We start from the raw sequence: 57671 nt of genomic DNA on the forward strand, positions 1-57671 counted from the left end.
GTTAGAAGAAATGAGAAAACAGGCAGAAAAAGAAGGTAGGCCTCCAATGTATACTGGAAAATGCAGAAATTTGACCAAAGAGCAAATAGAGGAGTATTTAAGGCAAGGGAGAAAACCTGTAATAAGATTAAAAGTGCCTCAACAAGGGAAGACAGTAGTTCACGACGTAATAAGAGGGGATGTAGAGTTTGATAATTCCACCTTTGATGACTTTATAATTATGAAATCAGACAATATGCCTACTTATAATTTTGCTACTGTGGTGGATGATTACCAAATGGGAATAACTCATGTCATACGGGCAGAGGAACATTTGTCAAATACTCCAAAGCAAATATTAATTTATGAGGCTTTAGGCGTAGAAATTCCTCAATTTGCCCATGTGTCTATGGTTTTAGCTCCTGATAGGAGCAAACTTAGTAAAAGACATGGAGCGACTTCTGTGCAAGAGTTTAGAGACCAGGGGTATCTTCCTGAAGCAATTGTAAATTATATAACCTTGCTGGGATGGATGCCAAAAGATGGAGAAGAAATTTTTGATGTGTCAAAAAGCATAAAAGAATTTACTTTAGAAAGGGTATCAAAAAATCCAGCTGTTTACGATGTACAAAAGCTGACTTGGATAAACGGCCATTACATAAGGAATTATGATCTAGATAAATTAACTGAAGCAGTTATCCCATTTCTGAAAGCTAAAAACTTAATTAGGGAGGATTTCGATTATGACTATATCAAAAAAATAGTAAGTGCAGTAAGAGAAAGGGAAAAAACTCTTGTGGATATAGCTGATGCCATGAGTTATTATTTTACAGAAGTTAACGAATATGAGGAAAAAGGGGTCAAAAAGTATTTTACTAAAGAAAAAGTTGTGGATATTCTAAAAAAAGCAGCGGTGACTTTAAAAGAACTGGAGCCTTTTGATAAATTTACGACTGAGGAAGCCTATCGCAAACTTGTGGAGGAATTACAAATATCCAGTGGTGAACTTTTTCATCCCACGAGATTAGCTATTTCAGGGAGGACTTTTGGGCCAGGACTATTTGACATAATGGAACTTTTGGGAAAAGAAAGAACTATCGAAAGAATCGAAAAAGCCATGGATTTTATTGAAAAGATGAAGAAATAACAAAAATATTGACATAGTGCACAATTTTTACTACTATGATAATAGTATTACCCTTATAAGGGTGATACTATTATTTTAACCCATGAAAGGGTGATATCGTGTGTATATAGTGATAACAGGAGACATAATTGGTTCAAGAGAACTGTTAGCAAAGGGGATTAAAAGAGAAAATTTTGTAAAGGCAGTAGAAGAAGTAAATAAAGCTTGTGAAGATTGTCTGCTTGTAAAATTTTCACTCATGAGAGGGGATGAAATACAAGGAGTTGTAAAACAGGTAGATTTTTTACCAGCAGTTGTTAGGAGTCTTAGGTATAACTTTTTACCAGCAGGTTTGCGCATTGGAATTGGTGTAGGAGCTATTTCCACAGATATAGAGGAAAATTCTTGGGAAATGGATGGAGAGGCTTTTTATAGGGCAAGAGAGGCTTTGTCTTTATGTGATAAAAATGCTATTACAATAGTGAAAACTGGAGATTTGCTGATAGAAGAAGCTGCTAATGCTTTATTTACTCTGTTGGACGCTTTACAATCTAAGTGGACGAGAGCTCAATGGGAAGCAGTTATGACTTATGAAAAAAATGGAACCTACAAAAAAGCTGCCCAAATATTAAAAGTAATGCCACAAAATGTAGCAAAAAGGTGTTATGCAGCTAGATGGCAGGCTGTTGTAAAAGGAGAGAAAGCCATTGTCCGGTTATTGAAATTTGTATTGGAGGGCAATACAAATGAATAGTAATAATTTTGTTTTAACATTACTTTTTTTGTCTCACGGTTTGAGTGACTTCCTATTTCAGACAGATTCTATTGTGCTTAAGAAAAGTAAGGGATTAATTCAGGGATTTATAAAACATTTTTTAATAGTGCTTGTGTTAAATCTATTGTTTTTACCTTTTTTTAATTTTAAGGCAATTTTGACTTTAGTGCTTTTATCTTTTATTCATATCATAATTGATTACTTGAAATACAAAATTGTAAAGACAGACAATGTTTATTCATTTATAGTAGATCAAACCCTTCATTTTCTTACTATCTATTTTATTTCTTTAAAACTTGTTGATGTTTTTTATTTTCTTCCTCCGGAAATTTATTCTAAGACATTTGCTGTACTATGTATTTATATTTATGTCATTTTTGGAGGAGCAATTTTCATAAAATATGTACTTTTAAGTCCAAATATTCGTGTTTCTAAAGTAGAAATAACTTCTTCAGGGAAAATGATCGGTATGCTAGAGCGGACTTTGATGGTTACGTTAATTGCTGTCAATCAAATGGCAGCAGCCAGTTTTGTGATTGCAGCTAAATCTATCGCGAGGTATAAAGAGTTAGATAATAAAGACTTTGCAGAATACTATTTAATAGGGACAATGTTAAGTATGCTTATGGCTCTTTTTGGAGGTTTAGCAATAAAAGCCATATTAAAAATATAGGTTCTATAATAAATGTTGGGGTGGGGAAAAAGAAATCTATAAAAAGAGAGCACTTATTCTGAATGCCTGCTATAATAGAAGTGGTTAAAATAACCCAACAAAAGGAGGCATCAGAATAAGTGCAAGGTAATTATATCACAAATTTCTTAAAATCTGAAGATACAATTTTGGAAGGTGTTGTAGAGAATGACAACAGGATAGAGCTTCATATTAAGATGAAACAGAAACCACATATTTGTCCAAGGTGCGGGGAAATAACATCTAAGATTCATGATTATAGAGTACAAAGAATAAAAGATGTACCGCTATTCGGGAAACCAACAGTGATAGTACTAAAAAAGAGGAGATACGTTTGTAAACACTGTGGCAAGAAATTCTATGAACATGTAGACTATTTACCACGTTACCATAGAATGACCAACAGATTATCTATTTACATACTACAACAACTAAAAAAACAACAAAGCATGAAAGATATATCTGAAGTTACAGGGGTATCAATTACGACTGTGATGAGACTTTTAGACACAATAGGAGTAGAACCTGATTATAAAACATTACCGGAAATTATCAGTATAGACGAATTCAAAGGGAACTCTGGAGGCAGGAAATATCATTGCATTATTGTAGACCCAAAAGAAAGAAAAATATTAGATATTTTAAAAGACAGAAAACAAGAGAATCTAAGTGAATATTTCAAAAGATTTAAAGACAGGAATAAAGTAAAGTGGGTTATTATAGACATGTGGAGGCCTTTTTCAGATACAGTAAAAACATATTTCAAAGGAGCTAAAATAGCAATAGACAAATTTCATTTTACAAGGTACATATATTGGGCGATAGAAAATGTAAGAAAGAGAATACAAAAAGAGCTACCAGACAATAAAAGAAAATATTTCAAAAGAAGCCGTAAGCTTCTTCTTGCAAAATATGATACTTTAACAACAGAACAAAAAGAAGAATTGGAAGTAATGTTCTGGTACAGCGACGACTTAAGAATAGCATACCTTTTAAAAGAAGAATTTAATGATAAAGTATTAAAATGCAAAAATTCAAAGGAAGCAAAAATAGAATTAAAAAGATGGATACAGTTAGCTAAAGAAAGCAAAATTGATGAATTTAAAAGATGTGTGCAAGTATTTAACCGTTGGTTTGAAGAAATAACAAATGCCTTTGATATACCATATACTAATTCTGTAACAGAAGGTTACAATAATAAAATTAAGGTGCTAAAAAGGCTTGCATATGGCTATAGAAATTTTCATCGATTTAGAAAGAGAATATTATATTGTAATGCTTAATGTTCTAACTTAATACTATTTTTAGTGATAAAGGATATTCAAGGATATTATAGAGCCTTGATGAAAAGGCATAGATAAATATCCACCCATACTTCTAGCTATATCTCTTATCACAACTAACAATTTACAAATATTACCATATTATGTGATAAGATTTATAGGTGGGCATTCAGAAAAAATACCCACCCCAACTATTGACAAAGAGCCAAAATATAAAAGGCATCCATCGGATGCCTTTTTCTCATTTTACAATTGGTAGCCCCAAGGGGACTCGAACCCCTGTCTTCGCCGTGAGAGGGCGATGTCCTAGGCCGCTAGACGATGGGGCCAAAATGGCTGCCGAACTAGGATTCGAACCTAGACTAGATGATCCAGAGTCACCTGTGCTACCATTACACCATTCGGCACCGCCTCGACGAAAGTAATTATAACATAGGTTTTATAATTTGACAATACCCCTTATATTTTTTAAAATTTTAGTTAATTCTTAAAGTTTGATTTGATTATTTACAATTCTGTATAAATAATTTATAATTTTTGTGGAGCTACATACTGTATACAGGGAGGGGAAAATAATGGCACATTACATTACTGATGAATGTATAAGCTGCGGGGCTTGTGCAGCAGAATGCCCGGTAGATGCTATCCATGAAGGGGATGGAAAATACGAGATTGACCCTGATACTTGTATTGACTGTGGTGCTTGTGAAGCTGTGTGTCCAACAGGTGCTATAAAAGCTGAATAACTAAAAAACAAAAAGCCTCCTTTGAGGGGCTTTTTGTGCTTTTTGCTTTTTATATTACATTGACTAAACTCTTTTAAAGTGATAAAATTTTGCTAAATTAATTTGAAGCAAAGGAGGAGTCATAAGTATGGGGTTAGTATATGTAAATGGAGAATTTGTAGACAGTGAGAAAGCATCAGTCTCGGTTTTTGATCATGGCTATCTTTATGGGGACGGTATTTTTGAGGGCATAAGGGCTTATGATGGAGTTATATTCAAACTTGATGAGCACTTAAAAAGGCTTTATAGTATGGCAAAAGCGCTTCTTCTCGACATTCCTATGACGATGGAGGAAATGAAAGAAAAAGTTGTTGAAACGGTAAGAGTTAATAATTTAAGGGATGCTTATATAAGGCTTGTAGTATCGAGAGGAAAAGGTGATTTAGGCCTTGACCCATATAAATGTCCTAAACCTACTGTTGTTATAATTGCTGATAAGATTACTTTGTATCCTGAATCTATGTATCAAAACGGTTTAAAAATTATTACTTCTACTTATAGAAGAAATTCTATTCAGGCTTTAGATCCCCAGATAAAGTCATTAAATTATTTAAACAATATTCTTGCAAAAATTGAAGCAGTAAAAGCAGGGTATCCTGAAGCTCTTATACTAAACCAAGAAGGATATGTAGCTGAATGTACTGGTGACAATATTTTTATAGTTTCAAATGGCACCTTGTATTCTCCTCCTTCGACAGTAGGAGCATTAGGAGGAATTACAAGGGCTACTGTAATTGATATAGCAAAGCAATTAGGAATCCCTTTTGAAGAAAGGTATTTTTCCTTGTTTAACGTGTATACTGCAGATGAATGTTTCTTGACAGGTACAGCTGCTGAAGCAATACCAGTGGTAGAAGTAGATCATAGGGTAATAGGAGATGGAAAACCTGGTCCCATAACGAAAAAGATAATAGAAGAGTTTAGAAAACTTACTCCTGTTTTAGGAACAAAAGTTTATGAATAAGAATTGCATGGATGACTTCCATGCAATTCTTATAAAGAAGGGATGATTTTTATGACTGAAAAGCTTTTTTATGAGGATAGTTATATTACTGAATTTGATGCTAATATCATAGATAAAAGAAAAATAAATAACAAATGGGAACTAGTATTAGATAAAACTTATTTTTATCCTGAAGGTGGAGGTCAACCAAGTGATACGGGCCTAATTGATGGTATTAAAGTTTACAAAATATACGAGGAAAATGATACAGTATACCACCTTGCAGATAAATGCCCTGAGGGTATAAAAGTTCATTGCCAAGTTGATTGGGAGAGAAGATTTGACCATATGCAACAGCACACCGGACAACATCTTTTATCAGCCGTTTTGGAGAAAAAATATGGAGCTCATACGCAAAGTTTTTCTATTGGGGATAAATCTTCCCACATAACTATAACAAAAGATACTTTTAACGAAGAAGAGGCTTTTGAAGTGGAGAAAGAAGTTAATAGCTTTGTTTATAAAAATATACCTGTTAAAACTTATTTTGCAGATGAAGAAATGTTAAAAAAGCTGCCCCTTAGAAAGCAACCACAAATCAGTGAAAATATAAGAATAGTAGAAATAGAAGGGATAGATTATTCTCCTTGTGGGGGCACTCATGTTAAGACTACAGGAGAAATAGGAATTGTAAAAATAAAGAAGTGGGAGAAAACGAATAAAGGCATAAGGTTGGAATTTGTAGCTGGATTTAGAGCACTTTATGATTATCACATAAAAAATAATTATGTGAATGCTCTTTGTCATCTTCTTTCCGAACAAGAAGAGAATATTTTAGAACATGTGTTAAAGTTACTTGAAGAGAATAAAGAGGTTAAAAAAGAAGTTAATATTTTGAAAGAAAACATATTGTTAGAAGAGTCTAGAAACCTGATAAAAAGTTCAGAGTTGCATGGAGGTATACACATAGTATACAAGCTTTATGAAAATAGAACGACAGAAGAGATAAAAATATTAGCTAAATACATAGTTTCTAATGACAAATGTATAGCTATACTTGGGAATAAAAGAGGAGAAACAGGAGATTTAGTGGTTTCAAGGTCTGGCGATGTAGACATTGTGGTGAATGGATTTTTTAAAGAGGTATTGAGGGTTTTTGACGGAAAAGGTGGAGGAAACGCTTATATGTGTCAAGGCGGAGTCTCCCCAGACAGATTAGAATTAGCAATGGACAAGGCGCTGAGTATTGTTATAGACGAAATAAATAAGAGATAAAAATTTTTAAAATTTTAGCAGGAAATTTATAACATATATAGAATATATTATAATAAATATTTAAAATGGGGAGAGTAGGGAGATGGGTGTAGTAAAAAAAGTAGATGAAGAATTAAAACGAAGCATGGAGAGTATTAAGGAAAAAATAAAAAGTGACGATATCTTGAATAGGATACTAACTAATGAAGCTGGACAGGTAAATGAGGGAGAAAATGATTGGAAAGTAGAGTGTGGACGAGAAATTGTAGAAATTTATAAGAAATTGGTTAATATAGTAGATAAATTAAGGGTTGTTTCTTAATAAAGCCTATTGTAATTTTTGTATTATGATGGTAAAATTGTATATACGAACTCTCAAAAAAGGGGTAAACAAAATGAAAAGTAATGAAGCATTAGAAAGACAGATAAGTGTTTTGAGGAAAGAACTGGATAACCTCGTTACTAAGGAAGAGATTGACTATGAAAAAGTGCTTGATATAAGTCGTAAACTGGATGATTTGATTGTTTCATATATAATTACCAAAAAAGATAGGTATTCCACAGTTGGAAACTATATCTAAAGCCTTTTAAGAAACAAGGGCTTTTCTTTTTTTGTTATTATATTGTTATGATTGCACCATTACAATTGTATGTTATAATATAACTATCCTACATACATTTATTGGAGGTGGAAATATGGAACAAAACAATGTTAAAAAAATAGTATATGGGGCTTTTATGATGGCATTGGTTACTATTGGTACTATGGTAATTCAGATACCCACTCCGGCTACAAAAGGCTATATAAACGTAGGCGATTCTTTTATATTCTTAAGTTCTGCTTTATTTGGCCCTGCAATGGGATTTGTAACTGGAGGCATTGGTTCTGCTCTTGCGGACTTATTATCAGGTTATGCATATTGGTCTCCATGGACCTTTATAATTAAAGGGATAGAAGGGTTGATTGTTGGACTTATGTATAAAAAATATACTAAGGAATATTTAAAAGTTGTATCTTTTATAATAGGAGCTTTATGGATGGTGTTAGGATACTATATAGCAGGAGGAATCATGTACGGTTTTAAGGCTTCCTTAGTTGATGTGCCAAGTAATTTAGTGCAAGGTTTTGCAAGTATAATAATAGGGTATATTTTGATACGTTTGATATCTCGATTGGAACTATTTAACAAAGTGTAGCAGGGTTTTTTAAACCTTGCTTTTTTTTATGTAAAAATATATCATTATATAGGAAAGAGAAATTGAGGTGATGAGAATGATTGATACATTTCTATTTGACTTGGACGGTACCTTACTTCCTGTTGATACGGACAAGATGTTGGATGAGTATTTTTTAAGTCTCACAAAAAAGCTTTCTTCTCTATTTGACCCCCATTTTTTATTTAAAAGTCTTTATAGTGCCAGTATGGACATGATAAATAATTTAGATCCAAACAAAACTAATGAAGAAGCATTTTTTGATTCTTTTTTAAAAAAGTCAACTATCCAAAAGAGGAATTGGATGTACTTTTTGAAGACTTTTATTTAAATGATTACAAAGAGTTAGGAAAAAATATTAAGGCCAATGAATACGTCAAGAAATCCTTAGAAATTTTGAAAGAAAAAGGCTATACACTTGTTTTAGCAACCAATCCTGTATTTCCAAGAATTGCAATTTTAGAGAGGCTTAGATGGGCAGGCCTTAATGAAAGCTATTTTGATTTTATAACTACTTATGAAAATATGCATTTTTGTAAGCCCCATATACAATACTATGAAGAGATATTAAAAGTTATAAATAAAAAGCCGGAAAATTGTTATATGGTGGGAAATGATGTGGAAGAGGACTTGATAGCTTTTAAGTTGGGTATGAAGACTTTTTGATTGAGGACTATATGATAAATAGAAATTCAAAAGATATAGTAGTGACACAAAAGGGTAGTTACAAAGATTTATATGAATTTGTCTGTAGCTTTAAGGAGGGAGGCAAAAATTTATGAAAGTCACAGTGTTAGGGTGTCATGGGCCTTTCCCTGGGCCTTATGGGGCTACTTCCGGATATTTAGTAGAAGAGGAAAATACTCATATTTTACTGGACTGTGGCAGTGGAGTAATAAGCAGATACCAAAGGTATTACGAGTTAAATAAATTAAAATACATAATTTTGTCTCATTTGCACTCTGATCATGTGGCAGACATGATGGTTTTAAGATATGCTCTTGATATTATGGAGTCAAGAGGCATGATAACTGAACCTGTGAATGTATATTGTCCACAAACACCAGAAAATGTTTTTGAAGATTTTAAGTTTAAAGATGTTTTTAATTTACACATTATAAATGAAGAGGCTACTTTAAATTTAGAGGGAATAGAGATTTCTTTTAAAAAGATGACGCATCCTGTAGAGACTTATGCTGTGAAGATGAAAAAGGGAGAAAAAATCTTTGTATATAGTGGTGATACCACCTATAATGAAGATTTAATATCTTTTGCAAATAAAGCTGATTTATTCCTATGTGATGGAAATTTCTTGACAGGAATGCAAGGACCACACTTAACTGCTGCGGAAGCTGCTGAAATTGCTAAGAAAGCCGAGTGCAAAAGATTAGTTTTGACTCATTTGTCACCGCTTATTTCTATCAAGGATTATTATGATGAAGCAATTAAAGTCTTTGGAAATACAGAAATTGCAAGAGATTTTGAAGTTTATGTGATATAAAATGGAATTTCCATTTTTATATCTTACTGTAGCTCTTTCTTTAGGAGTAATAATTGGAAGATATGTTTTTCATCCTTTTGCTTTTTTGCTTTTATTAGCAATTTCAGTGGCTATTTCTTTGTGGCGGTATTTGAAAAATAAAAATGTCAGTTTACTTCTTTTAATTTCTTTTATTTTTGTAGGTGCAATTTTAAGTGGCAATGCTTTTAATTCTCCCAATCCTTATCTAAAGTTTGAAGATAAATTTATAACTATAAATGGCAAGGTGTACGAGGTAAAAGAATATGAGGGATATGCTAAATACATAGTTAAACCGCCTAAATTACCTAAAGTATTGGTTACTCAATATGGGGGCAAATATCCTTCAGAGGGAGATATTATAAGTATAAGAGGGATAATTTCAATTCCCCAAAAAGCTACAAATCCAGGAGGCTTTGACTACAAGCTCTTTTTAAAGAAAAAAGGAATTTATGCAGTTATGAGAGTGCAGGGGTATGCCGTTGACATTGTGGGCAAAGGCAATTTAAATTTTATTGAGAAGGTTATATATGCTGCAAAGCAAAAAACAGAAGTTAATTATATAAATTCAATGCCCGAAAGAGATGCTAAGTTTGTTATATCGATTTTTTTAGGAGATAAACTTGTTGACGATGAGACTTTGGGACAATTTAGGACAGCAGGTATTTCACATATTATTTCCGTATCAGGAATGCACGTAGCAATTATAACAGGTTTTATACTTTATATGTTAAGTCTTTTTAACATTAGAAGGTACAAAGTTCCTATCATTATAATTGTATTGACCTTCTATGCAATTTTAACAGGAGCAAATCCGCCAGTTATAAGGGCAGCTCTTATGGCTTCTATCGCTTTAATTGGCACTACTTATGGCAAAAAACATAATTCTATAAATTCTTTGTCTTTTGCGGCTTTTGTGATATTAATATTTAACCCTTTGATGCTGTGGGATGTAGGTTTTCAACTTTCATTTGTTGCCACTTTAGCCATTTTGTATTTCTATAAGCCGATACGAGAAAAATTATCAATGCTAAATCCCAAAATACGAGATTTAGTCGCTTTAACTCTTTCTGCTCAAATTGGCACAATCCCCTTTACCATGTATTATTATCATTATATATCCATAATTTCGCTTTTGTCCAACATTGTAATAGTGCCATTGGCGAATATAGCAGTTGTTTGGGGATTTTTATCGGCTATGATAGGGCTGATTTTTCCTCCCTTGTCCTATTTTATAAATTATATAAATATACCTGTAGTAGAAGCTATTTTGTACATAACGAAACTGTTCAATAGCTTTCCTTATGCCAGTATAAATACTATTGTTCCGCCTTTGTATGTGATTGTTTTGTATTATGGAATTTTAACAGTCCTACTTAGCAGTTTTGATAAAAAAACTAAAAAGATTTCTATTGCAATCGCCTTGACTTTTGTTATAGCAATTTTCTTTTATAATTATCTATTGCCTAAAGATTTAGAAGTGACTTTCCTGGATGTAGGACAAGGGGACAGCACGTTTGTCAGGACACCCCACGGCAAAACTTTTTTAATAGATGGAGGAGGCAAACCTTTATTTGCGACTTCTTCTTTTGATGTTGGAGAAGATCTAGTACTTCCATTTTTGTATTACAAAGGTGTTATGAAGCTTGATGGAGTATTTATATCTCATACAGATATTGACCATATCGGTGGAATAATTACTGTTTTGCAGCAGATAAAGGTAGATAAAGTTTTTATTGGAGTCCAAAAAGTTACTGATGAGAATTTTAAAAAGATGATTAAGGTTGCAAAAGAGAAAAACATCCCTGTTATTTTTCTGAAAAAAGGAGATAAGGTTGAAATAGATAATATTGAAATATACGTTTTACACCCTGACCCTCAAAATTTAATAGAGGAAAATCCTATAAATAACAATGCACTTGTTTTTAAGATGAAGTACAAGAAGATGGAATTTTTATTTACAGGTGATATAGAAAAGCCTGCAGAAGAGGTTTTGAAAAATTTAGACATAACGACTGATATTTTAAAGGTGGCTCACCACGGGTCAAATACTTCTTCTACACAAGAATTCATTGAAAAAGCCAATCCGAAAGTATGTATTGTCCAAGTAGGTAAAAACAGTTATGGACTACCTGATGAGAGAGTGCTAAAATATCTTCAAGAGAAGGCGAAGGTATATAGGACGGATAAAAATGGAGCAATTATCGTAAAAACAAATGGAGAAAGGGCTTATATAACTACTTTTCTCAAGGAGTGAAATAATGAATTATAAAGAGTTAGTGGAGAGTTTAAAAAAAGATAAGATTGACAATGTATATCTTTTTTATGGAGAAGAGAGGTTTTTATTGTTAGATGCTTTAAAAAGGATAAAAGCAAAAATATTAATGCCTGAGACTATGGATATGAACTATGTGGTTATTGAAAAAGATAGTCCAGAAGAATGTATGGAAGCTATTATCGAAAATTGTGAGACATTACCTTTATTTTCTGATTACAAATTAGTAGTAGTAAAAAATGAAGAGGAACAGCTTTCTAAGCTAGGGGATAAAGAGTTAAAAAGACTTACGAACTATCTAGAAGAAAAAGTTACTTCTCCTCAAAGCAGCATTGTACTAGTAATTATAGGAGGAGAAAAAATAGATTTAAGGAAAAAGCTTTATAAGTTTATTGAAAAAATAGGTAAAATAGTTTATTTTCAAAGACTTTCTTTTGAAGAGGCAGTAAATTACGCCGGCTATTTTTTAAAAAAGAGTGGCAAAAAAGTAAAAAAATCTGATGTGGAATATATTGTGAAGAGCGTTGGAACGGATTTATACGCAATTGTAAATGAAATACATAAATTAGTTTCCTATTCTGACAGTGAAGAAATAGAAATGGAAAAGATGAAAGAGGTTCTTACTATAAACCTGCAACAAAACATTTTTAATCTTGTCAATGCTATAGGAATGAAAAAAGAAAAAGAGGCTTATAAAGTTTTACACACCCTTTTAGAAAAAGGAGAAGTACCCCTTATTATATTGTCGATGATTGTAAGACAAATGAGGTTGATTACTAAGATAAAAAGCTTTGAAGGTAAATTTGGCGATAAAAAGACTATTGCATCTTCTTTAGGAGTACCATACTTTGCAGTAGAAGAGTTAATGAGACAGAGTAGACTTTTTAAAAAAGAAGAGTTGGAAAGAGCTTATAAAGAGTGTTTGAAATGTGATATTGCATTGAAATCAGGAGCAGATAGTAGTTTGGCATTGGAGGGGCTTGTAAAAAAATTGTGCAAATGATAAAAAGCGTACTTTTAAGGTACGCTTTATTCATTACTTGCTGCTGATTTTAAAAGATTGTTAAATTTTGCATAAAGTCTGGACTTTTTTCTTGCCACTGTGTTTTTGTGGAGAACTCCTTTTGTGGCAGCTTTGTCCAATTCTTTGACAGCAAGTCTTAATTTTTCTTTTATTGTTTCTATATCTCCTGTAGCTAAACTTTCGTTAAACTTTTTAATAAATGTTTTAACTCTTGATTTTATCATTTTATTGCGTAAAGTCCTTTTTGCGATAACAGAAATCCTCTTCTTTGCAGATTTTGTGTTTGCCAAAAGCTTCACCTCCTCAATCGAATTTAATTTTACCACGAAAGAAATAGTTTTTCAAGGATTAATACACTTTTTACTTTACCACAGAGGTATAAAATTTGTCAATTTGTTCATCATAATTAAAGGAGGTGATTTAATGTTACAAACAGTTATTCGCTTTATTGTGTCAGCTATTGTGCTGTTAGTGGTAGGATATCTTGTTCCAGGGTTTAGCGTCGCAGGATTTTGGGGAGCTCTTATTTCAGCGGTGGTAATAGCTTTGTTAGGCTATATTGTAGAATTAATATTAGGGAAAGATATTTCACCGAGAAGCCGTGGCTTTGTAGGATTTATTGTTGCGGCGGTAGTGATATACGTTTCTCAGTTTATTGTTCCTACCATTCACGCAACAATAGTTGGTTCGTTGATTGCTGCTTTTGTGATAGGATTGGTTGACGCCTTTGTACCGACAGAGTTGAGGTGATGTAGATGTACAGTATAAGGACAGACCTTGCAGTAGAAGCGAGAGAATTATACAAAGGAAGAGAGATTCCAGGGGTGAGTGTGGAGGAAAAACACTTAGAGGGTATAAAAGTGACAAAGGTCAAAATTTTAAATGAAGAAGGAGAAAAAGCAATGGGGAAGCCAGTGGGGGACTATATAACTATTGAAGCCCCCGGCCTCATTGAAAGGGACTTGGATTTAGAGGAAGAAGTTGCGAAAGTTTTAGCAGATATAATTAAAGAAATAGCTAATTTGACGGAAAATACACAAGTTTTAGTAGTAGGGTTAGGCAATTGGAATGTCACCCCTGATGCTTTAGGGCCACGGGTGGTGTCTAACATTGTGGTGACAAGGCATTTAAAGGAATATGCACCTCAACAGTTTGGCGATGAAATTCGGTCTGTCAGCGCAATTTCTCCCGGAGTTTTAGGCATAACCGGGATAGAAACAGCTGAAATTTTAAAAGGTGTAGTTGACAGAATAAAACCTGACTTAATAATTACAATTGACGCTTTGGCTTCGAGAAGATTAGAGAGGTTGTCTACTACTATTCAAATTTCAAATACAGGTATAAGTCCAGGGTCTGGAATAGGTAATAGAAGGCTTTCCATTACTGAGCAAAGCTTAGGGATACCTGTAATAGCCATAGGAGTTCCTACAGTAGTAGATGCGGTCACAATTGCTAACGACACCATCGAATATTTAACAGAAGAGTTACTAAAACAGACCAAAGAAGAAAGCCCTTTTTATGAAGTACTTAAGAATATGAGTCAACAAGAGAAATACAGTCTCATTCAAGAAGTTTTAACACCTTATGTACATAATCTTGTAGTTACTCCTAAAGAAATAGATTTATTGGTAAAAAATATATCTTCAATTATTTCCAGAGGGATAAATCTTGCACTACAACCTGGGCTTACGGAAAAGGAAATGAATCAATTGCTTCATTAAACATAAAGTACTAAAGCACCTCTTGATGGAATATTTATAAAATATAAAAACCAAAGAGAGGTGCTTCTTTTTGTACAGGTATTATAGTTTTTCAAAGATAAGCAGAATAATGTTTCTAATTTTGTTATTGATAAACGTTTTTCTTTATAATTGGATGACACAACCTTATAAGGGTGAATATAGACAAATAATTGGTGATTCTTTTTCAGAGGAGTATGATAAATTAAACAGTTTATTTGTAACTTCAATAAATTATACCCTGCCGATAATAGAAGTAGCATTTACTTCTCAAGGGTATACAGGAAAGGATTTAACCTTTTCCTCTTTGTTAAATGCTAAAGTTAAAGACCCTATTAATATATTGAAATTTCAACTTCCAATTTTAGCACAGATAGATTTGGAAAAAGTAAGTGCTAATAATATACAGAATAATAATGCACAAACAAATCCTCCTTCTAATAACAATGTGAATTTGTCTGATACTAATGCACAAAGTGACAAAAACACACCGCAGACACAAGGAGAGGAAAAAAAACCGGTTTCGAAAAATATAGATAATAGTAAACCCTATCTTTTGATATATCACACTCATACTATGGAAGCTTATGCTGCTACAGAAAAGAACAAATACATAGCAAGGTACGGCTATGATAGGACAGATGATTTAAATTATACTGTTGCAAAAGTAGCAGATTATCTTACGGAATATCTTAGAAAAGAAGGAATTCCTGTATTGCACGATAAAACTATCAATGATTACAACTATGACAAATCCTATGTAAACTCTTTTGCAACGGTCAGTAAAATTTTAAAAGAGTATCCTTCTATTAAGGCTGCAATTGACTTGCATAGAGATGGCTATGGTGCTGTTATGAAACCAGGGGTAGAAACTATTCCTGTTTTGAGCAATTTGCCAAACCAAGATTTTAGAAAAAAATATGTGATGGAAATAAACGGGGAAAAAGTAGCAAAAGTTTCTTTCATAATAGGTTCAAGAAGGACACCGGAAATGAAAGAAGATTGGAGAAGAAATTACGAATTTGCCAAAAGAATAAGTGATAAATTAAATGAACTTTATCCCGGCCTATCTTTAGGAGTACAGGTAAAGCCCTACAGTGAATATAATCAGCATCTTCTTGAAAAGTCGATACTGATAGAATTAGGAAGTAACTATAATACTTTAGAGGAGGCAATTGCAACTACAAAGTATCTGGCTAAAGCCATTAGTGAAGTGATGAAGCAGCAACAAGATTTTGGGCAGTGAAGACTGCTTTTTATTTTATAGCGATAAATGTTGATATTAATTTAAAAAAGGTTAAAATAAATTACTGTAATTATCAAAGATTTAGGAGGTTTTTTATGAAATTTGCAGCAAGGATAATGGGATTGGCCTTGGCGTTTTTAATCCTCTTTAGCACTGTTTCTTATGGACAAGTAAATAATATAAAAGATAGAAAAATAGTTATTTTTATTGTAGACAGGGTTAATTTAAATGACTATGTTGCAAATGACCTTCCTAATATAAAATACCTCATGGAAAATGGTACATATGGACTTATGACGGTAAATTCTGATGGAGGCAGGACCCCTGAAAACGTGTATATGACAATTGGTTGTGGGACAAGAGCTGTAGGTTCTGAAAAAGCTTCCCTTAATTTTAACGCTTCTGAAATAGTAAATGGAGAACAAGCTTCTATAATTTTCAAAAGAAATACAGGTATTAAGCCACAAGTATTTAATATAGTAAATTTAGATTTTGCGCAAATAGAGAGAAATAACCTAACTCGAAATCACATTGTAGTACCTGGCTTATTAGGTGCTCTTTTAAAACAAAATGGAAAAACTGTTGCTGTGTTTGGCAATGAAGATACTGATGTAGAACAAAGAAGATATGCGCCTCTTATAGTAATGGATGAAAAAGGAATCGTAGATTTTGGCGATGTGAGTGATAATATTTTAAAAAGAGACCCTTTAAGCCCTTTTGGCATTATGACAGATTATAATTTGCTCTATCAAAAATATACAGAGATGAAAGAAAAACCTGACTTAACTATTTTTCAATTGGGAGATACGATAAGAGCGAATGATTACCATAAATATGCGATGGATAAAATTAATGAGAGAAATAAAAAAAGGGCTTTATACGAAGCAGATGAATTTATTGGCAAAGTCATAAGAGAAGGCAGTCCCAACACCTTATACATTGTCTTAACTCCACTTCCTCCATCTAAAGATATGGGGCAAAAGAGTTATTTAACCCCCATAATACTTTTTGGACCAGGCTTTACTAAAGGCTATGTTACTTCAGACACAACAAAAAGAGAGGGGATTGTCACAAATACAGATTTAATGCCAACAATTTTACAGTATTTTGATATTCCTATACCAACTTTTTTGACGGGACATCCCCTTTATAATTCTGGTTACAAAGGAAATGTAGACAAATTATTAGCTGAGAGTCATAAACTAGTTTTTAATTACACTTATAGGCCTATTTTCTTAAAAACTTATGTGGTTTTAGAGATAATAATTTTAATTTTTGCCCTATTAGTTTTGCTGCTTTTGAAAAAGTATGCGGTCTATTTAAAACCTCTATTGTTTTTTGTTTCTACTATTCCTTTGACTTTTTTGCTATTACCTTTGTTTAATTATACTAGCCTATCAAATAGCATCGTGGGAATATTATTTTTGACAGCAGTGGCGATTATAGCGATTCATGAAATTAACCCTTATGGTTATTATTTCTATGCTATAATAGGTTTAATTACTTCCCTTGTTTTGCTAATTGACCTTGTGACAGGGCAATATTTGCTAAAAAATTCTTTTTTAAGCTATGACGTCATCGGAGGTGCCCGTTTTTATGGCATAGGAAACGAGTATATGGGGGTATTGATTGGAGCCGTCTTATGTTTTACTACAATGGCTTTTGAAATTTTTTCGAATAAAAAGCTGCTTTTAGCTATAACTACAATAATATACGCACTGGTATTCTACTTTATTGCAGCTCCAAGTATAGGTACAAATGTTGGAGGATCGATAACAGCCTTTGGAGCTTTTGCTGTTTCGCTGCTGCTTTTGTCTGGAAAAAAATTAACATAAAAAATTTAATATATATTGGTGCCGGGATAGTTTTAATGCTTTTGGGCTTGTTTTACTTGGATTCTTTAAGGCCAGTTTCACAACAAACTCACATAGGACAAACTTTTGCTTTAGTAAAAAGTCACGGTATAAAATCTTTATTACAAATTTTTGAAAGAAAGCTTTTAATGAATTATAAGCTCATAAAATATTCTATATGGTCGAGAGTATTGTTGACACTTATAGTTGTTTTACTAATTCTTTTCTTCAAACCTGTTGGAGTGTTGAGTGAAATTTTCAAAAAACACACCTACATTCGAATATGCTTTGTTGCGACGATTATAGGAAGCATTCTTGCTCTAATTTTTAACGATTCAGGAATTGTAGCGGCAGCTACAATGATGGTGTTTGTAGGACCTATGTTAATACATTTTGTTATTGATGAAATGTCTTAAAAGGTGGTTTTATGGGAAAAATGAAGGTATTGCAAATTGTAAGAAAATCAGAAGGAGGAATGAAAAAGCATTTATTATCACTGGTTAGATTGTTAGACAAAGATAAGTATGAAATTGCTGTTTTGTGCTCTTTTGACAAAAAAACTCAAGAATATCTCAAAAAATTAGGGATTGCAGTATATGACATTGACATTGGGGACGGAATTAGTTTAAAAAAAGATTACAGGGCAATTAAGTTTATACGAAAGGTAGTAAATGAGTTTAAGCCAGACATTGTTCACATGCATGGGGCAAAAGCTTCATTGGTAGGAAGAGTCGCATGTTTTGCTATGCCTGTAAAAACAGTAGTGACAATCCACAACTTTGCAAATTACAATAATATGAGTTTTTACAAAAAGAAACTTTTATTGAGTTTAACAAAAATTCTAGACAAAAAAACCCATCAGTTTATTGCTGTCTCTCAAGCATTAAAAGATGATTTAGTTCTAAATCAAAATGTAAAAGAAAATAAAATAAAAGTGGTGTACAATTGTATTGATACCTCTTTTTACGAGGAAACAACTCTTAATTTAAAAGAAGAATTCGATTTGCCACAAGATTCCTTTATTGTAGGAAGTGTAGCAAGGCTTATACCTGCTAAAGGTGTCCAAGATTTAATAAAAGCGGCTTCAATTTTAAAAAATGTAAATGCCTACTTTTTTGTAGCAGGAGATGGCCCTTTTAAAGAAGAATTACAAAAAATGATTGATAGTTTAAATTTAAAAGACAGATTCTTTTTACTGGGATATAGAAATGACATTCCTTCTTTTTTGAGAAATCTCGATGTATTTGTGCTTTCCTCTCATGAAGAAGGATTTGGAATTTCTGTAATTGAAGCTTTAAATGAAGGAGTTCCTGTCATAGCTACAAAGGTGGGGGGATTCCAGAAATTCTAAAAGATGGGGTTGAAGGAATTTTAGTAGAAAAAGAAAGTCCTGAAGGGTTGGCAAAAGCTATAGAAAAACTTTTGAAATATGAGGAATTGAGAAAAAATATAAGCTTAAAAGGAAAAGAAAGTGCAAAAAGATATAGCTGCAATAAAATGATTGAAGAAATACAACAGATTTACGATACTTTGAAAGGAAGATAAAAGATGAGGCTTACAAGGACAAAAGAGAGAAAAAACAGATTCAAAGAAAGAGACTTGTAATCTTTGCTCTTTTATTGTACATTGTTATTATGGTAGTAGGACTTGTAATAGCTGATTCTTCCTTTAATGAAGTTACTACAGGGATGAGGAAAGTAAATATATTTGGTGTATATTCAAATAGCGAAAAGGTGATCGTTAAAATTTTTGGTAAAGAGTCAGTTATTGACATCGGGGGGTTAAGCCAATACTTTAAAGGGCGATTTTGGAAATGAGGTCTAAGTCTTTAATTTTTGAGGAGGTACACAATGTCAGAAAGGATGCAGTATATTAGAAATTTTTGCATTATTGCTCATATAGACCATGGCAAATCTACTCTTGCAGATAGACTTATTGAGAAAACAGGTTTTCTTTCTGAAAGGGAAACAGATAAGCAAATTTTGGATAATTTAGAATTGGAAAGGGAAAGAGGAATTACTATAAAGTTAAAGCCTGTAAGAATGATTTATAAAGCTAAAAATGGAAATGAATATGAGCTTAATCTTATTGATACCCCTGGACATGTGGATTTTACTTACGAGGTATCCCGAAGTATTGCAGCTTGTGAAGGGGCCCTCCTTGTAGTAGATGCTACACAAGGGATTGAGGCGCAAACCCTTGCTAATGTGTATATGGCTTTAGAACATGATTTAGAGATAGTACCTGTGATAAATAAAATAGACCTTCCTTCAGCAAATCCTGAACTTGTAAAAAAAGAAATTGAAGACGTGATTGGAATTAACGCAGAAGATGCTTTGCTTACCTCTGCTAAAGAAGGCATAGGTATAGAAGAAGTTTTAGAAGCCATTGTAAATAGAATTCCCCCTCCAAAAGGAGATGAAAATAAGCCTTTAAAAGCGCTAATTTTTGACTCTTTTTATGATAACTACAAAGGTGCAATAAGCTTTGTAAGGGTAGTAGATGGAATTGTTAAACCAGGAATGAGAATAAAAATGTTTTCTACTGGCAAAGTTTTTGAAGTTACAGAAGTGGGTATGTTTAGACCTAACCTTTATCCAGTAGAAGAGCTTAAAGCAGGTGAAGTTGGATATATTGCTGCCAGCATAAAAAATGTAAAAGACACTCGCGTAGGAGATACAATAACAGATGCAGATAATCCAGCCGATTCTCCACTTCCTGGCTATAAAGAAGTAGTGCCAATGGTCTTTTGTGGAATTTATCCTGCGGATGGACAAGATTATGAAAATTTAAAAGAAGCTTTAGAAAAACTTCAGCTAAATGATGCGTCACTTGTATTTGAACCTGACACCTCTGCTGCCTTAGGTTTTGGATTTAGGTGTGGCTTTTTGGGACTTTTGCACATGGAAATAGTTCAAGAAAGGTTGGAAAGAGAGTACAACTTAAATCTTGTCACTACTGCACCAAGTGTAATTTACAAAGTTTACAAAACTAATGGAGAGGTATTGGATTTGGACAATCCCACAAAAATGCCGCCTCCTACGCAAATAGATCATATTGAAGAGCCAATTGTGGAAGCTACTATTATGGTGCCTACTGAATATGTAGGGGCAGTTATGGAGCTTTGCCAGGATAGACGGGGAGCATATTTAGGAATGGAATATTTAGAACAAACTCGCGTACTTTTAAAATATGAAATGCCTTTAAATGAGATAATATATGACTTTTTTGATGCTTTAAAATCACGAACAAGGGGTTACGCCTCTTTCGACTATGAGCTTAAAGGGTATAAAGAATCTAATTTGGTAAAGCTTGATATTTTAATAAATGGCGAATTGGTAGATGCTTTATCCATGATAGTTCATAAAGATAAAGCCTATGAAAAAGCGAGAAAAATTGTAGAAAAGTTAAAAGAAAATATTCCAAGGCATCTTTTTGAGATTCCAATCCAGGCTGCAATAGGCTCTAAGATTATTGCAAGAGAGACTGTAAAAGCTTTGAGAAAAAACGTTCTTGCCAAGTGTTATGGAGGAGACGTAACTCGTAAGAAAAAACTTCTGGAGAAGCAAAAAGAAGGTAAAAAGCGCATGAGACAGGTGGGAAGTGTTGAAATACCTCAAGAGGCTTTTATGTCAATATTGAAGCTAGATGATGAAAAATGAGGGAGATAGGATTATACATTCACATTCCTTTTTGTAAAAGAAAATGCTATTATTGTGATTTTAATTCTTATGCAGGCTATGATTATCTTTTTGACGACTATATTCGGGCACTACTTATGGAAATAGAATCAAATTCTACAAAAGATTATAATGTGGTTTCGGTTTATATAGGAGGAGGTACCCCTAACCTTTTGCCTCCTTCTTATATAGAGAAGATATTGAAGTCTGTATTTAAAAATTATAAAATACTTGATGGTTGCGAAATTACTATTGAAATGAATCCCGGCCTTATAACTGAAGAAAAACTAAAAATTTATAAAGACAACGGGATAAACCGAGTAAGTATTGGACTTCAAGCTTTTCAAAATAGGCTTTTAAAATATATAGGTAGAATTCATACAATAGAAGATTTTTTTGAAAATTATGAGTTAGTGAAAAAGTTCTTTGGCAATATAAATATTGACCTGATGTATGCTCTTCCTACTCAAACCTTTAAAGAGTGGCAAGAAACTTTAAAAGAAGTAGTAAAATTACAGCCGACGCATGTTTCTACTTATAGCTTGATTTTAGAACCTAACACCTCCTTTTACAGACTTTATGAAAAGGGTCAGTTGCCTATAGTTGATGAGGAAGAAGAGCTTAAAATGTATCATTGGGGTATAGAGTTTTTAAAAGAAAAAGGTTATCACCATTACGAAATATCTAATTTTGCATTGCCCACATTTGAATGTCGCCACAATATTTTATACTGGGAATGCAAAAATTATTTGGGATTTGGTGCAGGAGCCCATTCTTATATGGAGGGTGTGAGATATAGTAATATTGAAAATATAAAAGACTATATTAAGAGCATTTTAGAAAGAAAAAGTGCAGTTAAGGAAAAAATAAAGTTGGCAAAAGAAGATAGAATGGCTGAGTTTATGTTTTTAGGAATGAGAATGACAAAAGGAGTGTGTGACAAGGATTTTAAGAAAAGATTTGGTATCAGTTTGTTTGAATTTTACAAAAAAGTAATACAAAAATACTTAAATGAAGGTCTAATTGAGATTGATAATGAGTGTGCAAAACTTACCGAGAGGGGTATTGATGTCTCTAACGTCATTTTTGAAGAATTTCTGCCCTAAATGAGTATTGACAAAAAATTATAAGAGTGGTATTTTAAAAACATGAATTAGCACTCAATCGAGTAGAGTGCTAATAATACATGGGGTGGTGAAAATGCCGTTAGATGATAGGAAGAAAAAAATACTATATGCGGTTATTACTGATTATATTATGACGGCAGAGCCAATAGGGTCGAGAACAATAGCTAAGAAGTACAATATAGGATTAAGTTCTGCTACTATAAGAAACGAAATGGCGGATTTAGAAGAAATGGGATATTTGGAGCAGCCTCATACTTCCGCAGGAAGAATACCTTCAGATAAAGGATATAGATTTTATGTAGACAGCATTCTTCGAAATTATATAAACAATGACCCTCCAATTAGCTATAATACTCGCGAGGAAATTATAGCGGAGTTTGATGAAATTGTAAAGAAATATGCAAGAATTTTGGCTAACATAACTCACCATACTACAGTTGCTAAAATGCCAAGGTTGAACCCTGATAGAATAAGGAAAATCCAACTTATACCTGTTGCTTCTAATAAAATGATCTTTTTAGTAGTGACAGACACAGGAATTGTAAAAAATTACTTGCTAAATTTATGCCAAAATGTAGATAGAACTATCTTTGAGTTTTTAAACAATTTGTTAAATGACAAAATTGCTGGCAAAAGCGAAAAAGATATTTTTGAGTTTTTACAAAAAGATTTAAGGCAGATGTTGGGAGAGGTAGCTTTTATAGCCGACGAATTGATAAACACTATACTTTTGAGCTTGAAGCAGTTACAAGAAACGGACATTTATGCGGATGGAACTTCCCATATTTTAGATTTTCCTGAATACAAGGATTTAGGCAAAGCAAAAAATTTTTTCAATCTTTTGGACAACAAGTCGTTATTGAACGAAGTTTTAGAGCCTGAAGTAGATTTTATAGATGTGAGAATAGGAAGCGAAAACAAGTTTGAAGAGATGAAAGACTTAAGCGTAATAAAAACCACTTATAAGATTAACGGTCGTGTGGTGGGTACAATAGGAATTATAGGACCTACAAGAATGGATTATAGAAGGTTGATTAACGAAATCAATATGATGACAAAAGAGCTTTCAAATCTTTTGTCGAGTATATACAATGATGAAATATAACGAGGTGATATAAGTGGAAGAGATGGAAAAAGAAATTAACAAAGAGGAGGAAAAGGATGTAAATAATTTAGAATCAAATGAACAAATGGAAGGGCCTCCTGAAGAGGAAGAACAAACACAGCAGGAGCATAAGCAACAAACGGTTGATGAAATAGAGGAATTAAAGCAAAAACTTCAGCAAAAAGAGGCTGAAGCTCAAGAATATTTAGATATTGCACAAAGATTGAAAGCAGAATTTGAAAATTACAGAAAAAGAATAGAAAAAGAAAAAGCTGAGATGATCGATTACGGGCAAGAAACAGTGATTTTAGAACTTTTGACTATTATGGATAATTTTGAAAGAGCTTTGGCAAGCAGTGGAGATTATAATTCTCTAAAAGAAGGGATAGAATTAATTTACAGGCAGTTTAAAAAAATATTGGATAAATTTGGTGTGAAAGAAATTGAAGCAGAGGGGCAGATTTTTGACCCCTATAAACACCATGCTGTAATGCAGGAAGAGGTAGAAGGAAAGCAACCAAATGAAATTATTGAAGTTTTCCAAAAAGGGTATTATCTAAAAGATAAAGTAATAAGACCAAGTTTGGTTAAAGTAGCAAAATAAAAAGGAGGTTGAAAAATATGGGGAAAGTTATAGGAATTGACTTAGGAACTACATTTTCTTGTGTTGCTGTTATGGAAGGAGGCCAACCTGTAGTAATACCTAACGCAGAAGGAGCTCGTACTACGCCTTCAGTCGTCGCTTTTACTAAAGAAGGAGAAAGGTTAGTAGGGCAAGTTGCAAAAAGGCAGGCAATTGTAAATCCTGACAGGACTATAATGTCTATAAAAAGACACATGGGAACTGATTACAAAGTAAAAATTGACGATAAAGAGTATACACCTCAAGAGATTTCTGCAATGATTTTGCAAAAGCTTAAGGCTGATGCAGAAGCTTACTTGGGCGAAAAAGTTACACAGGCGGTAATTACTGTTCCTGCTTATTTCAATGACAGCCAAAGGCAGGCTACAAAAGACGCAGGTAGGATTGCAGGTCTTGAGGTTTTGAGAATAATAAATGAGCCGACAGCTGCTGCTTTGGCATATGGACTTGACAAAGAAGGAAATCAAAAGATAATGGTTTATGACTTAGGTGGCGGTACTTTTGATGTTTCTATTTTGGAAATAGGAGATGGAGTATTTGAAGTTTTGGCTACAAGTGGCAATAACCATTTGGGTGGGGATGACTTCGACCAAAGGATAATAGATTGGCTTGCTGACAACTTCAAAAAAGAATATGGAATTGACTTAAGAAGTGACAGGATGGCATTGCAGAGACTAAAAGATGCCGCAGAAAAAGCAAAAATAGAGCTTTCTTCTGCAACGGTTACTAATATAAACTTGCCATTTATTACTGCTGATGCTACAGGTCCAAAACATATAGATGTAAATCTTACAAGGGCAAAATTCGAAGAGCTAATCTCCGACCTTGTAGAATCAACTGTAGGTCCTGTTAACCAAGCATTAAGCGACGCAGGTTTAAAACCTTCTGATATTGATAAAGTCATTCTCATTGGTGGTTCTACAAGAGTGCCTTTGGTACAGGAGACAGTAAAGAGAATAATGGGTAAAGAACCTCACAAAGGAATTAACCCAGATGAGGCAGTGGCTATAGGTGCAGCTATACAGGCGGCAGTATTGGCCGGAGAAGTGAAAGATATTCTCTTACTGGACGTAACACCTTTGTCCTTGGGTATAGAGACATTAGGTGGAGTATTTACTAAGATTATAGAGAGAAATACTACAATACCTACAAGAAAGAGCCAGATATTTACTACTGCGGCGGATAATCAGACTTCTGTTGAAATACACGTGTTACAAGGCGAAAGGCCTATGGCAAAAGACAACAAAACTCTTGGAAGATTTATTTTGTCAGGGATTCCACCAGCTCCAAGAGGAGTACCTCAAATTGAAGTTACTTTTGACATAGATGCCAATGGAATTGTACATGTTTCTGCAAAAGACTTAGGTACTGGCAAATCTCAGGATATAACTATTACTTCTACAACTAATTTGTCAGAAGAAGAGATACAAAGAATGATTAATGAGGCTAAGCAGTATGAAGAACAAGATAGGAAGAAGAAAGAAGAAATCGAAATAAGGAATAAAGCAGATTCTCTCATTTATCAAGCTGAAAAAACAATGAAAGACCTTGGAGATAAGATGACGCAAGCTGAAAAAGATGAAATAAATAGAGAAATAGAAAATGTGAGAAAAGCTCTTGAAGGAAGCGATATAGAAGCGATTAAAAATGCTTCTGAGAAACTTTCACAAGCCTTCTACAAAGTTTCTACAAGAATATACCAACAAGCGGGAGGACAAACGGGAGGAGCTACAAATACTGGTAGTGCTGGACAAGGTACAACACAGGACAATGTTTATGAAGCCAATTACAAAGTGGAGGATGATAATAAATAATATAGAACCAGGTTTTACCTGGTTCTAATTTACGTAATGAAAGGCAGGTGAGAAAGTGGCTAAAAAAGATTTATATGAAATATTAGGAGTAGATAGAAATGCCACAGAAGAGGAAATAAAAAAGGCTTATAGACGGCTTGCTAAGAAATATCATCCTGACTTGAACCCAGGAGATAAAGAAGCAGAGCAAAAATTTAAAGAAATAAACGAAGCTTACGAAATTCTCTCCGACCCTCAAAAAAGAGCTCAATATGACCAATTTGGAGACGCAGCCTTTGAGCAAGGCGGTTTTGGCCAAGGTGGATTTGGTCAAGGAGGTTTTGGAGAGGGCGGTTTTGATTTTGGAGGCTTTGGAGGATTTGGCGATATATTTGGCGATATTTTTAATGATTTCTTTGGTACTGGCAGGAGAAGAGCAGAAACAGGACCTCAAAAGGGTAATGACATAAGATATGACCTTACTTTAACTTTTGAAGAAGCTGCTTTTGGGGCAGAAAAAGAAATAGAGGTTGAACGATTTGAAGAGTGTGATACGTGTAAAGGAACAGGGGCCAAGCCGGGTAGTAAACCAGAGACTTGTCCTGTATGTCATGGAACTGGTGAAGTGAGAACTGCACAGAATACTCCTTTTGGAAGAATTGTAAATATAAGAACTTGCCCTAAGTGCCATGGTGAAGGAAAAATTATTACTGACCCTTGCAACAAATGCGGTGGCACAGGTAAAATTAGGAGGAGGAGAAAAATTAAAGTTACTATACCAGCGGGAATAGACGAAGGACAAATGCTTACCTTAAGAGGAGAAGGAGAGCCAGGCTTAAGAGGAGGTCCAAGGGGAGACCTGTATATTGTAATTCACGTAAAACCCCACGAGTTATTTACAAGAGAAGGATACAATGTACATTTGAAAATGCCCATAAGTTTTGCTGATGCAGCTTTAGGTGGAGAAATAAAAATTCCTACGCTGGATGGAACAGTTAGCTTTACAATACCAGAAGGGACCCAGACAGGGACTAAGTTTAGGTTAAGGGGAAAAGGGATTCCTCACATAAATGGAAGAGGACGCGGAGACCAAATTGTAGAGGTTTATATTGATGTGCCTAAAAAATTGACAGAAAAGCAAAAAGAATTGCTAAGAGAATTAAAAAAATTAGAAGGAAATACTGCGACAGAATCAAAATCATTTTTTCAAAAGATGAAGGACGCTTTTGGCGGATAATAAATTTGAGTAAAGGTGTGGAAAAGAATGAAATGGATTGAAGTACAAGTGACAACTTCACAAGAGGCAGAAGAGGCTGTGTCAAATATCATGCACGAATTAGGGGCTGGCGGTGTAGTTATAAAAAACCCTAATGATGTAAAACTGTTGGCGCAAAGTGATAATTGGGATTACTTTGACCCTTCTCTTTTTGAAGAAGAGGGAAATATTAAGGTTTTTGCCTATTTTCCTATTGCTTCAGATACTATAGATAGAATAAATATTTTAAAAGATAGAATTGTAGAACTTAAAACTTTTGGAGTTGATATAGGCAATTTTGACTTAAAAGTCTCAGAAGTAGATGAAGCGGACTGGGCAAGCAATTGGAAACAGTACTATAAGCCTTTAAAAATAGGGAAGAAAATAGTGATTAAGCCTTCTTGGGAAGAATATGTATCTCAAGGAGAAGAGATAATTATCGAATTAGACCCCGGAATGGCTTTTGGCACAGGCACCCATGAGACTACAAAGATGTGTCTGGAATTTTTAGAGGAGATTGTGATACCAGAAAGGATAGTTTTTGATGTAGGTTGTGGTTCAGGCATACTTAGTATTGCTAGTAGCAAATTAGGAGCAAAGGAAGTTTATGCGGCAGATATAGACGAAGCTTCCGTGGAAGTAGCCCGACAAAATGTAGAATTAAATAACTTACAAAATGTAAAAGTATTTAAAAGTGATTTATTAGGCGAATTTAGGGGAAAAGCGGATATTATAGTGGCAAATATAATTGCTGATGTGATAATTAAGTTGTCGGCAGAGGCTCCTAAATACTTAAAAGAAGAGGGCTTATTTTTAGCTAGTGGTATAATAAAAAGTAGAAAAGAAGAAGTTTTGCAAAAAGTTGAAGAATTTTTTGAAGTGTTGCAAATTAGAGAAGAAGGAGAATGGTGTGCAATATTATCAAGGAAAAAGTGAGAGCTTATGAGAAAAATTTTTATTGATAGGCAAAATATTAAAGGAGAATTTGTCTATATAGAAGGAGAAGACTTTCATCATCTGGTAAATGTCTTAAGGCTTAAAAGAGGAAATGAAATTGTTGCATCGGATGGATTAAAAGAATATGCTGCTCGCATTGAAGAGATAAAAAAAGACAAGCTTATTTTATTTTTAGAAAGAGAATTAGAATCAAATACAGAGAGTGCCTTAGAAATTTCATTATTTCAAGGCTTGCCTAAGTCAGATAAAATGGAATTGATTATTCAAAAATGTGCAGAAATTGGAGTTAAAAAATTTATCCCAGTTGTGACTCGTTATACGGTTGTAGACATAACTAAAAGCAATATAAATAAAAAAATTGCTAGGTGGAGAAAAATTAGTGAAGAAGCTTGTAAACAATCGGGCAGAACTGGGGTGCCCGAAATTTGTATGCCTATTTCCTTTGAAGAGGCTATAAATCAGGTTGATAAGTTTGATCTATGCATAATTCCATATGAAAAGGAACAAACTTCAAAATTAAAAGAGGTGCTTAAAAAGGCAAAAGACGTAAAAAAAATTGGAATTTTTATAGGCCCTGAAGGAGGTTTTTCTCAAGAGGAAATTGAATTAGCCTTAAACAAAAGTATTAAGCCTGTAAGCTTAGGCCCCAGGATTTTGCGAACTGAGACAGCAGCCATCGCAGTTTGTTCAATAGTAATGTATGAATTAGGAGATATGGGTTAAATTATTAATAAACAAAGAACAAAAAGATATTTTTAGTGCCCTTCGGGGCCTATTTTTTGTGTGCAATAGCATGTTATAATATGTGATATAATAATATGATGAAAAAGAGATTTAATAGGAGGAGCATTTTTAAAGTGGCAAAAGTAGATTTAACTCTTAGTAATGAGGAATTTTATGAAAGATATGGTCATAAAAAAACTGTTGCTTTTTATACTTTGGGGTGTAAGGTAAATCAATATGAGACAGAAGTCATGGCTGAGCTTTTTAAAAAAGCTGGTTATGAAGTAGTTGATTTTAATGAAAAAGCGGATGTTTACGTAATAAATACCTGTACTGTAACAAATAGAAGTGATATGAAGTCAAGGCAGGAGATACGAAAAGCTAGAAAGAAAAATCCTGATGCGCTGGTAGTAGCTGCTGGTTGCTATGTGCAAGTAAGTCCAGAGGAAGCTTTTTCTCTTCCGGAAGTGGACATAGCGATTGGTACGAAAAATAAAGACAAAATAGTGGAATTAGTAGAGGAATTTACACAAAAAAATCAAAAGTTGAGTGTGGTAAATAATATAATGACTCAAAAGGAATATGAGGAATTTGGAGTAACAGCTTATACAGAAAGGACAAGGGCATATATAAAGATTCAAGACGGCTGCAATCAATACTGTACTTACTGCATAATCCCTTACGCCAGGGGACCTGTGAGAAGTAGAGACCCCAAAAAAGTACTAGATGAAGTAAAAAGGTTTGCTGATTCAGGGTATAAAGAAATTGTTCTCACAGGTATACACATAGCTTCCTATGGCAAAGATTTAAAAAATATTGGGCTTTTGGACATTATAAAGATGATTCATGAAATAGAGGGCATAAAAAGGATAAGACTTAGTTCTATTGAGCCTACTTTTTTAACTGAAGAGTTTGTGAAAGAAATAGCTAACTTGCCTAAGATGTGCAGGCATTATCATGTATCCCTTCAAAGTGGATGTGATGAAACCTTAAAAAGAATGGGAAGAAGATATACTACAAAGGAGTACAAAAGTGTAATTGATAGGTTAAGAGAATACATCAAGGATGTGGCGATAACTACAGATGTTATGGTGGGATTTCCTGGTGAAACGGAAGAGGAGTTTCTCAAGACTTACAAATTTGTGGGAGAGATTTGTTTTAGCAAAATGCATGTTTTTAAATATTCAAGGAGAAAAGGTACAAGAGCATACAACTTTCCAAATCAAGTTGCAAATCATATAAAAGAAGATAGGAGTAAAAAGCTCATAGAATTGTCTAATAGGTGTGAATATAAATTTATGGAGAGTTTTATAGGGAAAACTTTGGAAGTCCTCTTTGAACAACCGGTAAAGAATATGGAGGGTTATGTGGAAGGCTTGACTGATAATTATTTAAGTGTAGCTGTCAAAGGGGATATAAAGTTACTTAGAAATGAGATTTTCCCAGTGAAAATAAAAGAAATAAAAGATAATTTATTAATTGGAGAAATTGAAGGAATTTAAAGAGATTTGTAGAATATAAAAAGAGGAGGTGAAAAGATGGCAGATTGCATTTTTTGTAAAATTATAAATAAAGAGATACCTTCCAATATAGTCTATGAAGATGATTTAGTAGTAGCATTTCGGGATATTAACCCGCAGGCACCTGTACATATCCTCATTGTACCCAAAGAACATATACCGACATTGTTAGATTTAAATGAGGATAACAAACATTTAGTATCTCATGCTTATATGGTGGCAAAAGAATTGGCAAAAAAAGAGGGCATTGACGAAAAAGGTTATAGAATTATATCAAACTGTGGAAATGACGGGGGACAAACGGTATATCACATACATTTTCATCTTTTAGGCGGTAGATTTATGACTTGGCCACCAGGTTAATCATTGACACATTATGGTTTTAGGAGTATAATAAAATGAGAGTTTCCAGCAGGACATCGCAGCAAAATACGCAGCTTAGTTTGAGCAGTTTATCTGGAGGGAGGGAGAGTAGTGTCTGAAGTAAGAGTCGGCGAAAATGAATCATTGGACAACGCTCTGAGAAGATTTAGGCGCCAATGTTCCAAAGCAGGCGTTTTATCAGAGCTTCGCAAAAGAGAACATTACGAAAGTCCCAGTGTAAAACGTAAGAAAAAATCCGAAGCAGCAAGAAAAAGAAAATATAAATATAATAAATAAAGGAAGTGCTTGCCATGACCCTAAAAGAGCGAATATACAAAGATATGGTAGAAGCTATGAAAAACAAAGATAATTTTAAAAAGAATATTTTAAGTATGGTAAGAGCAGCTATTCTCCAAGTTGAAAAAGATACTCAAAAAGAATTAGACGATGAAGGGGTCATCAATGTAATTTCTAAGGAGATAAAGCAAAGAAAAGAAGTGTTGCCGGATTACGAGAAAAGTGGAAGGCAAGACTTAGTGGATAAAGCCAGAAAAGAAATTGAGATTATGCTTTCTTATTTACCGAAGCAGCTATCCGAAGAGGAAATAGAGGAAATAGTAAAAAAAGCTATCGAAGAAACTGGTGCTAAAACTAAAAGCGATATAGGAAAAGTGATGGGAAAGGTAATGCCAATCGTAAAAGGGAGAGCAGATGGCAACCTTGTTAAAGACATGGTAAACAAGCATCTACAGTAAACAAAGGACTTGATGCTATTAGGTATCAAGTCCTTTCCTCTTTAAACAATTTTTTGATTTCATTGTAATTATTAGAATAAGCAAGAGCTGCCATGAGTTTTATACGAGCTTTTTGCCCTGAGAGATTACCTCCAAAGATTACCCCTAAGGACTCAAGATGCTTTCCGCCACCTTTATAACCGTAAGAGGCATCAACTCTTCCCATAGGACATCTTGAAACTAACACTACAATTACTCCCTTTGATATAGCATATTCTATACCCTCAGCCAATTTTGGAGGTACATTTCCCCTTCCTGTTCCTTCTATTACTATTCCTTTTTCTCCACTGTCAACAAGGAATCTGATAATTTTATCGTCCATACCAAAGGCAACTTTTAAAAGACTGACTCTTGGCTCTAAATGGTCTACTGGTATATAATCTCTTGCCTCAATGTTCCTATAAAAATACGCTCTGTTATTATCTACAACACCTATTGGACCTGTTTCAAGGCTTTTAAAGGTGTCAATACTTGAAGTATGAGTTTTTGTGACATCTCGTGCAGCATGTATTTCGTTATTGAAAACTACTAACACTCCTTTGTTTTTGGCTTTTTCTGAGGAAGCAGTAATTACAGAAGCAATTAAGTTGCTGGGACCGTCGTACCCAACTTCAGAAGAATTTTTGATGGCTCCAGTCAAGACTATTGGTTTTTCGGAATTTATAGTTAAGTCTAAAAAGTATGCTGTTTCTTCTATGGTGTCTGTACCGTGAGTAATGACGACTCCTTTTACTTGTTGTTTCATGATTACGTTTTCAACTTCTCGTCTCAAATTTATTAATAGCTCGGGAGTAAAGTAAGGACTTGGAAAATTACCAAATTGGATTATTTCAATTTGGGCAATTTCTTTTATGTTGGGAACCATTTTTAGTATGTCATTTCCTGATAAAGAGGGTATAGCAGCATTTAAATTCGGGTCATTTTTCATGGATATAGTTCCACCCGTAAAAATTATTACTATTTTCTCCAAGGCAAATCCCCCCAAAAAATAATTTACAGCAACAGGAATATTCATTTTGTTACCTTCATTATAATACATATTTTCTAATTACTCAAAAGGTCTAATTGCCTATAAAAAAGCAAGAGAATTTTTTTAATTTCTTCCTCATAAAATTTTAAGAGAAGGGAGGTTACAGTATGAAAGATGGGATAAAAAACGAACTTGTAAATGCAATAGACTTTCCAAAAGAGGTACTGCTTAATCTCCCTAAAATAACTTTGATAGGGAAAACCCATGTTACTATTGAAAACCACAAGGGAATTATTGAGTATATTCCTGAAAGGATTAGGGTAAATACGACAATTGGAGTTGTTAGAATATTAGGTAAAAACATGATTGTAAATTCTATAATGACAGAGATTATAACGATTAGTGGCGAAATAATGAATATAGAAATAATGGTATAGGAGGAGTATTTTTGGTTGCAATAAAATTATGGAATTTTTTAAAAGGATATGTTATTATTAAGATTGAAGGTTTGTCAATTGAAAAATTTTTAAATCTCATAATGGTAAATGATGTCTATATTTGGGATATTGAGCGTAAGAATTATACTACTATAGTCGCAAAAGTAAGTTTAAAGGGTTTTAAAGAAATAGTGTCTTTTGCGAAAAAAACTAATTGTCGTGTTTCAGTGATTTCTAAAAGAGGGTTGCCTTTTGTAATTTCTCGATTAAAAAGAAGAAAATCATTGGTTTTAGGGGCAGCAATTTCTCTTATACTGATTTATGCATTTTCTACTTTTATATGGGAAATTAATATAGAGACCGTCAACAATGTAAATGAAAAAGTAGTTTTAGAAAAGCTTTCACACTTAGGATTAAAGCCAGGAGTTTCTAAATTTACTATAGATGTTAATAAAATAGAGACAGAATTTTTATTACAAAATAATGATATATCGTGGATAGGAATAAATATAAAGGGTACTAATGCTTTTGTAAAAGTTGTAGGTAAAACAAAACCTCAAGAGGTATTGTCAAAAGATGAACCATGCAATATAATAGCTAAAAAAGATGGTATAATTTATAAAATGACGGTTTTAGAAGGGGAAGCGGTAAAAAAAGTTGGAGACACAGTAAAAGCGGGAGATATAATTGTTACAGGGATAATTGAAAAGCCAGGATTGGAGACAAGATTTGTACATGCTGATGGCCAAATTATTGGGAGGACATGGTATGAAGTTTATGCTGACGCCGAACTCAAAAAAGAAGTCTTTGAGAGGACAAACAACAAAATAACTGTTACAAAAATAATATTTGGCAATAATACTATAACTATATCGCCTAAAAAAGTAGACTTTAAGAATTTTGAAAAAGAGGAAAAAGAGATAATATCAAAAAATTTTCCAGTTAGAATAATAAAAGAAGTATGCTATGAAACCAAACCTAAAACTATTGTTTTATCTAAAGAGGAAGCAAAAAATATTGCTTTTGAAAAAGCACTAAAGGAGTTGGAGAAGGTTTTAGGCCCTCAAAGTAAGATAGTAAATAAAAAAGAAAGTTATGTGATTATACAAGATAAAATATTAAGAGCCAATATTACTGCAGAGGTTTTAGAGGAAATAGGAATGAAAGAAAAAATTTCTTATATAGGAGGGGAACATTGATTAAGGAGTTAGCTATTAATATTGAGGATATGGAGCAAGCTGCCAATTTGTTTGGCAACTTTGATGAAAATATTAAGTTAATAGAAGAGGGATTAGATGTCAAGATAGTGTTAAGAGGAGGAATTATTAAGATAACGGGGGAAGAAAAAAACGTGGAATCTGCTAATAAACTTTTTAACAAATTGATGGGAATGATTGAAAAGGGAGATGTGATTACTACTCAAAATGTTTTGTATACTATGAATATGATTGAGGCAGGAGAAGAAGAAAAACTAAAGTCTTTAATGTCTGATATTGTTTGTATAACAGCTAGAGGCAAACAGATAAGGTGCAAAACTTATGGGCAAATGAGGTATGTAGAAGCTATAAGAAAAAATCAGATTGTATTTGGAATAGGACCTGCCGGTACGGGCAAGACCTATTTGGCTATGGCAATGGCTATTACCGCAATGAAAAATAAAGAAGTAGGTCGTATAATTTTAACAAGGCCGGCTGTTGAAGCAGGAGAAAAGTTGGGTTTTCTGCCAGGAGATTTGCAAGAAAAAGTTGATCCTTATTTAAGACCTTTATATGATGCGCTTTACGACATTTTAGGAGCAGAAGTTTTCCAAAAATACATGGAGAAAGGCTTAATTGAGGTAGCACCCCTAGCTTATATGAGAGGTAGAACTTTGGACGATTCTTTTATAATACTTGATGAAGCTCAAAACACCACTCCTGAGCAGATGAAAATGTTTTTAACCCGTATAGGTTTTGGTTCTAAAGCAGTTATAACTGGTGACGTTACTCAAATAGATTTGCCAAGAGGTAAAAAATCCGGACTAAAAGAGGTTATGGAGATATTAAAAGGAATAGAAGGCATAGAGTTTGTAATGCTTTCTGAAGAAGATGTGATAAGGCATCCTCTTGTAGCTAAAATCATAAAAGCTTATGAAATTTATGAGAAGAACATGGAGGAAAACAAATCAGAAATCCCAGAGCGAGGGGAATAATCCATGAAAAAACTGGACAAACATATAAAAAATATAATTAAAAATGAGCAATTGATAATCATTTTTTTTGTTATTTTTTATTTTGTTTCTTCCTATGCCTTAGTTTATACTAGTGTAACGCCTCCAAAATTTGACTTAAAAGCTGGGGACGTAGCTACTCAAGACATAAAAGCTCCTAAAGATGTAGTAGATGTAGTTGCTACTCAAAAGAAAATAGAGGAAGCAGTAAATGCGGTAAATCCCAAATATGATTATAATGAAAATATTGCCAAAGAATCTTATATTAAGCTGGTTGATTTTTTTAATAAATTGAGAGATGTACGCAAATCTTCAGAAACAGAAGAAAAGAAATTGCAGGACTTTAAAGCTGTAAGTCCCATAGGTTTAGAAGATAATGACGTGGCTTTGCTTTTAAAAATAGATGATAATACCCTTATAAACATGGAATCGGTGGTATTATCGACAGAAAAAGCAATTATGGCAAGGCAGATTACAGAAGATGCTTTGCCTACTGTTTTAAACGATGCCAAGAGTGTTGTAGAAAGTTCTGATATTTCTGAAGAAGTAAAACCAGTAGCTGTTAAGATTTTATCTTCTGTTATTGTTCCTAATATGATATATAATGCCTATGAGACAAACCTTGCTAAAAAAGAAGCAGAGGAAAGAGTACAGCCGGTTATGTATAAAAAAGGACAAAATATCGTAGTCAGTGGAGAAGTGGTGACACAACAACAAATTGAGGTTTTGAAATCTTTAGGTCTCTTAAAAGGTAGCAGTAAGATTGACTATGGAATGATAATAGGCTTATTTTTGATTTTAGGCTTGTCACTTTTTTTATCAGTGTATTATATTATAAAATTGGACAAAAAGATTACTACAAAAAAAATGTACATTGAATTGTTGTGCTTAACAGGTATTTTTTATCTTTTATTAGCTGTTGCCTTTAAAGAGATTGAACCGCTTTTAATTCCTGCTGCTACTTTGCCTATGCTAATTTCTGTTTTAATAGATCCTTATATTGCTATTATGATTGACATAATTTATTCTCTTTTAGTAGGCTTAATGGTGGGTTTTAACCAAGAATTTATTTTTATGTCATTGCTAGGGGGATTGATTGGTGCAGTAAAACTTTCTCATTCTAAGCAACGTTTAGATTTTGTAAAAGCGGGTCTTTACGTCAGTGGGGTAAATCTTGTAAGTATTGTAGGAATAGGGCTTTTAAATAGCAATGATATAATGTCTGTATTAAAAAGTAGTTTATGGGGAATTGTCAGTGGAACTTTTAGTATAATTTTGGTTATTGGTACTTTGCCTTTTTGGGAAGCAGCTTTTGATATCTTAACTCCTTTAAAACTTTTAGAGCTATCAAATCCCAATAATCCGCTTCTTAAAAAACTTATGATGGATGCTCCTGGTACTTATCACCACAGCATAGTAGTAGCAAATCTCGCAGAAGCTGCTTCTGATGCTATTGGAGCAAACAGTTTGTTAGTTAGAGTGGGGGCTTATTACCATGATATAGGTAAAATTAAAAGACCTTATTTTTTCAAAGAGAACCAGCTTTCAGGAGAAAATTTGCATGACAAAATTTCTCCTGATTTAAGTACATTAGTAATAATTTCCCATGTAAAAGATGGTATAGAATTAGCTAAAAAGTATAAACTTCCTCAACAAGTCATCGATTTGATAAAAGAACACCATGGTACTTCCTTAGTGAAATACTTTTATACTAAGGCTTTACAGAATGAAGAGGAATCTTGCGAAGAAGAATCTTTCAGATATCCAGGTCCAAAGCCTTCTACCAAAGAGTCTGCCATTTTGATGTTGGCAGATTCTGTAGAAGCAGCTGTGAGATCTATCCCGGAACCTACTGAGGAAAATATAAAAAATATGATTGATAAAATCGTCGCAGATAGATTAAATGATGGTCAGTTGGAAGATAGCGATTTAACTTTAAAAGATATTAAAACTATAAAAAATTCTTTTTTGACTGCTTTAACTGGTATGTTTCATAAAAGAATTGAGTATCCTGATATTGAACCAAATCAAAATAAAGAGGTGTTAGAATGAACATTTTGATAGACAACAGACAAGATAAAGTTGATGCAATAAATTTGGAAAAATTGGTGGAAAAAGTTATAAAAACAGTATTAGAGGTAGAAGAGGTTATTGATAATGTTGAAGTAAGTGTGTCTTTTGTGGATAATGAGGAAATTAGAAAATTAAATAAATATTATAGAGGTATAGATAAGCCGACGGATGTTTTGTCATTTCCTTTAGCAGAGTTTGAAGATACTTATGCAGAGGTTGAAGAAATAGAGGAAGATTCAGAAGAGGTGCAGCCAATAGGAGATATAGTTATTTCTTTAGAAAAAGCATTAGAGCAGTCAATGGAATATGGGCATTCCTTTGAAAGAGAAGTAGCTTATTTAACAGCTCACAGTATGTTGCATCTTTTGGGTTATGACCATGAAACTGAAGAAGAAAGAAAAATTATGAGGGAAAAAGAAGAGGAAGTTATGGCAAGGCTTAATATTGGGCGGTGATTTTGTGAAATCGAGAAATTTAATTGACAGCTTTAATTATGCGATAGATGGCATTTTACATGCTTTTAAAACCCAAAGAAACATGAAGATTCACTTTGCCATAGCAATATTGGTATTATTCTTTTGCCTTTTTTTGGACCTTTCCAGGGTAGAATTTGTGGTAATTTTATTTACAATTTCTTTAGTTTTAATTTCTGAAATGATAAATACGGCTATTGAAACCACAATTGACATGATGGTTAAAAATTATAATCCTTTGGCTAAGGTTGCGAAAAATGTAGCTGCAGGAGCAGTTCTTATATCCGCGATAAATGCCATTCTTGTAGCTTATTTAATATTTTTTGATAGAGTAAATCCTTGGACAAAAATAATTTTATTAAAGCTTAGAGAGTCACCCATTCATATCACAGTTATAAGTCTTTTAGTTGTAGTGTTTTTGACTGTAATTTTAAAGGTGCATTTTAAAGAAGGAACTCCTATGAGGGGAGGAATGCCCAGCGCTCATAGTGCTATTGCTTTTGCTACTGCGACAGCTATAACTTTTATGACAGCAAATGCTTTTATTGCCACTTTAGGTTTTTTACTTGCTCTTATGGTGGCTGAAAGCAGAGTAGAAGGTAAAATCCACTCTTTTTCTCAGGTATTTTTTGGAGGTTTATTTGGGATATTGATTACAGTGTTGATTTTTCAAATAATCAAATAAGGAGTGATGATATGGGCCATAAAGCTGGTTTTGTAGCATTAGTTGGTAGAACTAATGTAGGTAAATCTACTCTTTTAAATGCAATTTTACAAGAGAAGATTGCTATTACTTCTCCCAAACCCCAAACTACTCGAAATACCATTCATGGGATTTTGACAACAGATGAATACCAGGTTATTTTTGTTGACACTCCTGGCATTCATAAACCTAAATCTAAATTAAGCGAATTTATGATTGAGGTAGCTAAAAGAACATTGAAGGAAGTTGACCTTATTTTGTATATGATAGAACCAGATACGGAAGTAGGACCTGGAGATAGATACATAATCGAACATTTAAAAGAAGTAGATACACCTGTCATACTTGTAGTCAACAAAATAGATTTGGTGCCTGAGAAAAGAGTAGAAGAGACTATAAAAATTTTTAAAGAGCAATATGAGTTTAAAGATGTAGTAGCTATTTCTGCTATTGAAAATAAAAATATAGATTTGTTAAAAGAAAAAATTGTATCACTTTTGCCAGAAGGCCCCAAATATTATTTGGATGATTATATAACAGATCAGCCCGAAAAATTAATAGTGGCAGAAATAATTCGAGAGAAGATGTTACACTTTTTAGAGGAAGAAGTACCTCACGGTGTTTATGTGGAAGTAGAATCTATTAAAGAGAGGGAAGATAAAGATATAATAGACATTGAAGCATATATTTACTGTGAGAAAGAGTCCCACAAAGGAATTATTATAGGCAAAAATGGGCAAATGCTAAAAAAGATAGGTCAAAGTGCGCGACTTGATTTAGAAGAATTTTATGGAAAACAGGTTTTTCTTGACCTATGGGTAAAGACGAGGAAGGGGTGGAGAGACAATACAACGTTACTTAAAAAATTAGGATATGCCATTGACAAGAAAACTTACGAATAGTAAAGTATTTAGTGAAAACAAAAGGAGGTTATATTATGAACATAGCAAAAATGATTGACCACACTTTATTAAAACCAAATGCGACAAAAAGCGAGATAGAAAAGCTTTGTAATGAGGCAAAAGAGTATGGATTTGCTTCTGTCTGCATAAACCCCTGCTTTGTAGACCTTGCCTATAGTATGTTAAAAGATACAGATGTTAAAGTTTGCACAGTGATAGGTTTTCCATTAGGTGCAAATACTATCGAAACCAAAGTATTTGAAGCAGTTGAAGCGGTTAAAAAAGGTGCGACAGAAGTTGACATGGTATTAAATATAAGCATGTTGAAGAGTGGAGATTACGACTATGTAAAAAAAGAAATTGAAGAAGTTGTGAAAGCGGTAAAATCCTATGGAGATATAGTTGTAAAAGTAATTTTAGAAACCTGCTATCTCACTGATGAAGAAAAGGTAAAAGCATGTCAGATCACAAAAGAAGCAGGTGCTGATTTTGTTAAGACTTCTACTGGTTTTGGGCCAGGTGGAGCGACGGTAGAGGATGTAAAATTAATGAGACAGACAGTTGGTGAAAACTTTGGTGTTAAAGCTTCTGGCGGTGTAAGAACTGCTGAAGATGCTAAGGCGATGATTGAAGCAGGAGCTAATCGCATTGGGGCAAGTGCAGGCGTTAAGATTGTGGAGGAATGGAATAAACTAAAAATGAGTTGATAAAAAATGCGCTTGTTAAAAACAGAAGCAATAGTATTAAAAAACAATTTAATAGGTGAAACAGACAAAATAGCCACCATTTTTACTAAAAGCTATGGTAAACTTCAGGCAGTGGCAAAAGGGGCAAGGCGCTCAAAGAGCCGATTTGTGAATGCAATAAGGCATTTTGTTGTTGCCAATTATGTTATTTTTGAGGGGCAAAATTATTACTATATTGACCAATGGGAGTTAATCGAAGCTCATAAAAATATAGAAAAAGACTTAGCTAAATTTTCTGTAGCTTCGTATATTGCCGAAACTATAAACAAAATTTTAGAGGAAAATCAAAAAAGCGAGAGGCTGTATCTGTTTTTAAAACATTCTTTAAAAGCAGTTGACGAGCTACAAATAGACCCTTTAATTTTTATTTCTTCTTATAACTTAAAATTAGTTTCTTTATTGGGATATATGCCTCAACTTGATAATTGTGTTGTCTGTGGAAAAAGAGAGAATTTAAAATATTTTTCTAATTCCTGCGGGGGTGCAGTGTGTATAAACTGCAAAAATAAATGTTTTGACGCCAAGCCATTACATGAAGTAACATTAAAAGCTATAAAGTATTTTCTTAAAGGAGATTATGACAAGCTTCAAAATATTAAAGTTTCAGGAGTTATAAAAGAAGAAGTGGATAAAATAATAACAGCCTATATGAAAGAACATCTTGAAATAGAGTTTAAATCAAAAGATTTTATTGACAAGTTACAAAATATGTGAAAGGAGGGTTTAACGTGTTAGATGAAGAATTAGAAAAAATAGATATGATAGTAGAGAGAATGGGAGTAAGTTATAAAGAAGCAAAAGAAGCATTAGAAAAGTCAGGTGGCAGTGTTGTAGACGCATTGATATATATAGAAGAGAATAGAAAAAGTTGGACTGAGACCTTTACAGTCGCAGGTTCAGAAGTTATGGAAAAAATAAAAGAATTAATTAAAAAAGGTAATGTTACAAAAATAAGAATAAAAAAAGACGATAAAGTTCTCTTGGAGATTCCTGTAACTGCAGGTGCTATTTCTGCAGTTATCATTCCTCAGTTGACGTTAGTGGGAGCGGCAGTAGCGCTTTTAGCTAATTGCACAATTGAAGTTGAAAAACATGATAAAAGCGTAACCGTATTAAAAGAAGAAAAGAAAAAAGATTGACAGAAACTTGTCTCTTTGGTATTCTTAAATAAGTAACGTCAAAAACCTTTCTTCCCAAAAGGGATGAAGGGTTTTTGTATAATTGCGAGAGAAAAAGGAGTGTTATTAAATGTCACAAGCAGTCACAATGGATAAAATAGTTGCCCTTGCAAAAAACAGAGGGTTTGTTTTTCCAGGGTCTGAAATATATGGAGGGCTTGCTAATACTTGGGATTATGGACCTCTGGGAGTAGAACTTAAAAACAATATTAAGAGGATGTGGTGGAAAAGATTTATTCAACAAAGTCCTTATAACGTAGGAATTGATACTGCAATTTTGATGAATCCAGAAGTGTGGGTTGCATCAGGTCATGTTAGCAGTTTTAGCGATCCTTTAATGGACTGTAAAGAGTGCAAATCAAGATTTAGAGCTGACCAATTGATTGAAGACTACATTAAAGAAAAGGAATTAAATATTTCTATTGAAGGTTGGACAAATGAACAATTGATGGAATTTATAAAAGAGCATAAAGTGCCCTGTCCAAAATGTGGTGCCTATAATTTTACCGATATTAGGAAGTTTAATCTCATGTTTAAAACCTATCAAGGCGTTACAGAAGATTCTAAATCAGAAGTGTATTTGCGACCTGAAACCGCACAAGGAATTTTTGTGAACTTTAAAAACGTTCAAAGGACAACTCGTAAGAAAATACCTTTTGGAATAGGGCAAATTGGTAAATCTTTTAGAAATGAAATTACTCCTGGTAATTTCATATTCAGAACGAGAGAATTTGAACAGATGGAATTAGAATTTTTCTGTAAACCGGGAGAAGATATGGAATGGTTTAGTTACTGGAGAAAATATTGCATGGATTGGCTTTTAGAATTCGGCTTAAAAGAAGAAAACTTAAGATTTAGAGACCATAAAAAAGAAGAATTGTCTCATTATAGTACTGCTACCACAGACATAGAATATAATTTTCCCTTTGGATGGGGAGAATTGTGGGGAATAGCTAATAGAACAGATTTTGATTTAAGGCAACACATGGAACATTCTGGAGTTGACCTGTCGTATATGGACCCTGTAACAGGAGAAAAGTACATACCATATTGCATTGAGCCTTCTGTTGGGGTAGATAGGTTAATGTTGGCATTTTTAATAGATGCCTATGAAGAAGAAGAGTTAGAAGATGGAGAAACTAGAGTGGTTTTAAGGCTTCATCCTGCTCTTGCTCCCATTAAGGCAGCAGTGCTTCCATTATCCAAGAAATTATCAGAAAATGCCTATAAGCTTTATGACCAGTTGAGAAATAAATTCGTAGTAGATTACGATGAGACAGGAAGCATAGGTAAAAGGTATAGAAGACAGGATGAGATAGGCACGCCTTTCTGTATTACTTATGACTTTGATTCGGAAAATGACCATTGTGTAACCATAAGAGATAGAGATACTATGCAACAAGTGAGAATAAAAATTGAAGAAGTAGAGAAATATCTTGAAGAAAGGTTAAATTTTTAAGGGAATCAGGCTTTTTAACTGATTTCCTTGATTTTTTATGTTGAAATAATTTGTGATATAATAGGAAGGAAACGAAAAAGAAAGTTGGTTATCTTATAAACTTGTGATATAATTATACTAAAGTGATAAACCGATAGAAAACGTTTATGAAACGACAGAGGAAAGTATAAATTGTCAAAAACTTTAAAGGGGTGATAAAGATTCAACTGACAAACCGCCAGCATATAATTATTGACATTGTCAAGAAACATCAACCCATTACAGGGGAACAAATAGCTGAGAAATTAAATGTCACAAGAGCGACTTTAAGACCGGATTTGGCAATATTAACTATGTCTGGGATCTTAGAGGCGAGGCCAAAAGTGGGATATTTTTATACAGGAAAATCACCCCTCAGTTTAGTAGAAGATTATATAAAGAGCATAAAAGTAAAAGATATCAAGTCTTTACCTGTAGTGGTAGAGGAAAGTACATCAGTGTATGATGCCATTGTAACACTTTTTTTAAAAGATGTCGGGACAATTTTTGTACAGGATGGAGGATTTTTAACCGGCGCTGTTTCAAGAAAAGACTTTTTAAAAATCGCAATAGGCAACACTGATATTTATAAGGTCCCGGTGGGAATAATTATGACCCGTATGCCTAACATAGTTACAACTTATGATGATGAGCCTGTGTATAATGCTGCTGTTAAAATTATAGAGCACGAAGTAGACAGTCTTCCTGTAGTTGAGCCTGTAGTGGGAAGTGATGGAAAACAAGGATACAAAGTGACAGGAAGGATTTCAAAGACCAACATTACTAAATTGTTTGTAAAGCTTGGGGAAGGTTAGGGGGATTTTTAATGGAAGAAGGAGTATCAATTTACTTGGTTTCAGATTCTAATGTAGACACAGCAGAAAACATTGCGAGTATTGCTGCTGCCCACTTTGATACTTTTATAGAAAAAATAAAAAAATATTCTTATGTTGGAGATAAAAATCAAATAGAAGAGATTATCATGGAGGCAGCTAATGATGCAAATAGCATAATAATCCATACTATGGTGGTCCCGGAATTAAAAGATTATCTTCTTAAAAAAGCACAGAAATTTGGCATAAAAATAGTAGATGTAATGGGACCAGTGATAAATGCTATTGAAGATAGTACTGGTATATCCCCCCATACCAATTTAGCAAAAAATAATAAAGAAGATTATTTGAAAAAAATCGAAGTAATAGAATTTGCCGTAAAATATGATGATGGTAAAGATGCAATGGGTATACTATTGTCCGATGTAGTTGTTATAGGGGTTTCTAGAACATCCAAAACTCCTTTATGCATGTATCTTGCTCATAAATACATAAAAGCTGCTAATTTACCCTTAGTGCCAGAAATTGAACCACCTCAAGAATTATTTGAAATCAACCCTAAAAAAATATTTGGGTTAACTATAGACCCTGAAGTTTTGGTAAAAATAAGGAAAGAGAGATTAAAATCTCTTGGCCTTGATGCTAATGCCATATACGCTACTGAAGAAAGAGTTAAAAAAGAGATAAAATATGCTGAGGAGGTGATGAAGAGATTAGGGTGTACTGTAATCGATGTTACAAATAAAGCTGTAGAAGAAACAGCTAATGTTATATTAAACGTATTAAAAGGAGGAGAGATTTCATGAGTAAAAAGTATGTGTATTTATTTAGTGAAGGCGATGCTTCAATGAGAGACCTCTTAGGAGGAAAAGGCGCAAATCTTGCTGAAATGACGAAGTTGGGTTTACCTGTTCCCCAAGGATTTACAGTCACCACTGAGGCTTGTACAAGGTACTATCAAGATGGTAAGACTATAGCTCCAGAAATTGTTGAACAAATCTATGAATATATGGCTAAATTAGAAGAAATTACAGGTAAAAAATTTGGAGACCCAACAAATCCTTTATTAGTATCTGTAAGGTCTGGCGCGAGAGTTTCAATGCCAGGTATGATGGATACTATTTTAAACCTTGGTTTAAATGACGAAACAGTAGAAGGCCTTGCTAAAGCTACAAACAATGAAAGATTTGCCTATGACAGCTATAGAAGATTTATTCAAATGTTCTCAGATGTTGTAATGGGAATTGACAAGAATAAATTTGAAGCTATTTTAGATGAAGTAAAAGAGGAAAATGGTGCAAAATTTGATACAGATTTAACAGCTGAAAACCTCAAAGAGGTAGTAAAAAGATTTAAAGAACTTTATAAAAAAGAAATGGGAGTAGACTTCCCACAAGATCCAAAAGAACAACTTCTGGAAGCTGTAAAAGCAGTATTTAGGTCTTGGGATAATCCAAGGGCTATAGTGTACAGAAGACTTAACGACATACCAAGTGATTGGGGTACAGCAGTAAATGTCCAATCAATGGTATTTGGCAACATGGGTAATGATTCAGGTACAGGTGTTGCTTTCACAAGGAATCCCGCGACTGGTGAAAAGGCTTTATTTGGCGAATTCTTGATGAATGCTCAAGGTGAAGACGTTGTTGCAGGTATTAGAACGCCTCAACCAATTTCAACTTTGAAAGAGACTATGCCAGAAGTTTATAACCAATTTGCAGAAATTGCTGAGAAATTGGAGAAACACTACAAAGACATGCAGGACATAGAGTTTACTATTGAAAAAGGTAAACTCTACATGCTACAGACAAGAAACGGAAAGAGAACTGCTCAAGCAGCTTTGAAAGTAGCTGTAGACTTAGTGGCTGAAGGTTTAATAGATGAAAAAACAGCAGTCTTAAGAGTAGATCCAAAGCAATTAGATCAGTTATTGCATCCAACCTTTGAACCAAATGCGTTGAAAGCTGCTAAGCCTGTTGCAAAAGGTTTACCTGCTTCTCCTGGTGCTGCATCAGGAAAAGTATATTTTACTGCTGATGAAGCAATAGAAGCTGCGAAATCAAGAGGAGAGAGAGTAATTCTTGTAAGAACAGAGACATCTCCAGATGACATTGAAGGTATGTCTGTAGCACAAGGAATACTTACAACTCGTGGCGGTATGACATCTCACGCAGCTGTTGTTGCAAGAGGTATGGGTACAGCTTGCGTAGTAGGTTGTGGCGATGCAAAGATAGACGAGCAAGCAAAAGTAATGAGAATTGGCGATATAGAAGTTCATGAGGGAGACTACATATCTATAGATGGTAGCACAGGCAATGTTTACATTGGTGAAATAAAGACTGTTACACCTGAGCTAACTGGAGATTTTGCAACTCTCATGAGCTGGGCAGACAAATATAGAAAATTAAAAGTAAAAACTAATGCAGATATACCAAGAGATGCAAAAGTTGCAGTTCAGTTTGGTGCTGAAGGAATAGGCCTTTGCAGGACAGAGCATATGTTCTTTGATGAAGATAGAATTCCTGCTATGAGAGAAATGATTGTCTCAAAGACAGAAGAACAAAGAAGAAAAGCTTTAGAAAAATTATTGCCTATGCAAAGGTCAGACTTTGAAGGTTTGTTTGAAGTTATGGGTGAATTCCCTGTTACTATACGCCTTTTAGATCCACCATTGCATGAATTCTTACCTCATACAGATGAAGAAATTAAAGAACTTGCAGAAAACATGGGTATAACTTTTGAAGAGCTAAAAGCAACAGTAGAAAGCTTAAAAGAGTTTAACCCAATGTTAGGTCATAGAGGCTGTAGATTAGCTATAACCTATCCAGAAATTGCTGAAATGCAGACAAGAGCTATTATAGAAGCTGCTATAAACGTAAAGAAGAAAACAGGCAAAGACGTAAAACCGCAGATTATGATACCACTTGTAGGTGAACTTAAAGAGCTTAAATACCTCAAAGACATAATAGTAAAAGTAGCTGACGAAGTTATAAAACAAAACAATGTTGAAATAAAATATCTTGTAGGAACAATGATAGAGGTACCAAGAGCAGCTCTTACAGCTGACCAAATTGCTAAGGAAGCAGAATTCTTCTCCTTTGGTACTAATGACTTGACTCAGATGACTTTCGGTTTCTCAAGGGATGATGCTGGCAAATTCCTTGAAACTTATTATGAAAAGAAGATATATGAATTTGATCCATTTGCTAAGCTTGACCAAGAGGGTGTTGGCAAGTTAGTAGAAATGGGTACTAAACTTGGAAGGCAGACAAGACCTGACCTTGAAGTAGGTATATGTGGTGAACACGGTGGAGACCCATCTTCTATTGAATTCTGCCACAAAGTAGGTCTTGATTATGTCTCTGCTTCACCTTACAGAGTACCTATTGCAAGACTGGCTGCTGCTCAGGCGGCAATAAAATACGATAATAAATAATTATTTTCAAAGGCAGCAAATCAAAATTTGCTGCCTCAGACTGTAGACAAACTTTCGTAAAGGAGATATTTTGCATAAGGAGCGACTTGTTACAAAGCGGTAACAAAACTTAGCAAGACCGAGGGTGGAGGCAGGGCCAAAGCCATGGATGGCGAAGGCGGGCACCTGAGGCAAGGAGGCCGATTGTGCCCGGTACCCTGCCGGAGCCCGAAGGTCGAGCTTTAGTTTTGTCGCTTTGGAACATCGGAGCGACGATGCAAAATATCTCCTTTGAATATTTTTTAACTTTGTCAACAAACTGAGGCAGCAAATCAAATTTGCTGCCTTTGAACATTTAAGATTATTGTTTTTTGACCATTCATGTTATAATATTAAGTAAAATTGGTAACTTTAATAGTAGGAGGAGTGTTAAATGGATAGCAACACGGCCTTAGCGCTTGTCAAAGAATATGTGTCAGATGAGACTTTAATAAATCACATGATAGCTACAGGTGCTATAATGGGAGGTTTAGCTGAAAGATTAGGACAAGATGTTGAAAGATGGGTAGTTACAGGGATATTACATGACATAGACTACCAAGAAACTAAGGACAATCCAGAGTTGCACAGTATAAGGGGTGGAGAAATTTTAAGAGAACATGGTCTTGATGAGGAAATAGTACATGCAGTTATGGCACATAATGAAATTCATGGCATTGAGAGGATAACTCTTCTTGACAAAGCCCTTTTTGCTGTAGATTCTTTATCGGGTTTAATTACTGCAACAGCTTATGTGATGCCTTCTAAAAAATTGGAGGAAGTCCAATTAAAATCATTAAAGAAGAAGTTTAAAGACAAGACTTTTGCTAAAGGAGCAAACCGTGACCAAATCAAAACTTGTGAAGAATTTGGAATTTCTTTAGACGAATTTTTAGAGATTGCTCTTAATGAAATGAAAAAAATCGCACCACAGATAGGATTGTGAGGAATGGGAATGAGCGTAAAAGAAAGACTTTTAGAATTAATGAGAGAAGAGAATTATAAACCTTCTAAAATAGAAGAAATAATGAAAATATTAGGGATAGACTATAGTCAAAAAAGCATTTTAGAAAAAATATTAAAAGAGATGGAAAAAGAAGGCCTTGTTTTTAAAACAAAACGAGGTAAATATGCTCTTCCTGAAAGATTAGATTTAGTAAAAGGTAAGATTGAATTTCATTCAAGAGGCTATGGCTTTTTAATTCCCGAAGATAGCAATATAAAGGACATATTCATACCTGTAAGCGGCATGAACGGTGCAATGCATGATGACACTGTTTTGGTGAGAGTTACAAAAAGGGTGGATGGAAAGAGTGAAGAAGGAGAAGTTGTAAAAATTCTCAAAAGGGCAAATACAACTATTGTTGGAACTTACGAAAAAAGCAATAATTTTGGCTTTGTAGTGCCAGACAACAAAAAGATCCATCAAGATATATTTATTCCTAAAGGAGAAGATAAAGGCGCTAAAACAGGCATGAAAGTTGTAGCCAGAATTACTAAATGGCCTGAAGGAAGGCGAAGTCCTGAAGGGGAGATTATAGAAGTATTAGGATACAAAGGTGACCCTGGCATAGATGTAATGTCTATAATACGGGCGTATGATATTCCTGAAGTTTTTCCTAAAGAGGTTTTAAAAGAAGCAGAAGAGATACCGACAGAAATTCCTGAAGAAGAGAAAAAGAGAAAAGTTGATTTGACTGATTTAGATTTTGTCACAATTGATGGAGAAGATGCAAAAGATTTGGACGATGCAGTATGTGTACAAAAACTTCAAGATGGCAATTATCTTCTGTATGTGAGTATTGCAGATGTGAGCCATTACGTGAAAGAAGGTTCGAATTTAGATAAAGAAGCATTAAAAAGAGGTTGTAGTGTATATTTCATTGATAGAGTAATACCAATGTTACCTCCTAAGTTATCTAATGGTATTTGCAGTCTAAATCCGCAGGAAGAAAGACTGACTCTCACTGTTAAAATGAAAATAAACTCTCAAGGAGAAGTTGTAGACCATGAAATTTTTGAAAGCATTATAAAAAGCAAAGAGAGAATGACATATACAAATGTTTACAAACTTTTAGAAGAAAATGATGAAGAATTAAAAAAGAGGTATCAGTACCTATTGGAAGATTTTAAACTAATGAAAGAGCTAGCTCTTGTTTTGCTAGAGAAAAGGAAAAGAAGAGGCAGTGTAGATTTTGATTTTCCTGAAGCTAAAGTAATAGTAGACGAGAAAGGTAAGCCAATAGATATTGTAAAAGTTGAAAGAAATATAGCTCACAGGATAATTGAAGAATTTATGTTAGCAGCTAATGAAACGGTAGCGGAGCACATGCATTGGTTAAATGTACCTTTTGTTTATAGAATTCATGAACATCCGGATATAGAAAAGCTGATTGCTTTTAATAAGTTTATTCACAATTTGGGGTATCATATAAAAGGAATTGAAGGAGGACAAATACATCCGAAGTCTTTGCAAGAATTAATAAGACAAGTGAGAGGAAAGAGTGAGCAAAGAGTTGTAGAAACTTTGCTTTTAAGGTCTTTAAAAAGAGCAAGATACAGTCCAGAAGACATTGGCCATTATGCTTTGGCGACCCAATATTATACTCACTTTACTTCTCCTATAAGGAGATATCCTGACCTTATAATTCACAGGATAATCAAAGAATACATAAATGGAAAATTAACAGAAAAAAGGCAACGCCATTACAACAGAATTTTAAATGACATTGCTTTAAAATCTTCTGAGAGAGAAAGAGCAGCAGAAGCTGCAGAAAGAGAAATAGAAGAATTAAAGAAAGTAGAGTACATGGCAGATAGAATAGGGAATGCTTATAAAGGGATAATTTCCAACGTGACAAATTACGGATTTTTTGTAGAACTTGACAACACTGTGGAAGGGTTAGTAGATGTTGCTTCATTGGAGGATGACTATTACCATTTTGATCCAGAAACATATGTTTTAATTGGTGAAAAGAGCAAAAAAGTTTACTCTATAGGTAAAGAGGTTTATGTAAAAGTTGTTCATGTAGATGTGGATAGGAGAGAAATAGACTTTGTTTTAGCAGAAGAAGAAAAAGATAATTTAGAGATTGGCTTAACCGAGCATAAAAGCTGAAACATATATTGACACTATTTAAAAATGTGTTATAATATAATAGCGATGAGGGTGCCCTATTTGTGACACACAAGTAGGGCAATTTTCTCCTAAAGAGGGTGTTTAAAATTTGGCGAAGGAAGAAATTAAAATAATCGCTCAAAACAAAAAAGCTTACCATGATTACTTCATTGAAGAGACTTATGAAGCAGGAATAGTGCTTAGTGGAACTGAAGTTAAATCTATCAGGATGGGGAAAGTCAATTTAAAAGATAGCTTTGCAAGAGTTGAAAACAACGAAGTTTATCTTTATAATATGCATATAAGTCCTTATGAAAAAGGCAATATATTTAATAAAGACCCCTTAAGGACTAGAAAATTACTTCTCAATAGACATGAGATTAATAAACTAATTGGTTATGTGACAAGGAAGGGTTACACTTTAATTCCTACAAAGCTTTATTTAAAGCGAGGCCTTGTCAAAGTCGAATTAGCTGTAGCGAGAGGTAAAAAACTATACGATAAGAGAGAAGATATTGCGAGAAGAGATGCAAAAAGAGAATTAGAAAAGCATTTTAAAGAAAAACAATTAGGCATATAACATGGGGGTGTACTGGTTTCGACGGGGGCAGTCGAGGTAAAAGTAGCGAGCCGAGTTGTCCGCCAGCTCGTAAAAATGGTGGAGTAAAAATAAACGCAGACAGAGAATTAGCTTACGCTGCCTAATTTAAGGTAGCCGTCCAACCTGAAATGCCCACGTTTCAGGATTGGGCGTCAAAAAAGTGGGGAACTGGTTTTGCTCAGGCTTCGGGGCAAAACCGGAACTTATGAAGCTACCGAGGCGGTTATCCTGTCGCTGGGAGAACCGCTGAGGGAAAGTTAAAACAGCGACTGCGCTCGGAGAAGCTTTTACTGTGACGCCTTCGGACCGGGGTTCGACTCCCCGCACCTCCACCAAAAATAAATATGGGGCTGTAGCTCAGTTGGGAGAGCGCCACAATGGCATTGTGGAAGTCGTGGGTTCAAGTCCCATCAGCTCCACCAGAAAAATCAAGGGTTCTAGGTATCCGGCAAGGTACCAGAACCCTTTTTTGGTGCCCGTATGGAGGTGTCAAGATTATGATAGACTTGGGAAAGGTCAGACTACTTTTTGAAGCACAATATATAATAGCAAAAAAGAGAACCAAGGGAGTCTTTGTATTTTTCTCTATGATAGCAAGAAGATAAAAGCACATGACAAACATGAGTGTTTTGTTACATTTTGCTTGATATTAGTGAAGATATATATTATAATGAATTAAAAAAGCAATTTAAAAATAATATTTTTATTTCACAATAGGAGGTACTGAAGCTTATGGAATTTCTAACGCCTGGAGAAAGAGTCAAAAAAATAAGGAAAATGCTTAAAATGAAACAAAGAGAGCTGCAGTCTGAAAATATCACAAGAGGTTTTATAAGCATGATTGAAGGTAACCGAACTACTATGAGCAGAGAAACTGCTTCTATCATCGCAGAGAAATTTAATAAAAGAGCTCGGGAACTTGGTATTGACTTAAACATAGATGGTTACTACCTTTTAATGACTCCTGCCCAAGAAGCAGAGTATTACTGTATTCAGAAACTGAATCAAATTAACACGTTAGAAGATTTAAATGAATTAAAAGAAATATTTGAAATTGCAGATGAATACAAGTTAAAAAGAGTAACTGCTTTGGCGTATATAAAAATAGGCGATGTGATGTATAACAATCAGAATTTCCAGGAGGCTTTTATCAACTACCACAAAGCCCTGGATATATTATTGCTCAACAATATAAAGGAACAACTGCCCTACGTCTACAACATGTTGGGAGCTTGTAAAGTAGCTTTATTAGAGTCTCCTGAAGCAACAATGTATTTTCACAAGGCTTTAGAATATGCAGAAGAGATAAATGATATTGAAATAAAAATCAAAGCAAGTTATAACAATGCCTTATGTTGCAGGTGTATTAGTGAGCCAGCAGTTTCAATTGATTATATTCAGAAGTGTTTATCTGTACTAGATAAAGAAAAAGATTTTGAGTACTATGTATATATAAAGTCAATAGAAGCGAATTGCTATAGAGACATGAAAGAATATGATAAGGCTTTAGAAATATTTAGAGGACTAGTCGAAGAAATAAAAGACAATAATAACCCTTTATTGGGTTTTCTTTATACCAACATTGGAGAAGTTTATATGGAAAAAAATGATTTTGAAAAATCAATGGAATATTTAAATGAAGCCGAAAAAATCAGGCGAAAAGAAGATAAAAATTTACTATCACATACTCTTATTGAAAAAGCAAATCTTTATATAAAAATGGGTCTATATAAGGAAGCGCTTTTTTCATTGGAAGAAGGCATTGAAATATCCTACAGGAACAAGGATATAGAATATATAGTAAAAGGCAGTTATCTTCTGGCGGAAGTATATAAGAAGTTAGGGAATAAACAGGCTATTATAGAAACATATAAAAGGTTAGCAAACATTCTCCAAAACATGGGTAGTAAAAAAGAAACTTTAAAGACCTATATAGAACTGGCATTGCTTTATATTGAGAATAACGATGTTAGTAATGCTAAATATTTTTTGGAAAAATCCAGAGAAGTGATTGAACAAAAAACAATAAAAAAATAAAAAATATATTGCATTTTTATTTTTTTATGTTATAATAAGGGCAAAGAAAGGAATATTTGAGAAAGGATAACAAAATATGAGGGGGAAGCTCAAGGTGCTACTCACATCACTGATACTCCTTGCCTATGTATATGGGACTTTTATTGTAATCCCACTTGAAAATCCTCCCATTTGGGTAGGTTAAGGGGTAATAATATCAATAGCGGGTTAAAATTGAGCTACTTTTAATAATTTTAAATTAAGTTGTTTCTAACTTTATTAATCTGACCTTGCTGATTTGCTCATTGTAAAAACTAATCTTTAGCCCATCATTATCTTTCAACTTTTATAACAGCAAAAGTTTTAAATATTGCACGATGAGAATAACCCTTGCGGCAATGATCAGAGGAAGGGAATTTAGGCTTTGAAGGCAAGTCTAGATTTTTTAAATATATGAAGAATAGAAATCCAATTTTCAGCTGAGAAGTAAAGAGTTCGAATATATTTTTATAAAGTAATTGAAGCTGGTGGATGTAGGATTTCCTCCTTATGAGTATTTCTCACAATTGAACAATCATAAGGGATTATAAACAAAAGATAAAAATTTAAATTTGAAAGCAATAGTTAAAAAGCACACCTCTTAAGTGACTTAAATTATATAAATCTTAAAAAATACAAAAATAGGAGGTGAGATAATATGTCTGTGGTGATCCATGAAGGGATTTATCAGATTCACTGGTGTATTCATGGTGGGGTTGTAGCGATGCCACTTTCACTAACTAACCGAGCGCTAGAAGAAGTTGCCTCAGAAATTGTTGAGAAAGGAATAATTGGTATACGGGAAGAGCAGATCTTAAAGCAGTTGTTTGCGGACAAGTTAGCATTATCAGAATCATTGTCTTGGGAAAAGTAAATTCTAAAATGAGAAGAGTTAAACTAACTGAGTGAGAAAGGAGAGCATGGCATATGCAAATTGAAATGGTAACAAAAGAAGAGTTATTGACTATGCTAAATAACCTTGACGTTATTGTATTAAACGTTCTTCCTCGCGATTGGTATGAGCAGGCTCACATTAAGGGTTCGATATCAATCCCCCTGGAGGAGTTGCCAAACCATTTAAACTGTTTGTCTAAAGATAAGCTTATTGTTACGTATTGTGCAAGCTACGAATGTACATCCTGTATCGAGGCAGCGGAATTGTTGGCTAACTATGGATTTAATGTAAAGGTTTATAGAGGAGGTACTAAGGAATGGATAGAGGCGGGTCTTCCGTGGGAAAGCAGCACATAAATATTGATCATCCTCTCAATATTCTGCGTAATTCTCCCCATTACACCTCGGACCCACATTTCCGACGTAGAGTAGATATGCGAATAGCTCGGGAACAAAAGTTTGCTGGAGGTCGCCTCTTCAATCTTGATATAGAGATTACCACTATTTGTAATCTTGCTTGCCGAACGTGCTACAATGTATCGAATAAGCCACAAATTATGACAGTGGAGCAATTTAGTCGTATTTTAGCAGATGCTCGACAACTTGTGGAGTGTTTAGAGATGGATGGACTTTGGCTTACAATTTCTGGGGGAGAGCCATTGACAAATAACTGGATATGGGACATGCTTCAGTTGGCTCAAGGGCCGGATATTAAAGGTATTGCAATTATCACTAATGGTACACTTATTAACCAAGAAACAGCAAAGCTTATGGAATCTTTAGGTATTTCTGAGGTCATGATATCCCTAGATGGAGCTAGTGCACAAACCCACGATGCTATCAGAGGACAAGGTTCGTTCGCCAGGACTATGAGAGGCGTAGAGATACTAATAAAATACTGTTCTAATATATTTCTTGGATGTACCATGACTCTTACTACACTAAATATGGACAATATTGAAGATTATGTTGATTTAGCTTTTCAAATGGGATTTAATTATGTGTGGATTAACCCTCCGATTTATTGTGGACGTATAGTACAATCAGAGCTTGATATCTCTTACGAAGAACATTTACGAATTATGAAGCTTGTTAGAGAACTTGATACCAGGTATTTTAGACAGGCTTTTGCAGTATATTATAATGTCCCGTATTACCCTCTTACTGATCCCATCTCGCCCTATTTGGATCTGAGTACAGCTTGTCCTTGGGGGCGTACCAACCTAACTATTACTGCTGATGGTTCAGTCCTTCCCTGTTTATACAGTAGAGATTTGTGTTTAGGAAATATTTTTGAGCAATCTCTAATCGTTCTTTATCATTCATCTGTGCTGGAAGGAGTTCGTAACGGATCGCTGCTTGCTGAACCGTGCTGTTCTTGTTTATACCGCGAATTCTGCGGGGGGTGCCGTGCTAGAACGTACTATCTTACTGAAGATTGGTTTGCTGCGGATCCCTGGTGCCCCCTTGTCAGAGGTTTAAACGAGGAGCAAGTTAGAGTTTTTCCATCCAATTTACCAAAGGAAAAGGTAGGAGGAAATTGACATGACTGAACATTCAACTAATGGAAAAATACTCTATACCTACTATATTCGCCGTTATATTATTGCTGTATGCCTTATAGAGTTTTTTGCTTTTAAAATTCTTGATCCTTACTATATTCAATTTATGACTACAGAAAAGGGACTCGGGTTAACACCTACCCAATTTGGATTTTTTGTATCACTTGCTTCAGCAGTGACCTCTGCTATCGATTACCTGTCTGGAGCTTTTGCAGACCGGCTGGGCCGTAGGCTCTCTTGGGGATTGGCAATGTTTTGCTATGGTGCAGGAATGTTATGGCTCAGCTCGATTTCTGCCTTTGGTCCTGCACTTGTTACTGCTGTATTAATGGGAATTTCTTATGCTTTTACGAGCGGTGCACGGGAAGCATGGCTCTATGATAGTGTTGGACAAGAAGGGACAAGGGAAGCTTTTGGTAAACTTTACCTTTACTCTATTCCATTTACTGCGATAGGAATGGTGGTTGCATATATTCTGGGAAGTCTTGGCAGCCTGCGTATTCCAATTGCTTTGACTGGCGTTATCATTATAGCCAATGGGTTTTTTATCATGACCTTTCCTGAGAACTATGGAAATTACCGTCGCCGAGGGTGGTTGGAGATACTCAAAACGGGATTTTATCAGTTTTTAGAAAGTCGTGTTCTATGGATTACAGCAGTTCAGAGTTTTTTCTTTACACTTCCCATTTGGATCACAACTGCCTGGTGGATTACTTACATGGTGGAACAGTTTGGGGTTGACCTGAAAGGGACGGCTTTTGCTTTTGGTGTTACTTCATTGGCTGCAGCAGTGACAGGTTTTTATATTTGCAAGATAAAAATCACCGATTACCGGAAACTAATTCTTTGGCCAACACTATTATCAGCGCTTGCCTTTTTATTAATGCCGTTAGTTCCTGTGCCTTGGGCTTTTGTGGCCTTAGTTATTGTTGCGATTGCTTCCAGTTATTTGAGGGGGAGTGGTATTACCCTTTTAGAGAATGAACAGATTAGCGTCGAACGGGCAACAGCACTATCCTTTTTGAATACTCTTCGTAGTGCTTTCTGGGCAGTAACTCCTCTCTTATGGGGGACTCTTATCTCAGTTTTGGGGCTTAAGGTCATGTTCTTTTTTGCAGGAGTAGCTTCGCTGATTTCCTTGTTTTTGTTAAAACTTGCGTTAGTGCTAAGAGGTGAAGATTCATGAAACAGATTGTTGTACCCGATAGACCTTACCACTTGTCTTGGGATCTTACTACAGCATGTCACCTCCATTGTAACTTTTGCTACAACACCGAAAGAAAATTATATCCAACCGAAACACGAGATCTAATTGAAACAATACTTGACAATGTAGTAGAATTGAAACCACTACATCTAGGCATTGGAGGAGGCGATCCATTGTTAAGTCCGTACATTAGCTGGATATTGCAGCAGTTAGCGGAACGAATGGGGGATGAAATGCCGATTATTACAATTGATACTATGATGGTAAACCAACGTGAAGATGTTGTACAACAGGTCTGGCGACTCAACAAGGACCTTGGAGATAATAGGATACAGTTTTATCTAAGCATCCACGGGAGCCCTGAAGTTCATGACAAAATTGTCGGATATAAAGGACACTTTAAGGAACAAATTGAAGGTATCAAATTGTTAAAGCGATATGGGATTAACTTCAGCTTGGGTATTGTACCGACAAAGGAAAACTTTAATCAGCTTGACACAGTACTTATATTGGCTTTGTACTGGGAGGCTGGATTACTAAACATTTCCCAATTTGTTCCTATTGGCAAAGGTGCAAAGGCATATGAGCAAAATCTGAGTTCCGAACAATATAAATGGCTTCTGGATTGGATTATGACACGTAATACCCAATTAGGCTACCGATATATAGTGACTCATGAGCACTGGATAGCAGCTGTTGATCGGGAACTGCTTATGAATAGTCTTTTTATTGGTTGCAGCGCGGGGATTTACTATTTTGGAGTACGTAGTAATGGTGATGTTGTTCCTTGCCAGCTTAACTCGTATGTGCTCGGCAATGTGTGCAACACAAGATTAACCGAAATTTGGCGAAATCATCCTGTGTTACGACGATGGAGAGAACGAGAGGTTGAGGGAAGATGTAGAGATTGTCCATTGGTTTTCAAATGCGGGGGTTGTCGTTGTAATGCTGTAGCATATAGTGGAAACTTTTTAGGGGAAGATCCACTTTGTCCTTTTTCACCAGAAGAATTAATCAGAGCAATTAACTTGAATCAAGCAAGCAAAAAAATAACTACTGAAAGGACTGATGCCTATTTGTCAGAAATAAACATTAGAAATGACACAAGAATT

54 protein-coding genes, 3 tRNA genes, 1 other RNA gene and 3 pseudogenes (2 of these 61 only partly in view) are annotated in these 57671 nt (G+C 34.3%); 57 read left to right on the plus strand and 4 right to left on the minus strand.

All coding sequences use genetic code 11. From position 1 onward, the window contains the following. The 4 genes from gltX to OEI98_RS05130 all read left to right on the plus strand — a co-directional run. Positions 1-1126, plus strand: partial view of a glutamate--tRNA ligase gene (gltX, locus tag OEI98_RS05115; RefSeq protein WP_266039978.1) — the 3' portion only. It extends 314 nt beyond the left edge of the window; the window shows 1126 of its 1440 coding nt (coding positions 315-1440); the start codon falls outside the window, past its left edge; the stop codon is at positions 1124-1126. Positions 1127-1226: 100 nt separating this feature from the next. Then, complete coding sequence (locus OEI98_RS05120; protein WP_266039980.1) at positions 1227-1859, plus strand: SatD family protein; 633 nt, start codon at positions 1227-1229, stop codon at positions 1857-1859. After that, positions 1852-2553 carry a DUF3307 domain-containing protein gene (locus OEI98_RS05125; protein WP_266039982.1) on the plus strand — a complete coding sequence of 234 codons (702 nt, stop codon included), beginning with the start codon at positions 1852-1854 and terminating at the stop codon, positions 2551-2553. The genes OEI98_RS05120 and OEI98_RS05125 overlap by 8 nt, the downstream gene beginning before the upstream one ends. Positions 2554-2672: 119 nt before the next feature. Continuing rightward, complete coding sequence (locus OEI98_RS05130) at positions 2673-3854, plus strand: ISL3 family transposase (RefSeq protein WP_012269583.1); 1182 nt, start codon at positions 2673-2675, stop codon at positions 3852-3854. 253 nt (positions 3855-4107) lie between these two features. On the opposite strand, the gene OEI98_RS05135 is transcribed toward OEI98_RS05130, so the two are convergent. Then, positions 4108-4183 (minus strand) — tRNA-Glu (locus OEI98_RS05135). 4 nt (positions 4184-4187) lie between these two features. After that, positions 4188-4261: transfer RNA gene (locus OEI98_RS05140), tRNA-Gln, on the minus strand. Between the two features lie 168 nt (positions 4262-4429). Here OEI98_RS05140 and OEI98_RS05145 point away from each other — a divergent pair. The 10 genes and pseudogenes from OEI98_RS05145 to holA all read left to right on the plus strand — a co-directional run bounded on the left by OEI98_RS05145 (position 4430) and on the right by holA (position 12848). Further along, positions 4430-4600, plus strand: a complete 171-nt coding sequence (locus tag OEI98_RS05145) for a DUF362 domain-containing protein (protein ID WP_003869538.1) — start codon at positions 4430-4432, stop codon at positions 4598-4600. Between the two features lie 127 nt (positions 4601-4727). Beyond that, positions 4728-5603: a branched-chain-amino-acid transaminase gene (ilvE, locus tag OEI98_RS05150; protein WP_003869537.1), complete on the plus strand. Its 876-nt coding sequence runs from the start codon at positions 4728-4730 to the stop codon at positions 5601-5603. 51 nt (positions 5604-5654) lie between these two features. Continuing rightward, positions 5655-6857: an alanyl-tRNA editing protein gene (locus OEI98_RS05155; protein WP_266039988.1), complete on the plus strand. Its 1203-nt coding sequence runs from the start codon at positions 5655-5657 to the stop codon at positions 6855-6857. Between the two features lie 82 nt (positions 6858-6939). Beyond that, positions 6940-7158, plus strand: coding sequence for a hypothetical protein (locus OEI98_RS05160; RefSeq protein ID WP_004405182.1), 219 nt, complete (start codon positions 6940-6942; stop codon positions 7156-7158). Positions 7159-7231: 73 nt separating this feature from the next. Next, positions 7232-7417, plus strand: a complete 186-nt coding sequence (locus OEI98_RS05165) for an aspartyl-phosphate phosphatase Spo0E family protein (RefSeq protein ID WP_039929424.1) — start codon at positions 7232-7234, stop codon at positions 7415-7417. 115 nt (positions 7418-7532) lie between these two features. Continuing rightward, on the plus strand, positions 7533-8033 hold the full coding sequence (locus OEI98_RS05170; protein WP_266039995.1) for an ECF transporter S component: 501 nt from the start codon (positions 7533-7535) through the stop codon (positions 8031-8033). Between the two features lie 76 nt (positions 8034-8109). Continuing rightward, a pseudogene (locus OEI98_RS15035) lies at positions 8110-8833 on the plus strand (HAD family hydrolase). Continuing rightward, positions 8830-9552, plus strand: a complete 723-nt coding sequence (locus OEI98_RS05185) for an MBL fold metallo-hydrolase (RefSeq protein ID WP_003869531.1) — start codon at positions 8830-8832, stop codon at positions 9550-9552. Before OEI98_RS15035 ends, OEI98_RS05185 begins: the two are co-directional and overlap by 4 nt. Before the next feature lies 1 nt (position 9553). After that, complete coding sequence (locus OEI98_RS05190) at positions 9554-11827, plus strand: DNA internalization-related competence protein ComEC/Rec2 (RefSeq protein ID WP_266040003.1); 2274 nt, start codon at positions 9554-9556, stop codon at positions 11825-11827. A 4-nt stretch (positions 11828-11831) separates the two neighbouring features. Beyond that, on the plus strand, positions 11832-12848 hold the full coding sequence (holA, locus tag OEI98_RS05195) for a DNA polymerase III subunit delta (protein WP_003869529.1): 1017 nt from the start codon (positions 11832-11834) through the stop codon (positions 12846-12848). Positions 12849-12874: 26 nt separating this feature from the next. Here the strand turns inward: holA and rpsT are convergent, their stop codons facing one another. Further along, positions 12875-13159 (minus strand): 30S ribosomal protein S20, encoded by a 285-nt coding sequence (gene rpsT, locus OEI98_RS05200; RefSeq protein WP_003869528.1) that lies wholly within the window; start codon positions 13157-13159, stop codon positions 12875-12877. Positions 13160-13292: 133 nt separating this feature from the next. On the opposite strand from rpsT, the gene OEI98_RS05205 reads away from it, so the two are divergent. The 18 genes and pseudogenes from OEI98_RS05205 to OEI98_RS05295 all read left to right on the plus strand — a co-directional run bounded on the left by OEI98_RS05205 (position 13293) and on the right by OEI98_RS05295 (position 31628). After that, the gene (locus OEI98_RS05205) at positions 13293-13619 is read left to right on the plus strand and encodes a phage holin family protein (protein ID WP_003869527.1); all 327 of its coding nucleotides are present in this window, start codon (positions 13293-13295) and stop codon (positions 13617-13619) included. Between the two features lie 5 nt (positions 13620-13624). Beyond that, on the plus strand, positions 13625-14590 hold the full coding sequence (gene gpr / locus OEI98_RS05210; RefSeq protein WP_003869526.1) for a GPR endopeptidase: 966 nt from the start codon (positions 13625-13627) through the stop codon (positions 14588-14590). Between the two features lie 70 nt (positions 14591-14660). After that, complete coding sequence (gene spoIIP / locus OEI98_RS05215; protein ID WP_266040011.1) at positions 14661-15854, plus strand: stage II sporulation protein P; 1194 nt, start codon at positions 14661-14663, stop codon at positions 15852-15854. A gap of 95 nt (positions 15855-15949) precedes the next feature. Further along, positions 15950-18123: pseudogene (locus OEI98_RS05220) on the plus strand (hypothetical protein). Positions 18124-18134: 11 nt separating this feature from the next. Beyond that, a pseudogene (locus tag OEI98_RS05230) lies at positions 18135-19252 on the plus strand (glycosyltransferase family 4 protein). Positions 19253-19326: 74 nt separating this feature from the next. Then, complete coding sequence (locus OEI98_RS05235; RefSeq protein ID WP_266040019.1) at positions 19327-19524, plus strand: hypothetical protein; 198 nt, start codon at positions 19327-19329, stop codon at positions 19522-19524. A gap of 33 nt (positions 19525-19557) precedes the next feature. Then, positions 19558-21369, plus strand: coding sequence for a translation elongation factor 4 (gene lepA, locus OEI98_RS05240; protein WP_266040022.1), 1812 nt, complete (start codon positions 19558-19560; stop codon positions 21367-21369). Next, the gene (gene hemW / locus OEI98_RS05245; protein ID WP_266040024.1) at positions 21366-22493 is read left to right on the plus strand and encodes a radical SAM family heme chaperone HemW; all 1128 of its coding nucleotides are present in this window, start codon (positions 21366-21368) and stop codon (positions 22491-22493) included. The genes lepA and hemW overlap by 4 nt, the downstream gene beginning before the upstream one ends. A gap of 94 nt (positions 22494-22587) precedes the next feature. Further along, on the plus strand, positions 22588-23619 hold the full coding sequence (hrcA, locus tag OEI98_RS05250) for a heat-inducible transcriptional repressor HrcA (RefSeq protein ID WP_014062689.1): 1032 nt from the start codon (positions 22588-22590) through the stop codon (positions 23617-23619). A gap of 22 nt (positions 23620-23641) precedes the next feature. Next, a complete protein-coding gene (grpE, locus tag OEI98_RS05255) occupies positions 23642-24223 on the plus strand; it encodes a nucleotide exchange factor GrpE (RefSeq protein WP_266040028.1) in 582 nt (193 codons plus the stop codon). A gap of 17 nt (positions 24224-24240) precedes the next feature. Continuing rightward, positions 24241-26076 (plus strand): molecular chaperone DnaK, encoded by a 1836-nt coding sequence (gene dnaK / locus OEI98_RS05260; protein WP_006570548.1) that lies wholly within the window; start codon positions 24241-24243, stop codon positions 26074-26076. 55 nt (positions 26077-26131) lie between these two features. Next, positions 26132-27292, plus strand: a complete 1161-nt coding sequence (gene dnaJ / locus OEI98_RS05265; protein ID WP_266040032.1) for a molecular chaperone DnaJ — start codon at positions 26132-26134, stop codon at positions 27290-27292. 27 nt (positions 27293-27319) lie between these two features. Beyond that, positions 27320-28246, plus strand: a complete 927-nt coding sequence (gene prmA, locus OEI98_RS05270; RefSeq protein ID WP_266040033.1) for a 50S ribosomal protein L11 methyltransferase — start codon at positions 27320-27322, stop codon at positions 28244-28246. Between the two features lie 6 nt (positions 28247-28252). Then, a complete protein-coding gene (locus tag OEI98_RS05275) occupies positions 28253-28990 on the plus strand; it encodes a 16S rRNA (uracil(1498)-N(3))-methyltransferase (RefSeq protein WP_266040035.1) in 738 nt (245 codons plus the stop codon). A 134-nt stretch (positions 28991-29124) separates the two neighbouring features. Beyond that, positions 29125-30492 (plus strand): tRNA (N(6)-L-threonylcarbamoyladenosine(37)-C(2))-methylthiotransferase MtaB, encoded by a 1368-nt coding sequence (mtaB, locus tag OEI98_RS05280; RefSeq protein ID WP_266040038.1) that lies wholly within the window; start codon positions 29125-29127, stop codon positions 30490-30492. 36 nt (positions 30493-30528) lie between these two features. Further along, entirely contained in the window at positions 30529-30873 is a 345-nt protein-coding gene (locus OEI98_RS05285) for a histidine triad nucleotide-binding protein (protein WP_006570544.1), read from the plus strand. A gap of 111 nt (positions 30874-30984) precedes the next feature. Then, entirely contained in the window at positions 30985-31170 is a 186-nt protein-coding gene (gene rpsU / locus OEI98_RS05290; protein WP_003869512.1) for a 30S ribosomal protein S21, read from the plus strand. Between the two features lie 14 nt (positions 31171-31184). Next, positions 31185-31628 (plus strand): GatB/YqeY domain-containing protein, encoded by a 444-nt coding sequence (locus OEI98_RS05295; protein WP_266040043.1) that lies wholly within the window; start codon positions 31185-31187, stop codon positions 31626-31628. Positions 31629-31653: 25 nt separating this feature from the next. On the opposite strand, the gene OEI98_RS05300 is transcribed toward OEI98_RS05295, so the two are convergent. Further along, positions 31654-32706, minus strand: a complete 1053-nt coding sequence (locus OEI98_RS05300; RefSeq protein WP_006570543.1) for an asparaginase — start codon at positions 32704-32706, stop codon at positions 31654-31656. Between the two features lie 98 nt (positions 32707-32804). Here OEI98_RS05300 and yqfC point away from each other — a divergent pair, with 98 nt between their 5' ends. From yqfC to OEI98_RS05425, 25 genes are all read left to right on the plus strand, one after another. Then, the gene (gene yqfC, locus OEI98_RS05305; protein ID WP_003869509.1) at positions 32805-33074 is read left to right on the plus strand and encodes a sporulation protein YqfC; all 270 of its coding nucleotides are present in this window, start codon (positions 32805-32807) and stop codon (positions 33072-33074) included. Positions 33075-33085: 11 nt separating this feature from the next. After that, positions 33086-34273 (plus strand): sporulation protein YqfD, encoded by a 1188-nt coding sequence (gene yqfD, locus OEI98_RS05310; protein WP_266040047.1) that lies wholly within the window; start codon positions 33086-33088, stop codon positions 34271-34273. Further along, the gene (locus tag OEI98_RS05315; RefSeq protein ID WP_003869507.1) at positions 34270-35265 is read left to right on the plus strand and encodes a PhoH family protein; all 996 of its coding nucleotides are present in this window, start codon (positions 34270-34272) and stop codon (positions 35263-35265) included. Before yqfD ends, OEI98_RS05315 begins: the two co-directional genes overlap by 4 nt. 3 nt (positions 35266-35268) lie before the next feature. Further along, positions 35269-37335, plus strand: a complete 2067-nt coding sequence (locus tag OEI98_RS05320; protein WP_266040050.1) for an HD family phosphohydrolase — start codon at positions 35269-35271, stop codon at positions 37333-37335. Beyond that, positions 37332-37811, plus strand: coding sequence for an rRNA maturation RNase YbeY (gene ybeY, locus OEI98_RS05325; RefSeq protein WP_266040052.1), 480 nt, complete (start codon positions 37332-37334; stop codon positions 37809-37811). Before OEI98_RS05320 ends, ybeY begins: the two co-directional genes overlap by 4 nt. Positions 37812-37815: 4 nt before the next feature. Next, positions 37816-38514, plus strand: coding sequence for a diacylglycerol kinase (locus tag OEI98_RS05330; RefSeq protein ID WP_003869504.1), 699 nt, complete (start codon positions 37816-37818; stop codon positions 38512-38514). 11 nt (positions 38515-38525) lie between these two features. After that, positions 38526-39434: a GTPase Era gene (era, locus tag OEI98_RS05335; RefSeq protein WP_266040056.1), complete on the plus strand. Its 909-nt coding sequence runs from the start codon at positions 38526-38528 to the stop codon at positions 39432-39434. Positions 39435-39469: 35 nt separating this feature from the next. Continuing rightward, complete coding sequence (deoC, locus tag OEI98_RS05340) at positions 39470-40141, plus strand: deoxyribose-phosphate aldolase (RefSeq protein WP_266040058.1); 672 nt, start codon at positions 39470-39472, stop codon at positions 40139-40141. 6 nt (positions 40142-40147) lie between these two features. Beyond that, entirely contained in the window at positions 40148-40894 is a 747-nt protein-coding gene (gene recO, locus OEI98_RS05345) for a DNA repair protein RecO (protein ID WP_266040060.1), read from the plus strand. A 14-nt stretch (positions 40895-40908) separates the two neighbouring features. Further along, positions 40909-41319 carry a DUF4342 domain-containing protein gene (locus tag OEI98_RS05350; RefSeq protein WP_003869500.1) on the plus strand — a complete coding sequence of 137 codons (411 nt, stop codon included), beginning with the start codon at positions 40909-40911 and terminating at the stop codon, positions 41317-41319. A 109-nt stretch (positions 41320-41428) separates the two neighbouring features. Beyond that, entirely contained in the window at positions 41429-42817 is a 1389-nt protein-coding gene (locus tag OEI98_RS05355; RefSeq protein WP_003869499.1) for a glycine--tRNA ligase, read from the plus strand. 191 nt (positions 42818-43008) lie between these two features. Continuing rightward, complete coding sequence (locus OEI98_RS05360; RefSeq protein WP_003867910.1) at positions 43009-43650, plus strand: helix-turn-helix transcriptional regulator; 642 nt, start codon at positions 43009-43011, stop codon at positions 43648-43650. An 11-nt stretch (positions 43651-43661) separates the two neighbouring features. Further along, complete coding sequence (locus OEI98_RS05365; protein WP_266040067.1) at positions 43662-44474, plus strand: pyruvate, water dikinase regulatory protein; 813 nt, start codon at positions 43662-43664, stop codon at positions 44472-44474. After that, positions 44471-47104 carry a pyruvate, phosphate dikinase gene (gene ppdK, locus OEI98_RS05370; protein ID WP_006570536.1) on the plus strand — a complete coding sequence of 878 codons (2634 nt, stop codon included), beginning with the start codon at positions 44471-44473 and terminating at the stop codon, positions 47102-47104. Before OEI98_RS05365 ends, ppdK begins: the two co-directional genes overlap by 4 nt. A 412-nt stretch (positions 47105-47516) precedes the next feature. After that, on the plus strand, positions 47517-48068 hold the full coding sequence (locus OEI98_RS05375) for an HD domain-containing protein (RefSeq protein ID WP_266040070.1): 552 nt from the start codon (positions 47517-47519) through the stop codon (positions 48066-48068). Between the two features lie 9 nt (positions 48069-48077). Continuing rightward, positions 48078-50240, plus strand: a complete 2163-nt coding sequence (rnr, locus tag OEI98_RS05380; protein WP_266040072.1) for a ribonuclease R — start codon at positions 48078-48080, stop codon at positions 50238-50240. A gap of 109 nt (positions 50241-50349) precedes the next feature. After that, positions 50350-50820, plus strand: a complete 471-nt coding sequence (gene smpB / locus OEI98_RS05385) for an SsrA-binding protein SmpB (RefSeq protein ID WP_003867905.1) — start codon at positions 50350-50352, stop codon at positions 50818-50820. A gap of 3 nt (positions 50821-50823) precedes the next feature. After that, positions 50824-51176: a transfer-messenger RNA gene (gene ssrA, locus OEI98_RS05390) on the plus strand. A gap of 11 nt (positions 51177-51187) precedes the next feature. Further along, a tRNA-Ala gene (locus tag OEI98_RS05395) sits at positions 51188-51263 on the plus strand. A gap of 310 nt (positions 51264-51573) precedes the next feature. After that, a complete protein-coding gene (locus OEI98_RS05400) occupies positions 51574-52878 on the plus strand; it encodes a tetratricopeptide repeat protein (RefSeq protein ID WP_266040074.1) in 1305 nt (434 codons plus the stop codon). A gap of 676 nt (positions 52879-53554) precedes the next feature. Further along, on the plus strand, positions 53555-53770 hold the full coding sequence (locus OEI98_RS05405) for a hypothetical protein (RefSeq protein ID WP_011025489.1): 216 nt from the start codon (positions 53555-53557) through the stop codon (positions 53768-53770). Positions 53771-53823: 53 nt separating this feature from the next. Next, positions 53824-54147, plus strand: a complete 324-nt coding sequence (locus OEI98_RS05410) for a rhodanese-like domain-containing protein (RefSeq protein ID WP_011025490.1) — start codon at positions 53824-53826, stop codon at positions 54145-54147. Next, positions 54108-55334: a radical SAM/SPASM domain-containing protein gene (locus tag OEI98_RS05415; RefSeq protein WP_226990171.1), complete on the plus strand. Its 1227-nt coding sequence runs from the start codon at positions 54108-54110 to the stop codon at positions 55332-55334. The genes OEI98_RS05410 and OEI98_RS05415 overlap by 40 nt, the downstream gene beginning before the upstream one ends. Position 55335: 1 nt before the next feature. Next, the gene (locus tag OEI98_RS05420) at positions 55336-56538 is read left to right on the plus strand and encodes an MFS transporter (protein WP_011025492.1); all 1203 of its coding nucleotides are present in this window, start codon (positions 55336-55338) and stop codon (positions 56536-56538) included. Next, positions 56535-57671: the 5' portion of a radical SAM/SPASM domain-containing protein gene (locus OEI98_RS05425; RefSeq protein ID WP_266040083.1), read on the plus strand. The gene runs 243 nt beyond the window's last position; the window shows 1137 of its 1380 coding nt (coding positions 1-1137); it begins with the start codon at positions 56535-56537; its stop codon lies beyond the right edge, outside the window. The genes OEI98_RS05420 and OEI98_RS05425 overlap by 4 nt, the downstream gene beginning before the upstream one ends.

It is taken from the genome of Thermoanaerobacter sp. RKWS2 (assembly GCF_026240795.1).
GTDB classification, from domain to species: Bacteria; Bacillota; Thermoanaerobacteria; order Thermoanaerobacterales; family Thermoanaerobacteraceae; genus Thermoanaerobacter; species Thermoanaerobacter ethanolicus.

Bases quoted from the DNA above. Each gene is read 5' to 3' on its own strand.
- OEI98_RS05125 (WP_266039982.1), top strand. From the start codon at position 1,852: ATGAATAGTAATAATTTTGTTTTAACATTACTTTTTTTGTCTCACGGT.
- OEI98_RS05145 (WP_003869538.1), top strand. From the start codon at position 4,430: ATGGCACATTACATTACTGATGAATGTATAAGCTGCGGGGCTTGTGCA.
- ilvE (WP_003869537.1), top strand. From the start codon at position 4,728: ATGGGGTTAGTATATGTAAATGGAGAATTTGTAGACAGTGAGAAAGCA.
- OEI98_RS05155 (WP_266039988.1), top strand. From the start codon at position 5,655: ATGACTGAAAAGCTTTTTTATGAGGATAGTTATATTACTGAATTTGAT.
- OEI98_RS05160 (WP_004405182.1), top strand. From the start codon at position 6,940: ATGGGTGTAGTAAAAAAAGTAGATGAAGAATTAAAACGAAGCATGGAG.
- OEI98_RS05165 (WP_039929424.1), top strand. From the start codon at position 7,232: ATGAAAAGTAATGAAGCATTAGAAAGACAGATAAGTGTTTTGAGGAAA.
- OEI98_RS05170 (WP_266039995.1), top strand. From the start codon at position 7,533: ATGGAACAAAACAATGTTAAAAAAATAGTATATGGGGCTTTTATGATG.
- OEI98_RS05185 (WP_003869531.1), top strand. From the start codon at position 8,830: ATGAAAGTCACAGTGTTAGGGTGTCATGGGCCTTTCCCTGGGCCTTAT.
- OEI98_RS05190 (WP_266040003.1), top strand. From the start codon at position 9,554: ATGGAATTTCCATTTTTATATCTTACTGTAGCTCTTTCTTTAGGAGTA.
- holA (WP_003869529.1), top strand. From the start codon at position 11,832: ATGAATTATAAAGAGTTAGTGGAGAGTTTAAAAAAAGATAAGATTGAC.
- OEI98_RS05205 (WP_003869527.1), top strand. From the start codon at position 13,293: ATGTTACAAACAGTTATTCGCTTTATTGTGTCAGCTATTGTGCTGTTA.
- gpr (WP_003869526.1), top strand. From the start codon at position 13,625: ATGTACAGTATAAGGACAGACCTTGCAGTAGAAGCGAGAGAATTATAC.
- lepA (WP_266040022.1), top strand. From the start codon at position 19,558: ATGTCAGAAAGGATGCAGTATATTAGAAATTTTTGCATTATTGCTCAT.
- hemW (WP_266040024.1), top strand. From the start codon at position 21,366: ATGAGGGAGATAGGATTATACATTCACATTCCTTTTTGTAAAAGAAAA.
- hrcA (WP_014062689.1), top strand. From the start codon at position 22,588: ATGCCGTTAGATGATAGGAAGAAAAAAATACTATATGCGGTTATTACT.
- grpE (WP_266040028.1), top strand. From the start codon at position 23,642: ATGGAAAAAGAAATTAACAAAGAGGAGGAAAAGGATGTAAATAATTTA.
- dnaK (WP_006570548.1), top strand. From the start codon at position 24,241: ATGGGGAAAGTTATAGGAATTGACTTAGGAACTACATTTTCTTGTGTT.
- prmA (WP_266040033.1), top strand. From the start codon at position 27,320: ATGAAATGGATTGAAGTACAAGTGACAACTTCACAAGAGGCAGAAGAG.
- OEI98_RS05275 (WP_266040035.1), top strand. From the start codon at position 28,253: ATGAGAAAAATTTTTATTGATAGGCAAAATATTAAAGGAGAATTTGTC.
- OEI98_RS05285 (WP_006570544.1), top strand. From the start codon at position 30,529: ATGGCAGATTGCATTTTTTGTAAAATTATAAATAAAGAGATACCTTCC.
- OEI98_RS05295 (WP_266040043.1), top strand. From the start codon at position 31,185: ATGACCCTAAAAGAGCGAATATACAAAGATATGGTAGAAGCTATGAAA.
- OEI98_RS05300 (WP_006570543.1), bottom strand. From the start codon at position 32,706: ATGTATTATAATGAAGGTAACAAAATGAATATTCCTGTTGCTGTAAAT.
- yqfC (WP_003869509.1), top strand. From the start codon at position 32,805: ATGAAAGATGGGATAAAAAACGAACTTGTAAATGCAATAGACTTTCCA.
- OEI98_RS05320 (WP_266040050.1), top strand. From the start codon at position 35,269: ATGAAAAAACTGGACAAACATATAAAAAATATAATTAAAAATGAGCAA.
- ybeY (WP_266040052.1), top strand. From the start codon at position 37,332: ATGAACATTTTGATAGACAACAGACAAGATAAAGTTGATGCAATAAAT.
- era (WP_266040056.1), top strand. From the start codon at position 38,526: ATGGGCCATAAAGCTGGTTTTGTAGCATTAGTTGGTAGAACTAATGTA.
- deoC (WP_266040058.1), top strand. From the start codon at position 39,470: ATGAACATAGCAAAAATGATTGACCACACTTTATTAAAACCAAATGCG.
- recO (WP_266040060.1), top strand. From the start codon at position 40,148: ATGCGCTTGTTAAAAACAGAAGCAATAGTATTAAAAAACAATTTAATA.
- OEI98_RS05355 (WP_003869499.1), top strand. From the start codon at position 41,429: ATGTCACAAGCAGTCACAATGGATAAAATAGTTGCCCTTGCAAAAAAC.
- OEI98_RS05365 (WP_266040067.1), top strand. From the start codon at position 43,662: ATGGAAGAAGGAGTATCAATTTACTTGGTTTCAGATTCTAATGTAGAC.
- ppdK (WP_006570536.1), top strand. From the start codon at position 44,471: ATGAGTAAAAAGTATGTGTATTTATTTAGTGAAGGCGATGCTTCAATG.
- OEI98_RS05375 (WP_266040070.1), top strand. From the start codon at position 47,517: ATGGATAGCAACACGGCCTTAGCGCTTGTCAAAGAATATGTGTCAGAT.
- rnr (WP_266040072.1), top strand. From the start codon at position 48,078: ATGAGCGTAAAAGAAAGACTTTTAGAATTAATGAGAGAAGAGAATTAT.
- OEI98_RS05400 (WP_266040074.1), top strand. From the start codon at position 51,574: ATGGAATTTCTAACGCCTGGAGAAAGAGTCAAAAAAATAAGGAAAATG.
- OEI98_RS05405 (WP_011025489.1), top strand. From the start codon at position 53,555: ATGTCTGTGGTGATCCATGAAGGGATTTATCAGATTCACTGGTGTATT.
- OEI98_RS05410 (WP_011025490.1), top strand. From the start codon at position 53,824: ATGCAAATTGAAATGGTAACAAAAGAAGAGTTATTGACTATGCTAAAT.
- OEI98_RS05415 (WP_226990171.1), top strand. From the start codon at position 54,108: ATGGATAGAGGCGGGTCTTCCGTGGGAAAGCAGCACATAAATATTGAT.
- OEI98_RS05420 (WP_011025492.1), top strand. From the start codon at position 55,336: ATGACTGAACATTCAACTAATGGAAAAATACTCTATACCTACTATATT.